55 protein-coding genes (1 of these 55 cut by a window edge) are annotated in these 56185 nt (G+C 69.1%); 26 read left to right on the top strand and 29 right to left on the bottom strand.

All coding sequences use genetic code 11. From position 1 onward, the window contains the following. Positions 1-61: 61 nt before the first annotated feature. The 4 genes from rpsG to HUA76_RS29310 all read right to left on the bottom strand — a co-directional run bounded on the left by rpsG (position 62) and on the right by HUA76_RS29310 (position 2447). Positions 62-532, bottom strand: coding sequence for a 30S ribosomal protein S7 (rpsG, locus tag HUA76_RS29325; RefSeq protein ID WP_011553340.1), 471 nt, complete (start codon positions 530-532; stop codon positions 62-64). A gap of 147 nt (positions 533-679) precedes the next feature. Further along, positions 680-1051: a 30S ribosomal protein S12 gene (rpsL, locus tag HUA76_RS29320; RefSeq protein WP_043408969.1), complete on the bottom strand. Its 372-nt coding sequence runs from the start codon at positions 1049-1051 to the stop codon at positions 680-682. A 212-nt stretch (positions 1052-1263) separates the two neighbouring features. After that, positions 1264-1749: a ribosomal protein S18-alanine N-acetyltransferase gene (gene rimI, locus HUA76_RS29315; RefSeq protein WP_141643988.1), complete on the bottom strand. Its 486-nt coding sequence runs from the start codon at positions 1747-1749 to the stop codon at positions 1264-1266. Then, positions 1746-2447, bottom strand: a complete 702-nt coding sequence (locus tag HUA76_RS29310) for a hypothetical protein (RefSeq protein ID WP_174458679.1) — start codon at positions 2445-2447, stop codon at positions 1746-1748. Before HUA76_RS29310 ends, rimI begins: the two co-directional genes overlap by 4 nt. A gap of 112 nt (positions 2448-2559) precedes the next feature. Between HUA76_RS29310 and HUA76_RS29305 the strand changes: the two genes are divergently transcribed. From HUA76_RS29305 to HUA76_RS29280, 6 genes are all read left to right on the top strand, one after another. Further along, a complete protein-coding gene (locus HUA76_RS29305; RefSeq protein WP_141643986.1) occupies positions 2560-3573 on the top strand; it encodes a DnaJ C-terminal domain-containing protein in 1014 nt (337 codons plus the stop codon). Between the two features lie 98 nt (positions 3574-3671). Then, a complete protein-coding gene (locus tag HUA76_RS29300; protein WP_141643985.1) occupies positions 3672-4403 on the top strand; it encodes a HEAT repeat domain-containing protein in 732 nt (243 codons plus the stop codon). Positions 4404-4502: 99 nt separating this feature from the next. Beyond that, entirely contained in the window at positions 4503-6194 is a 1692-nt protein-coding gene (locus HUA76_RS29295) for a hybrid sensor histidine kinase/response regulator (RefSeq protein ID WP_174462687.1), read from the top strand. A gap of 76 nt (positions 6195-6270) precedes the next feature. Continuing rightward, positions 6271-7992: an arginine--tRNA ligase gene (argS, locus tag HUA76_RS29290; protein WP_174462686.1), complete on the top strand. Its 1722-nt coding sequence runs from the start codon at positions 6271-6273 to the stop codon at positions 7990-7992. A 14-nt stretch (positions 7993-8006) separates the two neighbouring features. Beyond that, entirely contained in the window at positions 8007-10559 is a 2553-nt protein-coding gene (locus tag HUA76_RS29285; RefSeq protein ID WP_174458676.1) for a 1-acyl-sn-glycerol-3-phosphate acyltransferase, read from the top strand. 72 nt (positions 10560-10631) lie between these two features. After that, on the top strand, positions 10632-11129 hold the full coding sequence (locus HUA76_RS29280) for a DUF6265 family protein (RefSeq protein ID WP_174458675.1): 498 nt from the start codon (positions 10632-10634) through the stop codon (positions 11127-11129). A 15-nt stretch (positions 11130-11144) separates the two neighbouring features. Here the strand turns inward: HUA76_RS29280 and HUA76_RS29275 are convergent, their stop codons facing one another. Genes HUA76_RS29275 through HUA76_RS29265 form a run of 3 tightly spaced genes read right to left on the bottom strand, consistent with a single transcriptional unit; the run spans position 11145 to position 14242 of the window. Next, entirely contained in the window at positions 11145-11609 is a 465-nt protein-coding gene (locus HUA76_RS29275; protein WP_174462685.1) for an Ig-like domain-containing protein, read from the bottom strand. Beyond that, complete coding sequence (locus tag HUA76_RS29270; RefSeq protein ID WP_174458674.1) at positions 11609-12796, bottom strand: cytochrome c3 family protein; 1188 nt, start codon at positions 12794-12796, stop codon at positions 11609-11611. Before HUA76_RS29270 ends, HUA76_RS29275 begins: the two co-directional genes overlap by 1 nt. Further along, entirely contained in the window at positions 12797-14242 is a 1446-nt protein-coding gene (locus HUA76_RS29265; RefSeq protein WP_254614552.1) for a hypothetical protein, read from the bottom strand. Between the two features lie 66 nt (positions 14243-14308). On the opposite strand from HUA76_RS29265, the gene HUA76_RS29260 reads away from it, so the two are divergent. Beyond that, positions 14309-15505: a type II CAAX endopeptidase family protein gene (locus HUA76_RS29260; RefSeq protein WP_254614551.1), complete on the top strand. Its 1197-nt coding sequence runs from the start codon at positions 14309-14311 to the stop codon at positions 15503-15505. Between the two features lie 33 nt (positions 15506-15538). On the opposite strand, the gene HUA76_RS29255 is transcribed toward HUA76_RS29260, so the two are convergent. The 3 genes from HUA76_RS29255 to HUA76_RS46135 form a co-directional block, all read right to left on the bottom strand. Beyond that, the gene (locus HUA76_RS29255; protein WP_141643979.1) at positions 15539-15754 is read right to left on the bottom strand and encodes a DUF5818 domain-containing protein; all 216 of its coding nucleotides are present in this window, start codon (positions 15752-15754) and stop codon (positions 15539-15541) included. Next, on the bottom strand, positions 15751-17556 hold the full coding sequence (locus HUA76_RS29250; RefSeq protein ID WP_174458673.1) for a S8 family serine peptidase: 1806 nt from the start codon (positions 17554-17556) through the stop codon (positions 15751-15753). Before HUA76_RS29250 ends, HUA76_RS29255 begins: the two co-directional genes overlap by 4 nt. Positions 17557-17717: 161 nt before the next feature. Beyond that, positions 17718-18350 (bottom strand): serine aminopeptidase domain-containing protein, encoded by a 633-nt coding sequence (locus HUA76_RS46135; RefSeq protein ID WP_174462684.1) that lies wholly within the window; start codon positions 18348-18350, stop codon positions 17718-17720. A 283-nt stretch (positions 18351-18633) separates the two neighbouring features. On the opposite strand from HUA76_RS46135, the gene HUA76_RS29240 reads away from it, so the two are divergent. From HUA76_RS29240 to HUA76_RS29230, 3 genes are all read left to right on the top strand, one after another. Then, positions 18634-19575: a hypothetical protein gene (locus HUA76_RS29240; RefSeq protein WP_141643272.1), complete on the top strand. Its 942-nt coding sequence runs from the start codon at positions 18634-18636 to the stop codon at positions 19573-19575. Between the two features lie 33 nt (positions 19576-19608). Then, positions 19609-20040, top strand: a complete 432-nt coding sequence (locus HUA76_RS29235) for a hypothetical protein (RefSeq protein ID WP_141643273.1) — start codon at positions 19609-19611, stop codon at positions 20038-20040. Positions 20041-20125: 85 nt separating this feature from the next. Beyond that, a complete protein-coding gene (locus HUA76_RS29230) occupies positions 20126-20548 on the top strand; it encodes a hypothetical protein (RefSeq protein WP_141643315.1) in 423 nt (140 codons plus the stop codon). A 58-nt stretch (positions 20549-20606) separates the two neighbouring features. On the opposite strand, the gene HUA76_RS29225 is transcribed toward HUA76_RS29230, so the two are convergent. The 3 genes from HUA76_RS29225 to HUA76_RS29215 are packed head-to-tail and all read right to left on the bottom strand — an operon-like array spanning position 20607 to position 23798. Next, positions 20607-21803, bottom strand: coding sequence for a class I SAM-dependent rRNA methyltransferase (locus HUA76_RS29225; protein WP_141643274.1), 1197 nt, complete (start codon positions 21801-21803; stop codon positions 20607-20609). A 4-nt stretch (positions 21804-21807) separates the two neighbouring features. Continuing rightward, entirely contained in the window at positions 21808-22629 is an 822-nt protein-coding gene (locus tag HUA76_RS29220; RefSeq protein ID WP_174462683.1) for an HAD-IIB family hydrolase, read from the bottom strand. Continuing rightward, positions 22629-23798 carry a hypothetical protein gene (locus tag HUA76_RS29215; protein ID WP_141643276.1) on the bottom strand — a complete coding sequence of 390 codons (1170 nt, stop codon included), beginning with the start codon at positions 23796-23798 and terminating at the stop codon, positions 22629-22631. The genes HUA76_RS29220 and HUA76_RS29215 overlap by 1 nt, the downstream gene beginning before the upstream one ends. 80 nt (positions 23799-23878) lie before the next feature. Between HUA76_RS29215 and corA the strand changes: the two genes are divergently transcribed. Both corA and HUA76_RS29205 read left to right on the top strand, forming a co-directional pair. Continuing rightward, positions 23879-24820: a magnesium/cobalt transporter CorA gene (gene corA, locus HUA76_RS29210; protein WP_174458669.1), complete on the top strand. Its 942-nt coding sequence runs from the start codon at positions 23879-23881 to the stop codon at positions 24818-24820. An 18-nt stretch (positions 24821-24838) separates the two neighbouring features. Further along, positions 24839-25621, top strand: coding sequence for an alpha/beta fold hydrolase (locus HUA76_RS29205; protein ID WP_174462682.1), 783 nt, complete (start codon positions 24839-24841; stop codon positions 25619-25621). Between the two features lie 7 nt (positions 25622-25628). Here the strand turns inward: HUA76_RS29205 and HUA76_RS29200 are convergent, their stop codons facing one another. The 9 genes from HUA76_RS29200 to HUA76_RS29160 form a co-directional block, all read right to left on the bottom strand. Continuing rightward, positions 25629-26804: a hypothetical protein gene (locus HUA76_RS29200; protein WP_174458667.1), complete on the bottom strand. Its 1176-nt coding sequence runs from the start codon at positions 26802-26804 to the stop codon at positions 25629-25631. Then, the gene (locus HUA76_RS29195) at positions 26801-28303 is read right to left on the bottom strand and encodes a hypothetical protein (protein ID WP_254614550.1); all 1503 of its coding nucleotides are present in this window, start codon (positions 28301-28303) and stop codon (positions 26801-26803) included. The genes HUA76_RS29200 and HUA76_RS29195 overlap by 4 nt, the downstream gene beginning before the upstream one ends. Positions 28304-28476: 173 nt before the next feature. Next, complete coding sequence (locus tag HUA76_RS29190; protein WP_174458666.1) at positions 28477-28860, bottom strand: hypothetical protein; 384 nt, start codon at positions 28858-28860, stop codon at positions 28477-28479. Positions 28861-28897: 37 nt separating this feature from the next. Next, positions 28898-29902 carry a dipeptidase gene (locus tag HUA76_RS29185; RefSeq protein ID WP_141643281.1) on the bottom strand — a complete coding sequence of 335 codons (1005 nt, stop codon included), beginning with the start codon at positions 29900-29902 and terminating at the stop codon, positions 28898-28900. Between the two features lie 84 nt (positions 29903-29986). Next, entirely contained in the window at positions 29987-31120 is a 1134-nt protein-coding gene (locus tag HUA76_RS29180) for a serine/threonine-protein kinase (protein WP_174462681.1), read from the bottom strand. 205 nt (positions 31121-31325) lie between these two features. After that, a complete protein-coding gene (locus HUA76_RS29175) occupies positions 31326-31919 on the bottom strand; it encodes a hypothetical protein (RefSeq protein WP_174462680.1) in 594 nt (197 codons plus the stop codon). Positions 31920-32168: 249 nt separating this feature from the next. Continuing rightward, on the bottom strand, positions 32169-32759 hold the full coding sequence (locus HUA76_RS29170; protein WP_141643284.1) for a hypothetical protein: 591 nt from the start codon (positions 32757-32759) through the stop codon (positions 32169-32171). Between the two features lie 69 nt (positions 32760-32828). Next, positions 32829-33362, bottom strand: coding sequence for a hypothetical protein (locus HUA76_RS29165; RefSeq protein WP_174462679.1), 534 nt, complete (start codon positions 33360-33362; stop codon positions 32829-32831). An 11-nt stretch (positions 33363-33373) separates the two neighbouring features. Further along, on the bottom strand, positions 33374-33769 hold the full coding sequence (locus HUA76_RS29160; protein WP_174462678.1) for a hypothetical protein: 396 nt from the start codon (positions 33767-33769) through the stop codon (positions 33374-33376). A 114-nt stretch (positions 33770-33883) separates the two neighbouring features. Here HUA76_RS29160 and thiS point away from each other — a divergent pair, with 114 nt between their 5' ends. The 6 genes from thiS to HUA76_RS29130 are packed head-to-tail and all read left to right on the top strand — an operon-like array spanning position 33884 to position 38729. After that, positions 33884-34084: a sulfur carrier protein ThiS gene (thiS, locus tag HUA76_RS45690; protein ID WP_141643287.1), complete on the top strand. Its 201-nt coding sequence runs from the start codon at positions 33884-33886 to the stop codon at positions 34082-34084. Between the two features lie 7 nt (positions 34085-34091). Further along, a complete protein-coding gene (locus tag HUA76_RS29150; protein ID WP_371745779.1) occupies positions 34092-34880 on the top strand; it encodes a thiazole synthase in 789 nt (262 codons plus the stop codon). A gap of 12 nt (positions 34881-34892) precedes the next feature. After that, positions 34893-35540: a thiamine phosphate synthase gene (locus HUA76_RS29145; protein WP_174462677.1), complete on the top strand. Its 648-nt coding sequence runs from the start codon at positions 34893-34895 to the stop codon at positions 35538-35540. Beyond that, positions 35537-36565: a hypothetical protein gene (locus HUA76_RS29140; protein ID WP_141643290.1), complete on the top strand. Its 1029-nt coding sequence runs from the start codon at positions 35537-35539 to the stop codon at positions 36563-36565. The genes HUA76_RS29145 and HUA76_RS29140 overlap by 4 nt, the downstream gene beginning before the upstream one ends. 24 nt (positions 36566-36589) lie before the next feature. Further along, positions 36590-37486: a DUF4129 domain-containing protein gene (locus tag HUA76_RS29135; protein ID WP_174458659.1), complete on the top strand. Its 897-nt coding sequence runs from the start codon at positions 36590-36592 to the stop codon at positions 37484-37486. A 58-nt stretch (positions 37487-37544) separates the two neighbouring features. Beyond that, positions 37545-38729 carry a DUF4350 domain-containing protein gene (locus HUA76_RS29130; RefSeq protein WP_141643292.1) on the top strand — a complete coding sequence of 395 codons (1185 nt, stop codon included), beginning with the start codon at positions 37545-37547 and terminating at the stop codon, positions 38727-38729. Positions 38730-38801: 72 nt separating this feature from the next. On the opposite strand, the gene exoP is transcribed toward HUA76_RS29130, so the two are convergent. From exoP to exoL, 5 genes are all read right to left on the bottom strand, one after another. Continuing rightward, the gene (gene exoP, locus HUA76_RS29125) at positions 38802-40004 is read right to left on the bottom strand and encodes a spore coat polysaccharide biosynthesis glycosyltransferase ExoP (protein ID WP_174462676.1); all 1203 of its coding nucleotides are present in this window, start codon (positions 40002-40004) and stop codon (positions 38802-38804) included. Between the two features lie 63 nt (positions 40005-40067). Then, complete coding sequence (locus tag HUA76_RS29120) at positions 40068-41129, bottom strand: glycosyltransferase family 4 protein (protein WP_174462675.1); 1062 nt, start codon at positions 41127-41129, stop codon at positions 40068-40070. 8 nt (positions 41130-41137) lie between these two features. After that, on the bottom strand, positions 41138-41656 hold the full coding sequence (locus tag HUA76_RS29115; RefSeq protein WP_174458655.1) for a serine O-acetyltransferase: 519 nt from the start codon (positions 41654-41656) through the stop codon (positions 41138-41140). A 93-nt stretch (positions 41657-41749) separates the two neighbouring features. Beyond that, the gene (gene exoM, locus HUA76_RS29110; protein ID WP_174458654.1) at positions 41750-43270 is read right to left on the bottom strand and encodes a spore coat polysaccharide flippase ExoM; all 1521 of its coding nucleotides are present in this window, start codon (positions 43268-43270) and stop codon (positions 41750-41752) included. Continuing rightward, entirely contained in the window at positions 43267-44367 is a 1101-nt protein-coding gene (gene exoL, locus HUA76_RS29105; protein WP_306440883.1) for a spore coat polysaccharide deacetylase ExoL, read from the bottom strand. Before exoL ends, exoM begins: the two co-directional genes overlap by 4 nt. Before the next feature lie 402 nt (positions 44368-44769). On the opposite strand from exoL, the gene ccmA reads away from it, so the two are divergent. The 8 genes from ccmA to HUA76_RS29065 all read left to right on the top strand — a co-directional run bounded on the left by ccmA (position 44770) and on the right by HUA76_RS29065 (position 51517). After that, positions 44770-45426, top strand: a complete 657-nt coding sequence (ccmA, locus tag HUA76_RS29100; RefSeq protein ID WP_141643298.1) for a heme ABC exporter ATP-binding protein CcmA — start codon at positions 44770-44772, stop codon at positions 45424-45426. Beyond that, positions 45423-46124 carry a heme exporter protein CcmB gene (locus HUA76_RS29095; protein ID WP_174462674.1) on the top strand — a complete coding sequence of 234 codons (702 nt, stop codon included), beginning with the start codon at positions 45423-45425 and terminating at the stop codon, positions 46122-46124. Before ccmA ends, HUA76_RS29095 begins: the two co-directional genes overlap by 4 nt. A 3-nt stretch (positions 46125-46127) precedes the next feature. Beyond that, on the top strand, positions 46128-46847 hold the full coding sequence (ccsA, locus tag HUA76_RS29090) for a cytochrome c biogenesis protein CcsA (RefSeq protein ID WP_174462673.1): 720 nt from the start codon (positions 46128-46130) through the stop codon (positions 46845-46847). A 2-nt stretch (positions 46848-46849) separates the two neighbouring features. Beyond that, positions 46850-47023, top strand: coding sequence for a heme exporter protein CcmD (locus tag HUA76_RS29085; RefSeq protein ID WP_141643301.1), 174 nt, complete (start codon positions 46850-46852; stop codon positions 47021-47023). Between the two features lie 7 nt (positions 47024-47030). Next, on the top strand, positions 47031-47528 hold the full coding sequence (locus HUA76_RS29080) for a cytochrome c maturation protein CcmE (RefSeq protein ID WP_174458653.1): 498 nt from the start codon (positions 47031-47033) through the stop codon (positions 47526-47528). Next, positions 47525-49543 (top strand): heme lyase CcmF/NrfE family subunit, encoded by a 2019-nt coding sequence (locus HUA76_RS29075; protein ID WP_174462672.1) that lies wholly within the window; start codon positions 47525-47527, stop codon positions 49541-49543. Before HUA76_RS29080 ends, HUA76_RS29075 begins: the two co-directional genes overlap by 4 nt. Further along, entirely contained in the window at positions 49543-50103 is a 561-nt protein-coding gene (locus HUA76_RS29070) for a redoxin domain-containing protein (RefSeq protein WP_174462671.1), read from the top strand. Before HUA76_RS29075 ends, HUA76_RS29070 begins: the two co-directional genes overlap by 1 nt. A gap of 106 nt (positions 50104-50209) precedes the next feature. After that, the gene (locus HUA76_RS29065; RefSeq protein ID WP_174462670.1) at positions 50210-51517 is read left to right on the top strand and encodes a zinc ribbon domain-containing protein; all 1308 of its coding nucleotides are present in this window, start codon (positions 50210-50212) and stop codon (positions 51515-51517) included. 127 nt (positions 51518-51644) lie between these two features. On the opposite strand, the gene HUA76_RS29060 is transcribed toward HUA76_RS29065, so the two are convergent. Continuing rightward, positions 51645-51890, bottom strand: coding sequence for a hypothetical protein (locus HUA76_RS29060; protein WP_174462669.1), 246 nt, complete (start codon positions 51888-51890; stop codon positions 51645-51647). A gap of 210 nt (positions 51891-52100) precedes the next feature. After that, positions 52101-56185, bottom strand: partial view of a myxosortase-dependent M36 family metallopeptidase gene (locus tag HUA76_RS29055; RefSeq protein ID WP_174462668.1) — the 3' portion only. 475 nt of this gene lie beyond the right edge of the window; 4085 of the gene's 4560 nt are visible here — the last part of the coding sequence; the start codon falls outside the window, past its right edge; it ends in the stop codon at positions 52101-52103.

Below are 56185 nucleotides of genomic sequence, written 5' to 3'. Positions count from 1 at the left end.
CTAAAGAAACCGCCCGGATGCAACCTCTGCATCCGGGCGGGATACCGCGAGGCCGAAAGACCTACCAGCGGTAGTGCGCGAAGGCCTTGTTGGCTTCCGCCATCTTGTGCGTGTCTTCACGCTTCTTCACCGCGTTACCGCGGTTGTTGGCGGCGTCCATGATCTCGCCGGCCAACTTCTCCTGCATGGTCTTCTCGCCACGCGCCTTGGAGTACGTGATGATCCAACGCATCCCGAGGGCAACACGACGGTCCTGACGGACCTCGACGGGCACCTGGTAGGTGGCGCCACCGACGCGGCGGCTCTTGACCTCAAGCACCGGCTTGACGTTGTCGAGGGCCTTCTTGAACGTCTTGAGGGGGTCTTCCTTCGCGCGCTCTTCGATGAGGGCAAAGGCTCCGTAGCAGACGCCTTCCGCGATGGACTTCTTGCCCTTCCGCATCAGGTCGTTGACGAACTTGGTGACGAGCCGGTCCTGGAACTTCGGATCCGGAAGAATCTTGCGCTTGGCGACTACGCGACGACGAGGCATCTCTTCTCTCTTCCCTTACGCCCCACTCTCCTTGGAGAGTCGCTGCAACCGGGGCTTCTTGATCTGCTGAAGGAAACAACCAGGACGCTCCCCAGGGTGCGGGGCTCAACGTCCAAACTCTGAAACAACGAAGGTGGTCTGCTGCTCTCAGCTCGGGCGCTTGGCGCCGTACTTGGAGCGGCTCTGCTTGCGGCCCGCCACGCCCACGGAGTCGAGCGTTCCACGAACGATGTGGTAGCGCACACCCGGGAGGTCCTTCACACGACCGCCACGGATCATCACCACCGAGTGCTCCTGGAGGTTATGGCCCACGCCGGGGATGTAGGACGTCACTTCGATTCCGTTGGTCAGACGAACACGCGCCACCTTGCGGAGGGCCGAGTTCGGCTTCTTCGGAGTCGTGGTGTACACGCGGGTGCAAACGCCGCGCTTCTGGGGGCACTCCTTGAGCGCGGGGCTCTTGCCCTTGATGTTCAGCTTCTCGCGGCCCTTGCGGACCAGCTGGCTAATGGTCGGCACTGATACCTCTTCCTCGGGTTGGCCTCCCCCCAACGACACGGGGCGGCGCATATCTACCTACAGACTACTGAAAAGGGCCGCGAGTATAGGGACCGACCCCACCGTGTCAAGCACGGCATGACGCAGACCTGAACAGGTCAGCGCCAGCGAGGTCATTCCCAGTGACTCGACAACCCAGGGTACAACAGGCCGCTCCTCTACTCCGCGTGCGCTCAGAAGTCGAGGACCATCACCACCGCGTCCTCGCCCTCGTCCGCGTAGTAGTTCGGACGGATGCCCACCGGCCGGAAACCGAACGCGCGGTAGAGCTGGATGGCCGCCTCGTTGCTCTTGCGGACCTCCAGCGTGGCGAGGCAACAGCGCCGCCCCTTGCCCCGCTCGAGCACCTCTTCCATCACCGCCCTCGCCACGCCCCGCCGCCGATGCTGGGGCGCGGTGGCGACGTTGAGCACGTGAACCTCGTCGTGGACGATCCAGAAGATGGCCAGGCCCAGGAGCAGCGGTGGCCCGGACTCCTGGGCCTCTTCGACCAGGAGGATGGTGGACCACTCGTGCTGGAGCTCGCGCTTGAGCAACTCCTGCGACCACGGATTCTTGAAGGCCGCCTGCTCCAGCGCCATCACCGCGGCCAGGTCGTCCACCGTCATCTGACGGATCAGGAAGCCATGGGGCGCGCCATCCTCCCGCAGCCGCCTCATCGCTTCACCTCCCGCGTGAAGGGCGCCACCCGACGCACCTGCGCCGAGGCCCGGACCTGAGCGAGTTCCTCCACCGCCAGGGCGGCATACCGCTCGCGGAAGAGCTTCTCCCGGATGACGTCTCGCACCGTCTCGTAGTCCGCGGGGTAGTCCGCCGAGTGTTGCTCGTAGTAGCGGCGAATCTCCGTCTCACCCACCTGGGCCCTCAGCCGGATGCGGCTGTCCAGGACGCGCTCGGCCCGCAGCCCCCGAGCCAGGACCGCCTTGAGCCCCTCCAGGTCCACGTCACCGCGCGCCAGGAACCGCGCCAGCGCCGCGGGGCCACCGATGCGTGCGCGGAAGGACTCCAACCGCGCCTCCACCTCGGCGGGCTCGGCGGGGAACGCCTGGAGCCGGTCGGCGTTGAGCACCTGGACCCGCTGGTTGATGACCAGCTCCAGGGCGCCTCGAAGGGTCTCCTCGTCAAGAGGGGCATCGAGAGCCTGGACGCCGCCTCGCTGGACGAGGGCCACCCGGGCCTCGAACTCCAGCTCGCTCAACGACAGGACCCGACCCTCGATGATGGCGACGACCCGGTCCACCACCCTGCCCTGCGCCTCCTTGGAGGCACCCTGGGCCCGAGCCTCGGAGACGGGCAGCACCAGGAGCCAGCCCGCCAACCACAAGGTCCCCGCTCCTGCTCGGCGCGGCGCTGCCATGGCCTCCCTCATCTTTCGGCGACTTTATACATCCGAGACCAGCCGAACAGTCCTTGCTGGCGCACTCCCACCGACTGGTTACTTTCATTCACGTACAGCCCGGCGGGAACAAATGGCGGACGACTACTACCAGATCCTCGGCGTTGATCGGACGGCCTCGGAGGAGGCCATCAAGAAGTCGTACCGGAAGCTGGCTCGGAAGTACCACCCCGACGTCAACCCCAACAACAAGGGCGCCGAGGAGAAATTCAAGCAACTCGGCAACGCCTTCGAGGTGCTGTCGGACCCGAAGAAGCGCAAGCTCTACGACGAGTTCGGCGAGGACGCGGAGAAGATCGGCTTCGACGAGAAGAAGGCGGAGGCCTATCGCCAGTACCGGGCCGCCGCCTCTCGTGGCGGGGCGGGCGGCATCCCCTACGAGGGTGAGGACTTCGACCTGGGCGACCTCTTCAACGACCTCTTCGGAGGACGCAGAGGCGCCGGAGGCTCCAGCCCAGGAGGCTTCGACCCCGGAGAGGTGTTCAACCGAGGCAGGCGCCGCCCCCCCATGGGCCCCGAGCGGGGCAACGATTTGTCCACCCAGGTTCGCGTCACACTGGGGGAAGCCGTCAACGGCGCGGAGCGGTCACTGTCCGTCACCCGGCCGGGACGGGGGGGGACCGGCCCGGACGAGCCCAGCCGCCTGACGGTGAAGATTCCCGCCGGCGTCCAGACGGGCTCCAAGGTGCGGCTCGCGGGCCAGGGCGCTCCCGGCCTGCGCGGCGGCCCACCAGGGGACCTCTTCATCGAAACGGAGGTGCTGGAGCACCCCCTGGTCCGCCGCGAGGGCGACGACCTGCACGTTGACCTCCCCGTGACGGTGTCCGAGGCGATGTTCGGCGCGGAGGTGCGCGTCCCCACCTTCCAGGGCGAGGTCACCGTCAAGGTTCCGTCAGCCTCCCAGTCCGGTCGGCAGATGCGGCTCAAGGGGCGCGGGGTACCATCCCTCAAGGGCGGAACCCCGGGCGACCTGTACCTTCATCTCCAGGTCAAGGTGCCGGATACCGACACCCCGGAGACGCGGGCCGCCGCGGAGACCCTGTCCAAGGCCTACCGCGACGATGTCCGTCGCGAGCTGACGCTCTGACCGTCTTGTCTCTTGTCCTGGGCGCCGCCCCGTCATAGACGGCCCCTCTACCTTCTTCCTCCTTACACGTCGCCGCAGGAAACGGAGCACACGCGCACATGGGCCTCTTCGACATCTTCACGGGCGGCTCGGGGCCCGAGAAAGCCCTCAAGCTCAAGCCCAAGGTCACCCAGAAGTACGGCGACCCGGCGACACGGCAGAAGGCCATCCAGCAGCTGGGGGAGATGAAGTATCCCGAAGCCGTCTCCGTGCTGCTCGCCCGCTTCACCATCACCGTGGACCCGCTCACCACGGACGCTGACGAGAAGGAGCACACGTTCGAGCTGGTGAAGGCCTTTGGCAAGGACGCCGCCGTCCCGCCCATCGTCGAGTTCCTCAGCAAGACGGAGCAGGCCACCTCCTGGGCCCTCCGGCTCCTGGGAGAGCTGGTCACCGAGGAAGAAGCCACGGGCGCTTGCGTGAACGCGCTCCAGCACCTTTCCGCCACCTATACGAAGAACCCGGAGAAGAAGGTCGTCCTCCTTCACCACGTCACCGGTCGCGAGGACGCGCGCGTGCCGCCCGCCGTGCTCCCCTTCCTCGAGGACATGTCGGACGACGTGAAGATCGCCGCCCTCAAGGCGCTCGCCTCCTTCAAGTACGAGCCGGCGCTCGAGCCCATGCTCAAGCTGTTGACGGCCGACGAGACGGCCCGCCGGGTGCAGACCTCTGCGATTGCCGCCCTGGCGGACTCGGGCTTCAGCGTGGCGAGCCATCGGGCGAAGGTGGAGTCGCTCCTGGTGGAACCGTTCGTCCTGGACAAGGACGGCCGCATCCAGCGCCGCGCCTGAGGCCGGGCTGTCGGGCAGCCGACACGGCCACTGTCCTCCGGATGGCCCTGCACATCAGGGCCGTTCCCAGGCGCTCGGAACTTGAAGCAGGATTCTCCCGTGCGCTCGAAGAAGAAAGGGGCCCTGGCAGAGGTCGTGCCGCTGCGCCCCAACACCTCGAAGAAGTCCACCCGTCGCGCCGTGAAACCGCCTCCTCCGGCGGACTCCGACGCCACCGCGCGCGCCCTCCTGGAGATGGCGCGTCACCTCACCGACAACGCCGGCCCCACCGAGGCGCTGCGCTCCCATCTCCAGACGCTCCACGCACTGCTCAAACCCAAGGTCTGCTACGTGGCCCGCTACTTCCCCTCCCGGGAGCAGCTCCACGTCGAGCATGTGCGCGGTCGCTACGACAGCCGCGTCGTCGCCGCCGTCCCGGGCGAGGGCGTGGTGGGACGCGCCTTCTCCGAGAAGAAGCTGCTGCACGAGGCGGACACGCTCGCCGTGCCGCTCGAGAGCCCCCACGGCGTCACGGGTGTCCTCGTCGTCCTCGGCGCGCGCCGCACCGTCTCCGACACGGTGCTCCAGTCACTGGCCGCGCAGCTCGCCGCCGCGTACGAGGTGGCTCGACTCCGCGACGACAGCGCCCGCCGGAACAAGGACCTCCAAACAGCCATCGCGGGCCTCAAGAGTCTGGAGCAGAACCGTGAGGAGCTGCTCGGCAACGTCTCCCATGACTTGAAGAACCCGCTCACCACCATCAAGTCCTATCTGGCGATGATGGGGCGCGAGAAGCTGGGAGCCCTCACTGACTCCCAGCGCCGCGCGGTGCAGATCTGCGACCGGAACTCCGACCGCATGCTGCGCATGGTGAATGACCTGCTGCTCATGTCCCGGCTCCAGTCCGGGAAGATGCAGCTCAACCAGCGCCCCTTCGGCCTCAAGGCCGTGGCCGAGGAAGTGGTCCGCTCCCTGGGCGTCCTCGCCGAGCACGGCAAGGTCAGCGTGTCGATTCCACCCTGCCCCGAGGTCTTCGTCCGCGGAGACCGCGAGCGCATCGCCGAGGCCATCCACAACCTCGTCGAGAACGGCATCCACCACAGCGAGGCGGATGACACCGTCGAGGTCAGCGTCTCCGCCGAGGATGGGCTCGCCACACTCAGGGTGAAGGACAGCGGCCCCGGCATGTCCGCCGAGGCGCTGGAGCACGTGTTCGATGCCTTCTACCGGGCGCAGCCGGGCGTGCCTCGGCCGCCGGGCGCGGGACTGGGAATCCCCCTGGTGGGGAAAATCGTCGCGCTGCACGGGGGGCGCGTGGAGGCGAAGAGCGTGCTGGGCGATGGGAGCACCTTCGAGATGGTGCTGCCCATGTTCGCCGGGGCGGTGAGCTCGCCGGACCTGAACCAGGCGGCCCCCAAGGCGGGCGGCATCCTGCTCGTGGAGGACGACGCGGACTGCCGGGAGGTCCTTCAGCAGGTCCTGGAGCAGGAGGGCTACCGGGTGATGGCCACCTCGGGAGCCTCCGAGGCCCGCTCCATCCTCTCGCACATCCGGCCGGCCATGGTGCTGCTGGACCTGAGGCTGAGCGAAGAGGACGGGCAGTCGGTGCTCCGCTTCATCCGAGGCAACGAGTCGCTGTCGGACATCGTCGTGTACATCATCTCGGGTGCCAGCGAGGTGGCCTCGCTCACGTCCGGACAGGGCCTGGAGCGCATCGACGGCTTCTTCGAGAAGCCACTCCAGTTGCCCAAGCTGCTGGACACCGTGGCGGCGGTGGTGCGGCCCAGCCGCCGGGCTCCGGCTGTCCCCTAACGGGGAGGAATGGACCGCGGAACGAACAAGAGGTGGCCGTAAGCCGCCTCTGCTTGGCTAGTATCCGCGCCGTCCCATGAGCTCTTCCGTCTATTCCCGCCACCGCGCCGCATTCGCCCAGGCCCTTGCCAGCGCCCTGGGCGTGCCGGCCGCAGACATCGAACCCCAGGTCAAGCCCGCGGAAGCCGCGCACGGTGACTTGAGCTTCGCCACCTTCCCTCTCGCCAAGGCCCAGAAGAAGGCGCCTCCCGCCATCGCCGCCGGACTCGCCCAGACGCTCAGCGTGCCGGGGCTCGAAATCAAGGCGGTGGGCCCCTACGTGAATGCCCGCTTCGCCCTCATGCCCTTCACGGCGGAGGTCCTCGACGCCGCTCGCTCGGCGGGCCTGGCCTACGGCGGTGACGCGGACGCGGGACGCGGCAAGACGGTGACCGTCGACTACTCGTCGCCGAACATCGCCAAGCCCATCGCGTTCCACCACATCCGCACCACGTTCCTGGGCCACTGCATCGCCAACATCTACCGGGCGCTCGGCTGGCGGGTGGAGGGCATCAACTACCTGGGCGACTGGGGCAAGCAGTTCGGCCTCGTGGCCGTGGGCTTCCAGGAGTACGGAGACCCCGCTCGCATCGACGACATGGGCCACCTGGTGGAGGTCTACGTCAAGGCGAACACGCGCGCCGAAAAAGAGCCCGAGTTCGACGCGAAGGCCCGCGACTTCTTCCGCCGCATGGAGGCCGGTGACGCCGAGGCCCTCAAGGTGTGGAACCAGTTCCGCGAGACGAGCATCCGCGGCTTCAAGACCATCTACGCGCGGATGGGCATCGAGTTCGAGCACATCGAAGGAGAGAGCCGCTACCAGGGGAAGATGGACGCGGTCATCGAGCAGATCGCCAAGAAGCCCGGCGTGAAGGAGTCGCAGGGCGCGCTCATCGTCGACCTGCCCTACGCGGAGAACGAGCCGCCCATCCTCCTCAAGAAGAACGACGGCACCACGCTCTACGCCACACGAGACCTGGCCGCCGCCGAGGACCGCTACGAGCGGTTCCACTACGACAAGGCGCTCTACGTCGTCGCGCAGGACCAGGCGCTGCACTTCCGCCAGGTGTTCCGCACGCTGAGCGCGATGGGCCAGCCGTGGGCGGACCGCTGCGTTCACGTGGCCTTCGGCCGCATTCACGGCATGAGCACGCGCAAGGGCCTGGTGGTGCAGCTCAACGACGTGCTGGACGAGGCCAAGGAGCGCGCCTCCGTCAAGGTGAAGGAGAACCAGGAGGCCGGTCGGCTCCAGACGAACGACCCGGACCTGCTGGCCGAGCAGATCGGCCTGGGCGCCATCGCTTTCGGCGACCTCAAGCACAAGCGCGCCAGCGACTACACCTTCGACTGGGACGAGGTCCTCAGCTTCGAGGGCCACACCGGCCCCTACGTACAGTTCGCCCACGCACGCGTCGTCAACGTGCTGCGCAAGGGCGGCGGCGCGCCGGCCAGCTACGACGCGAGCCTGCTGACGCTCCCCGAGGAGCAGGCCCTGGTGCGCGAAATCATGCGGCTGCCCGAGGTCGTCAAGGACGCGGCCGAGCAGTACGAGCCGAGCCTCGTCGCGCGCCTGCTGCTGGACGTGGCCGCGGCCCTCAGTCGCTACTACACGCTGGGCAATCAGGAGCGGGACAAGCGCATCCTCGTCGAGAACGATGACGCGCTGCGTTTCGCACGACTCGCCCTCACGGACGCGGCCCGGGTTACTCTCGCGGCGGGTCTGACACTTCTGGGCATTCCAACGCCCGAGAACATGTAGCCCCGGGGGCTGCCTTGGAAACCGCGCTGTCGCCGTCTGCGAATCAGGGAGAGTCCTTGCTGAAGGCCGAGTTCGGCCCGATGGGCCGGGCATTGGGTGCTCGCTATCTGGAGAGCGTCCACTTCCCGCCCGAGGCCGAGGATGAGCTGCGCAACCTGCACGCCAAGGGTTTCGTGGTGCATGTCATGCGCTCCACGGCCTGGGTGAACTTCCTCTATCTGACCTGGGCCATGGTGCGCAGGACGCTGCCGCCCATCCGCGCGGTGTCCAACCTGCGCCCGTGGTTCACCAAGCCCTGGCGCCAGACGAAGCAGTCCGGCGCCTTCCAGGAGCGCTTCGAGTACGCGCAGCAGAACGGGGGCAGCGGTCTGGTCTTCCTGCGCCGCACCGCGCTCATGCACGCGTCGGGGAAGGAGACCCACGAGGACCCCTTCCCCGCGCTGGTGGAGCTGGCGCGAAAGTCGGACCGGCCCGTGTACCTGGTACCGGAGCTGTTCGTCTGGGAGAAGAGCAGCGCCCGGCTCAAGCCCAACTGGGTGGACGTGGTGTTCGGCAGCCCGGAGGCACCGGGCTTCCTGCACTCGATGCTGGCCTTCTTCCGCAACTACAAGCGCGCCCAGTTCCGCGTGGGAGAGCCCATCGACCTGCGGGCCTTCGCCGAGGAGAACCCGAAGGACTCGGTGGAGGTTCTCGCGCGCAAGGTGCGCAGCACGCTGCACGTGCACCTGTCGCGGGAGACTCGCGCGGTGTTTGGCCCTCCGGCCAAGCCCCATGAGCGCGTCATCGACGAGACGCTGCGTGACAGGCAGCTGCGCAAGGTGGTGGACGAGCAGGCCGTCGAGTCCAACCGCAAGCCGGAGAGCGTGCTGCGCGAGGCTCGCCGCAATCTGGAGGCCATCGCCGCGAAGCCCAGCCCCACGACGCTGGCCTTCGTCGCGCCCGTGCTGGAGTGGGTGTTCAACCGCATCTACGACGGCATGCACGTGGACGAGGCGGGCCTGCACCGCGCGCTCAAGGCCGCGACGCGCGCCCCCATCGTCCTGTGCCCCAGCCACAAGAGCCACGTGGACTACCTGGTGATGAGCTGGGTGCTCTGGAACCGGGGCTACGCGGTGCCCCTGGTCGCCGCGGGCGCCAACCTGTCCTTCTGGCCCCTGGGCAGCATCTTCCGCCGCTGCGGCGCCTTCTTCCTGCGGCGCTCGTTCAAGGGCGACAAGGTCTACGCCGCGTCCTTCAAGGCGTACGTGCGCAAGCTGGTGCATGACGGCATCCACCAGGAGTTCTTCCCCGAGGGCGGCCGCTCGCGCACGGGCAAGCTGCTGGCGCCCAAGCTGGGCATGTTCACCTGGCAGGTGGAGTCCGTGCTCGAGGGCGCGCGCAATGACCTGCTCTTCGTGCCGGTGGCCATCGACTACGAGAAGGTCGTCGAGTCGGGCAGCTACTCGAAGGAGCTGGCGGGCGGAGAGAAGAAGCCGGAGGACCTCAAGGCCCTGTTGAGCACGCCCAAGGTGCTCGCGGCGCGCTACGGCCGCATCCACCTGGGCTTCGATGAGCCCATCTCCCTCCTGGAGTTCATGAAGGAGCGCGGCCTCAACCCCGACGAGCCCGTGACGGACGAGCAGAAGAAGGGCCTGGTCCGCGCGCTCGGCAACCGCGTCATGTACGGCATCAGCAAGGTGTCCACCGTGACGCCGCATGCCCTGGTGAGCACGTCCCTCCTGGCGCACCGCCGCCGCGGCCTGACGCAGCGGGAGCTGGCGGACCGCATCAGCATCCTGCGCCGCATCGCCCAGGAAGACGGCGCGCCCCAGTCTCGCGAGCTGGGCAACGCCCCCAGCAACCCGGAGACGATGGGCCCCATCCAGGACGCGATGCGCACCTTCATCGACGACGAGATGGTGCGCACGCAGGAGGCGAAGGGCGACGTCATCTACCAGGTGGAGGACAACCGCCGCCCGGAGATGTCCTTCTACAAGAACACGCTGATGAACCTCGTCTCGGCGCGCAGCCTCGTGGCCAACGCCATGCTGGCCGCCGGTTCGCCCGCGCCCTACGACGCGGTGAAGGCCCGCGCCCTGTTCCTCTCGCGCCTGTTCAAGGTCGAGTTCATCTACCGGGTGAACACGACGTTCGACACCATCTTCGCGGAGACGGTGGAGCGGCTGGTCCGCATGGGCCTGGTCATCAACGAGGGCGAGTCCCTGCGCGTGGCCCCCGAGCCCCACGCCCAGCCGGAGCTGGAGTTCCTGGCCGACCTGCTGCGCGACTACCTGGAGGCCTACCTCCTGGCGGCCATGACACTCAACGACGTGGCCAACGGCGTCGCCGAGGACCGCAAGGCCTTCATCCGCCTGGCTCTGGAGACGGGCCGCGCGGAGTACCACGCCGGCCGCATCACCGCCGCCGAGTCCCTGGCCAAGGTGACGCTGGAGAACGCAGTCACGTACCTGCAGGACCAGAAGCTCCTCGTCGAAGAGGACAAGAAGCTCAAGCTGGGGCCGCAGGCCACGGACGCGGAGGCACGCCGGCAGCTCGCCGACGCCATCCGCGAGTACCTCAAGCGCTGACCCTCACTCACGCGGGCCGCACTGTCGCCATCGGCGGTGCGGCCCGTCAGCGAGGCATGTGAGGATGCGGACATGCTCGTCCGCCCTGCCCTCCTCGCCCTCGCGCTCTGTGGTGCCCCCCTCCTCGGCTGCAAGTCGACGCCACCCGAGCGCGAGACGCCCTCCCGCACCTGCGGGGACTCCATCCATGACCTCGCCTGGATGTCGGGGAGCTGGCGTCAGGACAAGGCGGGCAGCACGGTGGAGGAGCACTGGACGCACGCGGACGCCGGCACGCTCTTCGGAGTGAGCCGCGCCATCGTCCGCAACAAGACGGTGTTCTTCGAGTACATGCGCATCGAAGCCCGCGCCGACGGCCTCTACTACGTCGCCCAGCCCATGGGCCGCCCGGGCACGGACTTCAAGCTGGTGCGCTGCAACAGCAACGGCGCGCTCTTCGAGAACCCCCAGAACGACCACCCCAAGCGCATCTTCTACCAGCGCCCCTCGGCAGGCCGCCTCACCGCGCGAATCGAAGGCGACGAGAACGGCAAGGCCGTGGCCCAGGACTTCGACTTCACGCGGATGTAGCCGGGCCCGCTCGGCTCACGGAGCGGTGCGGAACACCACCCGCACCTCGGTGGCCAACGGGTTGCCCTCGTAGTCCGTGAGGACGTCGCGTAGCACCAGCGTGTACTGCGTGTTCGGCGACAGCGTGGAGCCCTCGGCGACCCTGGCCTCCACGGTGTACTCCACGTCGCCCCGCTCGACGTCCTGCTCCAGCTCCGGAACTTCCGGCGCGAGGACGGTGAGCGGGACTTCATCGCGCCCGGCGAACACGGCGATGCCGGGACGCAGGCTGCGCACGTCCATCGCCTCCGAGAAGGTGATGCGCAGCGTGCCATCCGTCGCCAGCACCCCGCCGCCACCCGGGTCGGTGGAGATGACTCTCGGCGGCACCGTGTCGCGTCGGTCGTAGATGGCGTCCCCTGGCTCCAGACACCCCGAGAGCGACGTCACCGACAAGGCCACGAGCAGCGTGCCCCTCACGAAAGACTGGCGCGCGCGCATCACCGGCACCCCTTCTGCGCCAGGCTCTCCGCCGAGTGGCACTTGAGGCAGGCCCGGTCATTCGCGGACGCCAGCTTCTTGCACGTCTGCGCGAAGCCCGCCGGGTGCGGGTTGATCTGCCGCCGCGACGACAGCTCGGAGTGGCAGCTCATGCAGGACTCCTCACGGTGGCAGGAGATGCAGCTCGTCAAATCACGCGACGCGGCGATGCCGTGGTGCTGCGGGCCAGGCAGCTCCACCCAGGCCCTGTAGTCCGGGTGCACCTTCTGGTTGCGCGGACGCAGCGACTTGTCCGCGTCCATGCCGACGCCCACCCGTTCATGACACGCGGCGCAGAAGGACTGCGCACGGTGGCAGCTCTCGCACCGGGGCGAGCCCGCTCGCGCCTGCACCGGGTGCAGCGTGATGTAGTCGTTCGGGTGGATGGACAGCGGCTTCTGCATGCCGTCGTGGCACGTCTGGCAATAGCTCTCGCTGTGGCACTGCATGCACGTCATCCGGTCCGTCGACGCGCGCGCCCCGTGGTTGAACTCGTAGCGCGGCCCGTGGTCCAGGCCCAGCGGGTTGCCCTGCATGGGACGCAGCAGGCCCGAATCAAAGACGAGCTTCAGTCGCCCAGAGGGCTCCGTCGGATGGCACGTGGCGCAGGTGTTGGAGGCCACGTTGCCGTCATGGCACTTGAAGCACGTGGCCATCTTCGGCAACTGGTTGCGCGTGGCGAGCTTCACGTCCGTCATCTCGCCGTGGCACACCGAGCACTCCACCTTCTTGTCCACGTGCTGCTGGTGGCTGAAGATGAGGTTGGCGGTGGGCATGGACAGCTTCGCGGGTTCCTTGCGCACCGTGGCGTCGAAACCCGGGTGACACGTGTTGCAGCTCGACTTCGGGTCCGTGGGCTTGCCCTTCCGCCCCGCCTCGATGTCGTGGCACGTCTCGCATTCCTCGTGCCCCGGGAGGTTGACGTCCTTGGGGGACTGACTGGCGCGGGCCGCGTCGTGGCACGTGGCGCACTCAGCCCCGGCCTCCAGGTGCTGCGCATGGTCGAAGCGCAGGGGCACATGCTGCGCGGGATACACGGCGAGGCTGCGCTCGCGAGCCGTGGCGGCCCAGGCGACGCCGGCGCCCACCATGGTGGCGAGCGCGGCCAGGGCAAGCAGCGCGTTTCGGTTCTGGCGGTGCGGCAGCATCTACAAGCTCGCCTTCAGGTCGAAGAGCAGGAAGCCCTTCGTGTCCGAGTCGGTGAACGGATTGAAGTTCTGCTCCACCACCAGGGAGAGCCGCGTCGCCCGCGTCAGCGCTCGACTGGCCCACACCTGGGCGCCGTAGAAGTTGCCACCCAGGCGCGCGTTGAAGCTGTCGAAGATGCGCGCGAAGGACACCCGCGCGTCCAGGGTGAAGCGCTCCCGGTCGAACGTGTAGCCGCCGGTGAGGTCCCCCCAGAGCTGGTCGCCGCCGTAGCCCGTGCGGTACGTCACATCCAACGCCGACCGGAAGGACCCCGAGCGCCACGCCGCGCCCGCGGAGCCACCGACGCTGGTGGACTCGGGAGCACCCTCGGCGTCCACCTGGGCGGCGATGGCGAGGTCTGGGTTGACGTTCTCGTTGTACTTGCTGCCCAGGCCCTGCACGTAGAAGCGCAGCGCGCCAGGGGTGAACAGGTCCACGCGCAGCCGCGCCTCGTCACGGGGCGCCCACGCGAAGTAGTACCAGATGGAGTCCGCGGCCAGCACGGGCGACAGCCGCATCACCTCCGCAGTGGCCGCGAAGCGCGTGGCATCCCAGCGCAGCTGCGTGCGCACCTGCGCCACCTTGCCCATCAGCACGTCGTAGTCCACGCCTGCCAGCGCGTTGAGCCCCAGCCCGCGGCCGTAGCGCGCCTCCACCGTGGCGCGCTCCAGGTTCGTCTTCCCTTCCACCAGCGCCTTGCGATAGCCGACCGACGCGTGGAAGCCCTTCACGTCCTCCATCAGCAGCTTCGCGCCGATGAGGGGCTCCATCGCATCGAGCGTCGAGTCCGCGCCCGTCACGCCCGCGTCCAGGCGCCGCGCGTCGCTCTCCCGCGTCCCTTCCAACTGGTACACGGAGGAGCCCAGGAAGCTCGTGCCCTTCACCCACAGCCCGCCGTACACCTCCGCGCCCAATCCCAGGCGGCTCATGTACCGCACGCGCAAGCCGTCGAACGCGAGGATGTCCGACACGTCCGTGTAGAGCTGTCGGCCCAGGCGCCCCTCGAAGCCGCCCTTCGCGTAGCGCACGTACGCATGCAACAGCTCTGCGTCTTCGGACTTCAGGCCGTCGACGCGCTCGGCCTCGCCCTTGGGCAATCCGAAGTCAGCCCAGATGCGCAGGTTGGACTCGAAGCCCAGGTCCTGCCCGGTGGCGATTTCGAAGGCGCTGAGGCCCAGATACTGGACGATTCGCCGCCGAGGAAGCAGCACCGGGTCATCCGGTGTGCTGCCACGCCACGCACGAATCTGGTACGCCTGCGCCTCGGTTCGCGCTTCCACCAAGAACGCCGACGCGTGCGACGTCGCCGCTCCCAGCCCCACGCCCAGGGCACACCACACACCCAGGGATTGTGAGAGCTTCCAACACGTCCGCTGCGCCGTTCGAGCCAGGATGAAGGACGTCAAGGTGCGCACAGTATAGAGAAGTCGAAGTGCGGACAGTTCAGCTTTTCGCTCCAAGGAGACGCCAAATTGGAAGATTCCGCTCCCAGCGACGCCCGGCCTCATGAGCCGACGGGTCCCTCCGAGCCGCCACCCCCGGAGCGCCCTGAGCCAGGGAGCCCACGGAGGCTCGCGCTGGCGGGGGCGGCGCTGGCGTTGGTGCTGTTCATCGCGGTGGGAGGTTCGGTCCAGTTCCTCAACGCGGCCTTCGGAATCTGGTTCACCGAGGTGTTCATCTTCCTGGGCCTGGGCTGGTTGCTGCCGCGGATGGGCGGATGGAAGCCCGCGCTGTACACCGGGCTGACGCCGCTGCCCGCGCTGCCCACCCTCTTCGGCTTCCTGCTGGGCGTGGCCAACTTCTTCGCGCTGGTGGTGCCCATCCAGTTCGTTGCCCAGAAGCTCGCGCCCGAGTGGCTGACGGAGATGTTCGACGGCTCGCGCCTCTTCGATCAGCAGACGCCCGTGGAGCTGGCCGTCATCCTCGCGGGCGTGACGGTCGCCGCTCCCTTCTGCGAGGAGCTGTTCTTCCGGGGCGTCTTCCAGCGAGGCATCACGCCTCGGCCTCCGGCATCACCGGTGAAGGCCCTGGTGATTTCCGCCGTGGTGTTCAGCGCGTTCCATCTGGACCCGGTGGGCTTCGTGGCGCGCGTGGAACTGGGCCTGCTGTTCGGCTGGCTCTACCTGCGCACCGGCTCGCTCTGGCCGGGCATCGGCGCGCACGCGGCCAACAACCTGGTGTCCTCCGTGCTGTTCCTCGCGGCCAAGGCGATGGACCAGGGGGCGACGGACACGGACACCTCACCGCTGGCCGTGCTCTCCCTGGCGGGACTGGGCTGGGTGGGGCTGCTGGGGCTGATGACCTTCGCGCGCCACCACGCGTCGGTCTGGGGCGTGGGCGCGCCACACAGCGACGAGAGCGCCCGGGAGACTCGGCCGGTGCCATCCCTGCCGACGCTGCTGTTTCCCTGGGTGACGGCCGCGACGGTGTCCCTCGTCCTGCTGGGCGTCGTGGACAGGCGAGGCATCTCCCTCAACCTCTTCGACGTGGCCAATCCGCTGACACCGCTCAAGAAGGACGCGGAGCCCGGGCTGCAGGCGGAGCGAGAGGCGTTGGAGGAGCTACGGGCCGCCGCTCGTCGAGGCGCGGCCCCCATGGAGGCGTACCACGAGGAGCGGCTGCGTCAGGCCCGCGCCCACAAGAGCGCGGGCGGCCCCAAGCAGCCCTGACGGGCGCGAGGGGCAGCCACGGCCCCTCACACCTCAGACGAAGCGATACGAGCTGACGTGGAACACGGGGCCCACCATGGCGCTGGTGAGCACGTCACGGTCCACGTCGCCCTCGGCCTCGATGCGCTGGCCGTCCTTCTTGATCTTCCGGTCGCCACCCGCCAGTTGGTAGGTGGTGCCGTCGTCGCCTTCCAGCACCCAGACGCCCGTCTCGACGTCCCGGAAGACCACGCGCCCGGACAGCTTCAAGGCACATCCTCCTTCTTGAGCATGGCCCGGGCGACGACGATGCAGAGGACGGTGTTGAAGCCCAGCCACGGCTTCGCCAGGAACGTGAAGGGCATCCACGACAGCGCGGGAGCGCCGGCCCACGCCGAGTACGCCAGGAAGCCCGCGAAGCCCAGCGCGAGCCCGCCCACCGCCGGACGCAGACCCTTCCAGCCGATGGCCGGCAGCGACAGCAGGACCGGGATGAGCGCGCTGTAGAACAGCGGGCTCACCGTGCGACGGCCGAAGATGATGCGCTCCCAGTCGGGGATGGGCAGCGACGCCATCTCCACCACGCTCCCCGTCACGTCCGCGGAGCTCACGAACCACGTGCGCACGAAGTACACGCCCACCGTGGACAGCAGCAGCGGCACCAGGAAGGCCGGACGCAGGAGCGCGTTGAGGTAGCCCGGACGCTCGCGGCCCCGCAGGGTCAGCAGCACGAAGGCCAGCAGGCCCAGCGCCCAGTACAGCGGCGGCCAGCGCGACATCCCGCCACCCAGCGACGCGAGCGACGCCTCCGCGTTGAGCAGACCGTGGCCGTACTGCTCGGTCCATGCCTGGTCCGCGACCTTCGCCGCGCCGGCGTACAGCGCCTTCTCCACCGCGTCCGGAGTCTTCGCGCCAGCCGCGTACAGCATCGCGGCCACCGCGGCCACGTGCGGGGTGGCCATGCTGGTGCCCTGGTACGACGCGTAGACGGAGCGCGAGGGGTCTCTCGGGTCGATGGTGTTCTGGAGGATGCCGCCCTGGTCGCCCTTGCGCTTGTCACCACCGGGCGCCGCGATATCCAGCTCCTTGCCGTAGGACGAGTACGGCGCGAGCGAGCCCTCGGGCCCCACCGCCGACACCGCCACCGCGCCGGGATAGGCCGCGGGGAACTCCACGCGCGCGCGCCCACCGTTGCCGGCCGCGGCCACCACGGTGACGCCCTTCTTACGCGCGTACTCCACCGCGTTGGCCATCACCTGCGAGTAGCCGCCACCGCCCAGCGACATGTTGATGACGTTGGCGCCCTTGTCCGCCGCGAAGCGGATGGCGTCCGCGATGTCCGCGGTGGTGCCGCCACCGAAGTGGTTGAGCACCTTCACCGGCATCAGCGTCGCCTCGAAGGCCACACCCGCCACGCCCTCGCCGTTGTTGGTGGCCTGGGCGATGGTGCCCGCCACGTGCGTGCCGTGCCCGTGGTCATCGTTGGCGTGCTCGTCGTCGTTCACGAAGTCGTAGCCCGGAACGAACTTCACGCCCTTCAGGTCCGGCACCTGCTTGAAGTCGTCGTGGTCCTCGTACGCGATGCCGGTGTCGAGCACCGCCACCACCACGCCCTTGCCCCGGCTGCGCTCCCACGCCTTGGGCATGTCGATCATCTTGAGGTTCCACTGCTGCGCGTACTCCGGATCATTCGGAGTGAAGCTGGCGCGGACCTCCATCAGCGGCTCGGCGGCCTCGACGCTGGGATGCTGGCGGATGCGCTCCAGCACGCCCTGCACGTCATCCACGCCCACCGCCAGGGTGAGGGCCTCGTCGGCGCTCTCCACGGAGTTGAGCTCCAGGTCCACGCCCCAGTCGGCCTCCCAGGCGTCAAACTGGGCCTGCGTGGTGCCGTCCTTGAAGTCCACGAGGATGGCGTGCGGGACGACATCCACGTCGTCCGCCAGGTTCTCGAGCGAGGCGGGAGGCGCGGGCGCACGCTCGGCGTCGCTCTCCGCGGACTTGCACGCAGGGGCTACCGTCACGGCCAGGGCCAGCGCGGCGCCACCCAGGGTCCATCGCACCATCCGCATCGGGCTACTCCTTGAGGAACGAGGCACGCTTCCGGAAGACCCTACGAACGAACGGCGAAACGATTGGGTCTGCACAGACAGTCTGTACGTCCGCTCTCCCGGCGTGCAAGTGCGGGAGGCTGAAGAAATGTGAAGGAGTCCGGTGGGTTGCAGCGCATCGGTCATCCGCCGGAGAGCCGCTGGAGCCAGGTGGACACGGCCCGTCCCACCTGCGGCAGGTTGCGTTGGAACGTCGCCCCCGCGTCATCGATGACCTCGAAATCCCCCCCGGCCCGCGCCACCGCGGCCGCCACCGCCGCCCGGGGCATCCGCCCGTCCTCCTCCCCCTGCACCACCAGCAGCGGGCACGTCACCCGGGCCAGCACCGAGGCGTCCACATCCGCCGGCGCGACGAGGCACAGCCCTCCCACCGACGGGAACCGCGCCTGGAGCGCCAGGGCCACCTGGGCCCCCCCGTGGAGCGCCGCCACCGCCAGCGCGCTCGTCCCCGCGTTCTCCAGCAACACCCGCATGGCCGCCTCGGCGTCCTCGAGCAGCGCCAGGTCCCTGCCCCGCGTCCCCTGGCTCGCGCCCACACCCCGGTGGTTGAAGCGCAGCGTGGGGAAGCCCGCGCTGGCCGCCGCCCAGGCGAGCTCCGCGGCGATGACGTGATCCATCCCCCCACCCTCGTCGGGCCTCGGCGGAAGGATCAACAACGGGGGCGCGCGCTTGCCGCGGTGCGCCGTGCCCTCCATCACCACCGCCCCCACCGGAATCAGGGTGGAGCGCTCCAGGAACTGACCTTTCTGGACCATGTCACCCACCTTAGGAGGGCTCGCGCCGAGCCGATACTCCCAGCGCATGCTCCATTCTGGCGCGCCCCACCTCTGGGCGCGGGCTCCAGGTCCGGCGTGGGATCCGCGCTTCCCTCGGAACATGACGCACCAGGTCTTCGCCCGATGTCCGCGACGCGGTGCGTCGGAATTCAGCGTTTGGAGCGAATTACCGCGTTTGTGCGCAACTTCAGACGGCGTCCTGGGACAATGGGGCAAGGACTCTTTCTTCCATCCCCCTTTTTATCCGCTGGAGCCCCCCACCATGAGCACCATCGAGCGCGGCCGCACCCTCGTCGGCACCACCCCTCGGACGTCCGTTGCGCGCACGTCTGAAGCGAACACGGTGGCGACGCCCGCGGTGCAGCCGACCGCGCAGCGCACCGGCGCGGTGGTGGATGGCTTCGACAGCGCGAAGACGACGAACACCGTGGCCGCCGCGCAGGTGTTCACCGCTCCGGCCGGCTCGAAGGACAAGGTCTATGACGGCAAGCTGGTGGGCGCGGGCGGCCAGACGTTCGAGCCCGGCACGCCGCTGAGCGACATCCCCGCCTTCACGCCCAAGAACAACCCGAACGCGACGGCCACGCTCATCTACACGAACGGCATGCGCACGGAGAAGGACAAGCAGGCGCGTGAGCTGCAGGCGCTCGCGGACGAGACGGGCATGCGCACCATCGGCGTGCACAACTCCACCGAGGGCACCGTCGGCGACCTGCTCCAGGCCGTGAAGGACAAGCTGGGCAAGGGCACCAACCCCGCCGTCGACACGCTGGCCGACGCCGTCTACGGCGAGCTGAAGGCGGGCCGGGACGTGCACCTCGTCGGCTACAGCCAGGGTGGCCTCATCACCTCGCGCGCGCTGTCGGACGTGGCGCGCCGGCTGCGCATCGAAGACGGGATGTCGCCGGAGCAGGTTCAGCAGACGATGAGCAAGCTGAACGTGGAGACGTTCGCGGCCGCCGCCTGCACCTACCCGGACGGCCCCAACTACGTGCACTACATCAACAACCGCGACGCGGTCCCCACCCTCTTCGGCCTGGGCGGCAAGGGCTGGAGCCCCGCGGACATGCTGCGCCACGCGGGCAAGGACGCGAAGGTGCACTACTTCTCCGAGGACACCGTGTTCTCGGGCGCGCACTCGCTGGTCGACACGTACCTCAACCACCGCGTGCCCTTCGAGCAGGCCCGCGCCGGCGAGTTCTGAGAGCTGCCCGTCAGTCGTGGTAGATAAGCCACCATGACGCGAGACGAGGCGACTCAACTGGTGCAGGCGTACCTGGCGGCTCAGGGCGTTCCCCTGAGCCCCGGTCTCAATCAGAAGGGGCTCGGCGGAGCCGCTGTCGGCGAGGCGCAGCTGTACTTCGAGCACTCGGCCGACACGGGCGAGCTGAAGTGCAGCGCCCTCATCTACCGCTTCCGCGACGCGCCCCGCCCCGGCGTCCTCGACGGCTTCCGCGACGAGCAGAAGGCCGGCACGGACGCGGGCGGCGGCACGGTGGACTTCGAGTCGGAGAGCAAGAGCCTCTTCCTCAGTCGCTCGTACACGACGCGCCCCATCGACCTGGTGTTCGCCTCCGAGCTGAGCAAGCTGATGGCGGCGAGCCTCGTGTGGGGCGTGGACGTGTTCGAGCGCGTCGCCGCGAAGGTCATCCCCGCGCAGTCCCGCTGACATGGCCCTCGCGTTCTCCCGTCACATCCAGTGGCTGCTGGCCACGATGGGCCTCGCCAAACCCCCGCCCCCTCCGGGCGGGCCCATGACTCGCGAGGCCGCGCGCGCGCTCGTCCGGTGGTACCTGCAGACGCAGGGCGCCGGGATGAGCGAGGGGCTCAACGAGAACGGGCTGGGCGGCACCATGGTGGGCAGCGCGCAGCTCTACTTCGAGCACCACGCGGACACGCAGGTGCTGGAGTGCAGCGCGCTCGTCTACCGCTTCCGGGAAGACCCCAAGCCGGGTGTCATCGACGGCTTCCGCAAGCAAGCCCAGGACGGCACGGACGCCGGCGGTGGCTCGGTGGACTTCGAGGAGGAGAACAAGAGCCTCTTCCTGAGCCGGACGTACGCGCAGATGCCCGCGGGCGCCGCGTTCACGAAGGACATGGAGCGGCTGATGAAGGCCAGCCTCTCCTGGGGCACCACCGTGCTGGACCGCGTGGCGCGGAACGTCTTCGGCACCTGACGGGCTCCCGCTCCCCGCACGGGCCCGGGCGATATCCCGGGCCCGCTGAGCGGCGGAGCTACACCGCCTGGAGCACGTAGAACTTGAGGTACTTGCCCTCGGGGAACTGCAACCGCACCGGGTGGTCCGGCGGCTGGTAGCGCTCCTCGACGAGCGCCAGGTCGACGCCAGCCTTGAAGCCCGCTTCGCGCACCGCGCTCATGAAGTCGTCCGGGCTCACGCGCGCCGAGCACGACGCCGTGGCCAGCAGGCCGCCCGGCCGCAAGAGGCTCAGCGCCTGCCGATTCAGGGACGCATACCCGTCCAGGGCCGCCTGCACCGCGCGCTGGCTCTTCGCGAAGGCCGGCGGGTCCAGGATGATCATGTCGAAGGTGCGGCCCTCGTCCTTGAAGGACTGGATGACCGTGAACACGTCCGCCGCGAGGAAGTCATGCTTCTCCGCGGGCAGCCCGTTGCGCGTGAAGTTCTCGCGCGCCAGGGCGATGGCTTCCGGGTCGATGTCCACCGAGAACACGGTGTTCGCCCCGCCCAGCGCCGCGTTGACGGAGAAGCCGCCGCTGAAGCTGAAGCAGTTGAGCACGTCCCGGCCCTTGGCCAGTCGCCGGATGAGGTGACGGTTCTCCCGCTGGTCCAGGAAGAACCCCGTCTTCTGCCCGCGCCACACGTCCACCATGAAGGTGACGCCGCGCTCGCGGATGGCGATCTGCTCCGGCGCGTCCTGCCCGTACAACATGCGCCCCGAGCCCCGGCCCTCGTCCTCCTCCACGTCGTCCCGCGCCACTTCATCGCGACCGACGATGCCCTTGAGGCCCGGGATGCCGGCCTTGAGCGCCTCGACGATGAGCGGGCGATACGGCGTCAGGCCCGCCGAATACAGCTTCATCACCGCCCAGCCGGCGTAGAGGTCCACCACCACGCCCGGCAGCCCGTCCCCCTCGCCGTGAATCAGGCGGTAGCTGTCCGTGTCGGTCAGGTCGAGGAGCGACTGGCGCTCCGCCAGCGAGCGTCGCACCCGACGGGTGATGAAGCCCGCGTCCACCGTGTCCCGCGAGTCGCGCGTCAGCACCCGCACCGCGATGGCCGAATGCGGATCGTAATACCCCCGCGCGACGAACTTCCCGTTCTCCGTCAGGTCCACCACGCTGCCGGCGGGAATCCTCGGCACATGCTCCAGCGCCTTGCGAAACACCCACGGGTGCCCCGCGCGCAGGTGGCGCCCCAGTCCTCGCGCCAGCTCCAGCTTCACGACATTCACGGTGTCACTCCTCACGAGCCCCACGGCCCCGCCGAGCGAGGAGGGCCCGAGCCAGCTCCTCGAAGCCCTTCCCCTCGGCTGCCCGGGTAATGAAAGCCGGCGGCGCGTCGATGCGGTCCAACACCGCGCGCACGTTGGCTACGCCCACGCCCAGCTCGAAAGCCTGGAACATCGGGGCGTCATTGAAAGAATCCCCTACATACACGTAACGGCCGTCCCGAGGCTCCAAACGCTCGCCCCACGCCACCCGCGCGAAGCGCCGCGTCGCACTCAGCTTGTCGAAGCGACCGAGCCAGCAGTTGACATGCACGGACGAGCGCACCGCCGTCACCCCGCGCGCCCGCAGCAGCGCTTCGATGCGCGACGCCCCCGCCTCACCCAGCCGGGCTTCCTCGTTGTAGTCCACGGCCAGGTCCACTTCCGTGTACGCGCTGTCCACCGACAGCCGCGCCCCGGGCACCTGCTTCAGCACGCGCCCGACTTCCTTCTCGAGCCGACGCCGGTTCACCACGCGCTCGGCCGGTGCCTCCAGGTACACCTTGCGGAGCCCCCGCTTGCCTCGCAGGAAGAACAGGCCGCCGTTCTCCACGATGACGCCGTCCACCGGGAGCTGCCGCGCCCACGCCTCACCCCACCCCGCCGGCCTGCCACTCACCAACACCACACGCAGGCCCGAAGCGGACAGCCGCTCCAGCGCCCGCACGGTGTCCGCGCGCAGCCGGTGGCCGGTGGTCAGCGTGCCATCCACGTCCGTGAAGACACCCTCGACACGGGACAGGTCCGCCTCGCGCAACGGGCGCGGTACCGCCTTGCTGGCAGCCGCCATCACATCACGTCCAGCTGGGCCAACAGTCCCTGGAACACTTCGATGGTGGCGCGCAGCTCCGGTCCCACGAGCTGGGCCAGGGGCTGCTTTCGCGCCTTGCGCAGGAACGCGTCCATGTCGGAGGCCCGCCCGTAGAGGGACTGGGCGCTGACGGCCGCCTCGGCCAGGAGTCGGGCCGAGGCCGGCGCGTCCGAGTCCGACAGCATCAGGGCCCGCTCCAGCTTCACGCCGCAAGAGGCCCACACCTCGCGGTCATGGATGATGAGCACCTGGCGCTGGTTCACCGCGGACAGGCCCCGGACGAACGCGTCCAGCTCGCTCACCACCTTGAGCAGGTCCTGGCGGGAGGGGTTGGGGAGAATCGCCAGGCGACCCACCTCCGCGCGCATCTCCACGATGTGCCGCTTGTCCTGCGCGCGCAGGTTCCGGTACGCGGCCGTGCGGCCAAAGGCGTCCATCTCCGTCTGGAGCTGCTGCGCGTTCCACTGCACGTCCTCGGGCTCCGCCTCGCGCACCTTGTTGTGCCGCGCCGTGAGGATGCGCCCCAAGTCCGCGGTGATGGCGCGCACCGTCACCGCCGCCTTCACCTCCGCCTCGTGCCCGGGCACCACCTGCGCCCGCGTCACCTCGCCAAAGGTGCTCGCCGTCTCGAAGACGAGGTTGCTGACCTGCTCGCGGAAGCGCGCCCGGAAGCTCTGGATTTCAGCCAGCAGCGTCCACCGGTCGCTCACCACGGACGGGTTGCGCATCGCCTCGCCCAGCTGGGTAATCCCCTGCGCGAGCTGCGTCATGGCGTCCTGGAGCAACGTGGCCGGGTCCTGGAAGCGGGCCCCGCCCACCTCGCGCAGGATGTCCGCGAGGCCCGCGGAAGGCTGTGCGGGGAACTGCTCGCGGATGACGTTCAAGAGGGCGTTGACGTCCATCACCGTGTCTCGGATGACGGGCGCCATCTCCTCCCAGAGCGACAGGTCCGGGCTGGAGTCCACCACCGGCGTCTCGTACTTCACCAGGTCCATGTCACTCAGCCGGCCAATGGCCTGGGCGGCGGCGGCGTACACCTTGCGCAGCCGGCCCGCGAAGGCGCGGTCGGGGTGGGACTGGAGGATTTCTTCGAGCCTCGGGGTCAGGGAGGCCTGCGGGTTTTCAGCGTCAGCGGACACGGGGGGCACACTCTAGCGCTCGACTTCCGCGCGGGGGAGTTCTAGCACTCGGATCGGGGCCGCGCCGCAAGGCCCGGGAGCGCTACGGGATGATTCAGGTCTGTCTGATGAAGGACGGAACCCTCTTCACCGGGGGTGAGGAACTGCTCGCCGAGGAGGGACGGAAGTGGATTGACGTCCTCCACCCCGACGAAGCGGTGATGGCCCGGCTGGCCGAGCGCTTCGGCCTCCACAGGCTGGCCGTCGAGGACTGCCTCCACCTGGACCAGCGGCCCAAGCTGGAGGAATACCCGAACCATGTCTTCATCGTCCTCCAGGGGTTCACCACCGGGAAGGACGTGTGCGAGCTGACGCTGCATGAGCACCACTTCTTCCTAGCCAAGGAGTGGATCATCAGCGTGCACGAGCTGCCCTTCTCGGGGCTGGACAACATCCAGCAGCGCGTCCGCTCGGATCCGAACGCGACGCTGGGACGGGGCACGGACTTCATCCTCTACCTGCTGGCGGATGGGCTGGTGGATGCGCAGTTCCCCATCCTCGACACCTTCGGTGACGAGTTGGAGGACCTGGAGGTGTCCATCTTCGAGCGGGCGGAGAAGTCCCAGCTGCAGCGCATCTTCGAGATGAAGCGGATGCTGGTGCAGCTGCGCCGGGTGCTGTCCCCGCAGCGGGACGTGGTGGGGCTGATGGCGCGGCGGGGCATCCCCCACGTCGACGAGCGCTCCACGCTCTACTTCCGCGACGTGTATGACCATCTGGTGCGCCTGTACGAGCAGATTGATGCCGGGCGCGACATCCTGGGCAACGTCATGGACGGCTACCTGTCCATGGTGGCCAACAAGACGAACGACATCACCAAGCAGCTCACCATCTTCGCCACCATCTTCCTGCCGCTGTCGTTCATCGTCGGATTCTTCGGACAGAACTTCGACGTGCTGTCAGGGCGGGGCTTCTACATCAGCATGTGGGTGATGATCATCGGACTGCCCGTGGGCCTCTTCTTCTGGTTCAAGCACAAGCAGTGGCTCTGAGCCCTGTTCGGAGGACGCATGCTGACCGTCACCGTGGATGGACTCTCCCTGCACTACCGCGACGTGGGCCAGGGCCTCCCCGTCCTGCTGCTGCACGCCTTTCCCCTCAACGGGGACGCCTTCGACGCCCAGGTGAAGGCGCTGTCCGGGCGCTACCGCTTCATCATCCCGGACATCCGAGGCTTCGGGCAGAGCATGCCGGGTGAAGGCCCCACCGAGATGTCACGCATCGCCAGTGACGCGCTGGGATTGCTGGACGCGCTGAACATCGACCGGGCCGTGGTGGGCGGAGTGTCCATGGGCGGCTACGCGGCCATGGCCCTCTTGCGCGAGGACGCGGGCCGGGTGGCCGGGCTCGTGCTGATGGACACGCAGTGCACCGCCGACGACGACGCGGGCAAGGCCCGACGGGAGGCCTCCGCGAAGGACGCCCTGGAGAAGGGCGCGGACCCCGTCATCCAGGCCCTGATGCCCAAGCTCATCTCCTCGCCCCCGGATTCGCCGGTGGGGCGCGTGGTGGAGGCGCAGATTCGCACCGCCTCGCGCGAGGGCATCGCCGCCGCCCAGCGGGGCATGGCGCTGCGTCCGGACTCCAAGGACATCCTGGCGCGCTACGCCGGGCCCGCGCTGGTGGTGGTGGGCGAGCATGACGCCATCACCCCGCTGGAGAAGGCGAAGCAGATGGTGGACCTCATCTCCGGGGCGAAGCTGGAGGTCATCCCCGGCGCCGCGCACCTGTCCAACCAGGAGCAGCCGGAGAAGGTCAACGCGGCGCTCGACGCGTTTCTCGGGGCGCTCTGAGCGAGCCTCAGGAGCCCCGCGCCTTCGAGCGCCGGGCTTCCTCCAGGACGTGGTCCTTGAGCAGATAACCGAAGCCCGCGTTGTGGAGCCGGAGGACCAGGTCCTGTCGGGTGGAGCCGAACTCCTCCGCGGCGTCGTCCAGATTCCATCCCGAGGTGGCGAGCCGTTGCAGCAGGTACGCCCGCCGCGTCTGCGCCGCCGAGAGCCGGTAGGTCTTGAGGTACTCCAGCGTTCCGTCGGGGCTCACAATCGCCTCGCCCAGGTGGTTCTCCTCCGAGGGAAGCAGGCTCGTGTGGAAGTGCTGGAGCAGGAACGGCCCGGCCTCGTAGACCTTCCGGGACGTCACCTCCACGCCGAACAGCCCGCCGGCCATGAAGCCATGGAAGGCCGCCCAGTCCGCGCGCATGCGCGCCACCTCCGCGCGCAGGTCCTCCACGCTGGACACCCGCTTCGCGTCCAGGGACAGCCCCAGCTCCGGAGCTTCCATGAGATAGCCGTACTGCAGCAGCAGGTCCCCGTAGAAGTCCTCGAGCAACGTCCGGTGCAGGAGGCGGTAGTCATCCGGGTGCGCGACGATGAACGCGGAGAGCAGCTCATCCGCGTTGAACAGCAGCATGCCCACCTGATTCTCGTGGACCTCGAACGTGCGCAGCGCGCCATCCAGCGCGGTGCTCGCCCACCCGGGCACTACGCCCTCTACTCGCGGACTCAACCCGTGGGACAGGGCCGCTCGCGAGTACTCCGCCCAGGCGATATCCGGCCCGCCGAAGTGCAGGGCCAGGAAGCCCTCCATCGCCAGGTGCAGGGGCAGCATGCGCAACTGGTTGCGGTCTTCCCGGTGCACCATCCGATGCAGCAGCCGCACGGGGACCGGACCCACCTTCACGCGCTTGCCCTCGGGCGACTGCAGGCGCGTGCCGAAGACGGCGTCCGTCTGCCGGTGCGTCCAGCTCACCACCATGCCGTGGGGAATGTAGGAAACGTACTTGAGCCCGCGCCCCGTCAGCGGGCCCTCCAGCGACACCACGGAGACCGCGTCCGAGTAGTCCCTGCGCGCGAAGCGCAGGTCTCCCCTCACCTCGTCCCGCAGCACCGGCACCAGCCGGATGCGTCCGAAGACTTGCGACGGCGCCAGCCTCAGGCCCTTGGGCTCCAGCCGCTGAATGAGTCGCGCGTCGCTCATGCCTCGCCCTCCTCCACGCTCACGGGCGCGCCCGGTGCCACGCCCACCTCCACGCTCGCGTTCCGGCGAGCATCCCGCTCCAGCCAGGACGCCACCCGCGCGGAGAGATAACGCTCCAGCTCCGCCAGCGACGCGGTGCCCTCCGCGAAGCGCGCGAAGCCCAGCACCGTGGGCACGTCCTCCGCGTCCCGCACGCCCACCGTGGCGACGGCTCCACCGAACGAGCGCGGCGAATACTCCTCCGCGTCGAAGACGGGATTGACGTGGACCAGGGCCGTGCGCCGCCCCGGGTCCAACCGCTCCCGGAACACCCGCGTCAGCTCGGCCACGGCCTTGGGCGGGTCATTGTCGTAGCCGTCGGAGACGATGACCACCAGCTCCGCGCCCCAGGCCAGTGCATCCAACAGCGGCGTGGCGAGGTCCGTCTGCCCGCGTGCGGTGACGCGCAACGGCTCCTCCACGGGACAGGTCCAGAAGGCCCGGTACTCGCGCGCGGAGGCGGACAGCAGGTAGTGCGCCGCCAGGGCCACCCCCAGCGGACGCCGACGCTTCTGCAAGGAACCCGACGAGGAGTAGCTGTTGTCCAGCACCGCCGCCACCCGGCCCAGGGAGGCCGGTGCCCGCGCCAGCACCCGCGCGGAGGCGCGCTCCAGCGCCGTGTGCAGCTCGTCCCGGCGCGCCTCGCGGACCGCGTCCGTCATCGACAGGGCATAGAGCGCAAGCTTCGTCAGCGGCGCGCGAGACAGGTCCACCGGCGGCTCCCCGCCCCCTTCGCGCGCGGCGGACTCCTGGAGGCGCAGCCGCTCCGCCTGGGTGAGCCGGGGCTCGATTCGCTGGAGGAACACGTCGCGGGGGACACCGTGCTTCTGGGCCAGGCCCTCCGCCACCGTGTAGGGCAGCTCATAGAGCGCCTCCTGGGCGAAGTGGGCCTTGCGGAACGTCTCCAGCAACGGCTGGGTGTAGACGCGCTTCTTCCATCCATGGAAGAGGAACGGCCCCAGCTCGCCGTCCAACTTCAGGTGGCCATGCACCACCGCCGCGCGCAACTTGGCGCGGTACTTCACCGCGTCGAACGGCAGGCTGGAGCGCCCCGACAGGTACTCACGGACGATGGCGCGCGTCCTGCGGTTGTTGATGTGCCGCGAGCGCAGGGACTCCAGCACCCGGTAGGCCCGCTGCGACGGCAGGCTCCGCAGGGCGGCGGCGATGAGCGCGCCCTCCTCCCGCCGCTCCGCCGCGTCCGCCGGACTGCCGACGGCGAGCAGGTTGAGGATGATCTGCGCCTGATTGAAGTGGTTGATGCCCGCGGCGAGCGTGCGCCGATAGAGGCGCCGGTAGTTGCCGAGGATGTACTGGTGCAGGAACTCGATGGAGACCGACTGCCCGCGCGCGTCACCGTAGAACTCCCGCTGGCCCGTGCAGGAGAAACACGCGTTGACGAACATCACCAGGTCCTCGCGAGCGACCTGTTCGATGCGGACTTCGGCGGCCAGGGCCATCGCGCGCACTGCCTCCAGATGGGAGAGAGGAGCGCCGCTCGGGGAGAAGTGAAACGACCAGCGTGTCAGGCTCCAAAGGCTTGAATCGGAAGTCGCATCGGAGTCCCGCGAGCGGCGCTCCGAAGCTACCACACGTCCCTCAGTGAAGACTCCTGACGCTCGCCTTCAACGGCTCACGGCTGGCAAGTCACCTCGGAGTTGTCCACCTCACAGGTGGCGCACGTCGCCGTCTCCACCAACACTCCCTGGCGGCACTCCAGCACGGCCTTGCCATCCCGTCGGCACAGCCCCCGGCCCTCGGAGCTGGAGGAGCACGCGTCCCCCGCGACGTTGCCAGAGGTGTCGCACCGCACGGCCTCGTCGGACTCGCGGCAGCCGAGCGGACCCCGGCAGGGAACTTCCCGCCACGTCCCGGTGCGGCATTCCAGCGCCAGGACGTTCTCCTGACAGACGAAGCTGCCCGCCTCGTCACAATCATCTCCCGCGCTGGCGCCACCGCAGCCGGCAAGGAGGAGGGAACCAACGACGGACACTAGGACGAAGAGAGAGCGGTTCATGAGCTTGCGACCAATATTTCGAGCGTACCGCCGCCGGTCAACCACCCAGTGTCGTCTGGAAGAAACGCCGGAAATTTCCTCCCATCACTCGTTCCACCCAGGACTCCGGATGTCGGCGCAGCAGTGCCGTGGTGAGCAGGTGCAAGTCGGTGACGTCCTTCATCCCCCGTGGCAGCGGCACCATTCCGTCGTAATCCGAACCCAGGCCCACGCCTTCCTCGCCCATGACGTCCACCGCGTGTTCGATATGGCGGACCACGTCATCCACCGCGTCGCCTCCCAGATAGACGGGGGCGAAGATGATTCCCACCACGCCCCCCCGGTCCGCGATGAAGCGCAAGGAGGCGTCACTCAGGTTGCGCCACCCTCCCCCCGCCGCCCGCACGCCCGTGTGTGAGCAGAAGAACCGGACCGAAGGGTGGGTGAAGAGGTTCTCCAGCGTGCGCTCCGAGGCGTGAGCCACGTCCACGCTCAGCCCCAGCCGCGCCATCTCCTCCATCACCTCCTGCCCCAGGGAGGTGAGCCCCCGGTTGCCCATCATCGGGAAGGAAGAGCCCCCCAGGTCATTGTTGGACAGGTGGGTGAGCCCCATGAAGCGCACGCCCCGGCGGTGCAGCTCCGCCAGCCGCTCCACCTTGCCTTCAATCGCATGCCCACCCTCCACCCCCAGCACCGCGGACAGCCGCCCCCGGGCGAGGTTGTCCTCCAGAATCGCGGGCGTGGTGGTGATTCGCGCCGCGTCCTCGGAGCGACGGCAGAACTCCTCCATGCGCTCTATCTGCCACAAGGCCCGCGTCCACTCGCTCGCGCGTGCTTCCCGGGGCCAGCCGCGCCACGCGGCGAACACCGGGAAGCCCCCGATGAAGGGAAAGCCCCGGGTGACGATGGTGAAGCACTGGAGCTTCACCCCCGCCTCCCGCAGCCGGGGAAAGTCCACGTGCCCCTCGTCCGAGCGCGTGCACAAGTCCCGGTTCCACATGAGGGAGTCCGCGTGTCCGTCCGCGATGCACCAGCGCTGGTGGAGTTCGTTCACGTCGCCCATAGGCGCATCAGTCTGCCTGTCCGCGCGCGCCAGACAAGCACCCATCCCACCGCGTGCATCCCCTGAACACCGCGCCCGCCCCGCTCACGTCCCGGCCATGGAGGCGCCGCCGCGCCCCGACGCCGTGGGCAGCGCCTCATCCGAGGACAACACATCCGCCGTGCGCCTCCGGGAACGGGCATCCTGACGGACCTGGGTCGCCTCGCGCGCGGCCTCCGAGGGCCCATACGCGTAGCCCCGTCCGCCCAGCACCGCGCGCAGCGAGTCCCGCAGCTCCAGTGCCGTCTGGAAGCGCTCCTCCGGCTCGCGGCGCAAGAGCCGCGCGAGGATGGCTCGCAGCGGCGAGGACAGGGTGCGCGTGGCGTGTTCGACGTGCTCCGGCGCGAAGCACGCCATGCGGGCCGCCATCATGGGCGCGGAAAGCCAGCTGGGGTTCTCCGCCTGGAGCAGCTCCGCGTCCGGAAGCGGGCCGGACGCAAGCGCCGCGCGCTCCACGGCCTCCAGGTCCAGCAGGTGCAACCCGGTGAGCAGTTCCAGCAGCACCACGCCCAGGGAGAACAGGTCGGAGCGCCCGTCCAGCGGCCGGCGCAGCAGTGCCTCCGGCGACGCATAGGCCAGGTCTCCCCGGACGAGGTGGGCCTCGGTGGCCACGCGCCCCGGCAGCCGGGCCCACGCCAGGGCGAAGTCCGCCAGCTTCACGTGGCCCCGCACGTCCAGGCGCAGCGTCCGGGGACTCACGTCGCGGTGGACGAGCCCCAGCGGCCGGCCGTGATCATCCTCCAGCGTGTGCGCGTGGTGGAGCGCGTCCGCGATCTCCGCGCCCACGTAGGCGGCGAAGGCTTCCGAGAGCGGCCGGCGCCGCAGCGCCGCGAAGCTGACCAGCGTCTCCAGGCTGTGCCCCTCCACGTACTCCATGACGAGGTGGGGCAGCCCGTCATGCACCCGCACCAGGAATACCTGGGCGATGGCCGGATGGGACAAGCGCATCAGCAGTTTGACTTCCTCGCGAAGCCGCGCGCGCCCCAGCTCGTCTCCCGCGTCCTGCAAGCGTTTGATGAGCACCAGGTCTCCCGGCGTGTCCAGGTAGTGCCTGCGCGCGATGAGCAGTTCTCCCGAGCCGCGCGCGCCCAGGTACCGGATGAGTTCGTAGGCCGTGGCCCCGGCGGTGAAGAGGATGAAGGGTCTGGCAGGGGGTTGTGCAGGGTGGTGGGTGCCCATTTCGAATGACTGCTCCCGGGTATGAAGGTCCTCCCCAGGGTTGGGAAGGCGTGAGGAAACCCCACGCGTCCCTCCTACCACCCAGGTCCGACACACCCTTCCAACCCCTCGGAATGGATTCAGGGAAAAAAGGGAACGGCCCCCACCGGAGTGGGAGCCGTCCCGGGGCCATCCGCGAGGAGGCGGACCGCCCGCTTGCGCTGCGTTACTGGTTCGTCGGCGTCACGGCCTGGGTGACGCTCAGCTCGCGGACCACCATGTCCTTGCCGTCCAGCACGTACGAGGCGCGGACCTGGTCACCCTCCTTGATGTCCTTCACCTTCACTGCGCGGTTGTTCTGGAGGATGCGGCTCTGGTCGTTCGTCTTCAGCTTGAGCTGCCGGTTGTTGGTGGTGTCCACCACGGTGAGCGAGTCACCGCTCGTGGAGAGCACGCGGCCCTGGACGCTGGTCGCGGCCATGGTGGCCCCCGCCGCGCCGGAGCCACCCGTGGCCACGTCCTCATTCAAGTCCCGCTGCGCCTCGGCCAGGTCACCCTGCTCGTCGCGGACGTCCTTCTGCGCGCTGGCGATGTCCTGGTTCGCCTCGCGCTGCGTCTCCGCGATGTCTTCCTGCGCGTTGCGCTGCGTGTCCGCGATGTCCTTCTGTTCGTCCTGACGGATCTCCGCCGTCTCCTGGCGAGCCTCCGTCTGCGCCTCCGCGACGTCCTGGCGCTGTTCAGCGACGTTGTCCCGCTTGCTGCAACCGGAAACCATCGCCAGAGCCGCAATCGCACCGACCGCCAACATGAGCTTGCGCATATCGTCCTGCCCCTTTCGGTAGGCTGTCGGGAGAGCATGTCTCCCGGTGTTGGGCAGAAAGTGAGCGCTCCTCTCGCACTTGCACAGGGGTTGCGCGGCGCGTTTGGAAGACACAGGGGCGTCGATCCGCGCACGGAGGCCCCGGTCGCCCGGCCGCTCTCCGTGGGAACAATCCCCGTCACGACCGCGTGCGAGGAACGAAGGTGCCCAGGCAGGCACCCTTCATTCCCTCACGCGCAATCACACCGTTCACGGCCCCGCGTCGACTCCGCCATCCGCGCGGCCACCGTCGGCGGCTCCGCCATCCGGCTCACCCGTGCCCGCGTCGCAGAAGGGCGCTCCACCCTCCACCCACCGGGCGACGATGGCCCGCTGCTCGGCGGTGGGCAGCGTGACGGTGGTGGGCGAAGGCGGCATGTCCTGGAACACGGACGTGCGGGCGCGAATTCGCGCGGCCTTCGCGAAAGCCCCCGGAAGTCCTCCGCCGTCCGCGCCACCGCCATCCGGAGGCGCGTAGTAGTCCAGCCGGAACGAGGTCTGGTTGCTTCCGCTGGTGTCCGCGCCGTGGCACGTGCTCACGCAACTGGCGGCGAGGATGGGCTGCACGTCGTCGCAGTAGGTGGGCACCGGCCCCGCGTCGACCTCCCCCGCGTCGGGAATACCAGGCAGGCCGAGCACTTCACACGTGCGGCCCTGTCCCTGTCGCACCGCGACGCAGACGTGCGTGTCGGGACAGTCGCTGGCCGTCTCGCACGTCTTGCCGGTGAAGTCCGCCACGTCGATGGTGCAGGCCACGGTGAACGCGACCACGCCGGCCGCGCTCGCGAGGAGTTTCTTCATGATGGGGCTCGTCATGGAACCTGAAACCTGGAACCTGGAACCTGAAAGCGAGGAGGTACGGCGGGGACTTCAGGGCCCGGCGTCGTTGGTGCCCGTGGTGTCGCAGAGAGGCGCGCCCCCCGCGACCCAGCGCGCAATCAACGCGCGCTCTTCCGTGGTGGGTTGCGGGCTGCCCGTGGGAGGCATGTCCTTCAGGTCCGACGCGCGCACCCGGATGCGCAGCGCCTTGGCCCTCGCGCCGGGCACGCCGTTGCCGGTCGGCTCGTAGTAGTCCAGCCGGAACGACGTCTGACTGCTTCCGCTGGTGTCCGCGCCATGGCAGGTGCTGACGCAGGTGGCGGCGAGGATGGGCTCGACGTCCTCGCAGTACGTGGGCACCGGCCCCGCGTCCGCGCCACCGTCGGCCTCCGTGTAGTGCGGCGGGTAGATGACCTCGCACGTGCGCTGGCCGTCGGCGCCCAGGGCCGTACAGGCATAGGCCGTGGGGCACTCGGAGTTGTCCGTGCAGGCCTTGCCGGCGAGGTCGTCGACGTTGAGGGAGCAGGCCACGACGGCGAGCACGGCGCCGCAGGCCAGGAGGGGGACAGGAGAGCGGAGGGCCACGGGGGGCTCGTTCAGAAGTGGTAGGTGAGGCTCGCCGCGTCGGCGGCCTCGTCGGGCAGCAACTCCAGCACCAGACCGTACAGCACCGCGGCGCCCGCGGCGGCGTACATCACGTTCGCCGCGGTGGAGGCCGAGCGGGCCCGGTCCAGCGTCTCCCGTGCATCCCGGGCCGACGAGAGCCCCTGCGCGCGCTTCGCCTCGCCCTGCGCGAAGAAGCCCAGCCCCAATCCCCCCAGCGCGAGCACGCCTCCGGCGACGAAGGCATACCGGTGGCCGTGGAGCACCGGCGTGGGCGCGCGCACCGGGGCGTCCAGCGTGGCAACGGGCTCGTCCGCGAGCGCGGTGAGGGGCAGCCCGAGCGCGACGACGAGCGCGATGGAGAGAAGCCTGCTGGGAGCCATGAGCATGACGTCGAGTATAGCGGTGACGGTGGCGAACGTACTGCCGGAGTGTGCGTTGACAGCACGGTATGCCCCCCTGTAGTGCGTCCCCGGGTCCCCATCGCAAGGAGCCGTGACGCCGTGCAGGTCTGGGTCAACGGAGAAACACGCGAGGTGCCGGAGGCCACCACCCTCTCGGCGCTGCTGGAATCACTGCGAGTCGGCGGTCCGGGCGTGGCCGTGGAGGTGAACGCCGAGGTGGTGCGCCGCGCCCGCCACCCCGAGCACCACCTCCAGCCCGGGGACCGCGTGGAGATCGTCACCTTTGTCGGCGGCGGGTAGCGAGGAGATGGCCATGAGCATCCAGGACAAGCCCTTCACCATCGCGGGAGTGACGTTCGCCTCCCGCCTCATCCTCGGAACGGGGAAGTACCCCAGCCACGACGTGATGAAGCGTTGCCACGAGTCCTCCGGCACGGAGATGGTCACCGTCGCCGTGCGCCGGCTGGACCTGAAGGCCACGGGCGAGGCCTCGCTCATGCGGTGGATCGACCGCGAGCGGCTGCGCCTCCTGCCCAACACGGCCCTCTGCTACACGGCCGAGGACGCGGTGCGAACCTGCCGGCTCGCCGAGGAGCTGGGCATGAGCAAGTGGGTCAAGCTGGAGGTCCTCGGCGACGAGAAGACGCTCTACCCGGACGTCGAGGAGACGGTGAAGGCGGCCCGCATCCTGGTGAAGGAGGGCTTCACCGTGCTGCCCTACACCAGCGACGACCCCATCACCGCGCGCAAGCTGGAGGACGCGGGCTGCGCGGCGGTGATGCCGCTGGGCGCCCCCATCGGCAGCGGCCTGGGCATCCGCAACCCGCACAACCTGCGCCTCATCCTGGAGACGGTGAAGGTGCCCGTCATCGTCGACGCTGGCGTCGGCACCGCGTCCGACGCGGCCATCGCCATGGAGCTGGGCGTGGACGCCGTGCTGATGAACACCGCCATCGCCGGCGCCCAGGACCCGGTGCGCATGGCCGTCGCCATGAAGAAGGCCGTGGAAGCGGGCCGGGACGCGTACCTCGCCGGCCGCATCCCCCGGAAGGCCTACGGCTCCGCGTCCAGCCCGCTCGACGGAATCGTCCAGTAGGCACGCCCACCCATGACGCTCCCGGTGGCGCCCTCCCTCCCCCGGCTCGTCGTCATCACCGACTGGCGTCTGCCGCGCGAGCGGCTCCTGGGCGCGCTGAGCCGCGCGCTCGAGGCGGGCCCTGACGTCGCGGTCCAGCACCGCCATCCCGAGTCCTCCGGTCGTCGCTTCCTCGAGGACGCCCGGGTCCTCGCCGCGCTCTGCCGGACACGAGGCAATCCCCTGTTCGTCAATGGCCGGCTGGACGTGGCCCTGCTCGTGGACGCGCACCTGCATCTGCCCTCGGACGGCCCCACACCCAAGGACGTCCGCCCTCACCTGCCCCCAGGCCGGCTCATCAGCCTGGCCGTCCATGACGAGCGCGAGGCTCGCGCGGCGCGCGGCGCGGACCTGGCCCTGGTGAGCCCCGTGTTCTCCCCCGGCTCCAAGCCCGGGGACACCCGGACGACGCTCGGCCCCGAGGGTTTCCTCGCGCTCACGGCGGGCCTTCCCTGTCCCGCGTTGGCGCTCGGAGGAATCACCGCGGAGAGGGCGAGCAGGCTCACCGGCGCGGCGGGCTTCGCCGTCATCTCCTCCGTGCTGGAAGCGGAGGACCCGGCCCAGGCGGCGCGAGCACTGCTGGCCGCGTGCGCGCCCCGGGCTATGCTGCGCGTCCCGTGACTTCGCCCTCCTCCGTCTCCGAGCTGCGCCCCCTGGCCCTGGGGGAGTTGATTGACCGTGCCGTGACCTTCTGGCGCGGCCACCTCAAGCCCCTCTTCGTGTTGAACCTCGGCTACTCGCTGGTCGGCTTCATCGCGACCAAGGCCACGCTCCAGCTGACGCGCTGGCTGACGCCCATGCTCTATGTGACGGACAAGGACGCCGTCACCAAGGAGGCGCCCTTCGAGATGCTCGGGCAGGCGAGTCTGTCGCTGGTGCTCTGGTCTGGCCTGTTCATGTTCCTCATCTGGAGCTACTGGCTGACCACGGTGGCGACCGCCCGCTACGTGCTGTCCGCGCAGTTGGGCACGCCCGTGAGCCCCGCGGACGGCCTTCGCCGGGGCCTGTCCAAGGTGGGCGCGGTGACGGGCGCCTTCCTGTTGTCGGTGGGGTGGTCGACCCTGGTGACGCTGGTCGCGAGCATCCCCGGAACCGTGCTGATGGTGGCCGGTGGTATCGCCACGGCGATGGACTCCCAGGTGCTGGGCATCGTGCTGCTGGTGGCGGGCGGACTGCTGCTGGCCCTGGGCATGCTCGGCGCAATCCTCTGGTACTTCCTGCGCTTCCTGCTGCTGCCTCCCGTGCTCGCCATGGAAGACCTGGGAGCCTGGGGCGCCTTCACGCGCTCGGGAGCGATGCTGTCCGGGCGCGTGGAGCCGGGCTTCCTGGGACGGGTGATGGTGCGCGGGATGATTCTCTTCACCGTGGTGAGCCTCATCCTCTTCTCGGTGCACCTGCTCTTCGGCATCCCCGCGTGGCTGGTGATGCTGCCCTATGGGAACCCCTTCTCGGCGGAGACCATGGCGCGCACGCCGCAACTCCTCCTGGTGCCCGTGGAGATCCTCCAGGTGGCGGCGCAGTCCTTCTTCTCCCCCGTCAACTTCGTCGTCTGCTCGTTCTTCTACCTGGACCTGCGCGTGCGCCGGGAAGCCCTGGACCTGGAGCAGCGACTGGGCACCGAGCCGTCGCCGCCCCTCGCCGCCTGACGCCACCCGCTCGCGAGTTCCTTCGTGCCAAGCCTGCCCCTGCTGCTGCTGCTGGCCTCGCTGCCGTGTGACGACCGCGAGGCCACCGCGCGCGCCCTCGAAGAGACCGCCAGGTCCCGCCCCGCGGAGGTCTCCTCGGCCGTGGAGGAGCTGGGACGGCGCATGGGCGGCATGCCCCTGCCCCCCGCGGACGAGGACGCCACCGCGCCCGAGCGGGCCCGACAGGTGGCGGACTTCCTGGAGCAGGCCTGTGCGCTGGAGAAGCACGCGGCCACGTCGGAGGAGGCCCTCACGGACCTCTCTGGAGAGGAGCGCGAGCGACTCAAGGCCGTGCTCGACCGACCCGAGTTCTCCCGGGCCCGACAGCGCCACGGCGACGTCGTGAAGCAACTGCTGCGCAAGCTGGAGGCGTGGCTGGAGGGCCTGTTCGAATCACGCGAGGCCCAGGGCTTCGCGGTGGCGACGCGCGCGGTAATGCTGGGCTTCGCGATAGCGATGGTGTTGTGGGGCGCACTGAAGTTGCGCTCGCTGCGCCTGCGCCGGAACGTCGTGCGCCCGGGAGCCGCCGAGCCCGGCGCGCCGCTGGTGCTGGACGCTCCACCGGAGCACCTGAAGCGGGCCCGCTCGGCGTTGGCCGAGGACTCGCGCGAGGCGATTCGCGAGGCCTTGCTGGCCATGCTGTCCTCGTTGGAAGAGCGACGGCTGGCCCGTCCGGACCGGGTGAAGACCAACCGCGAACTGGCGGCGGAGCTTCCCGCTCGAGGAGCCCCCGCCTCCATCACCCGGGAGGTCGAACGACTGGTGACCTGGTACGACGCCGCCTTCTACTCGCTGACACCCGTGCCGGAAGCAGAAGCCACGCGGTTCGTCGAGTCGGTGGAGCGACTGCACGGGACGCTGGGCACGGAGGTCGCGGCATGAGCCTCGCGAGTCCTCCCGGTAAAAAGGACCGACCTACCGGGACGCGGGAGCGTGCCTCATGAAGAACGCGCGGACCGTGGCGGTCTTCGGCCTGCTCATCGCGCTCGCGCTGGCGATGGGCCTCTCCACGAGCCGGGAGGCCCCCGACTCACCCATTGCCTCCGTGGAGAACCCGGGACCTCAAGGCGCACGCGCGCTCTTCCTGTTCCTGCGCGAGGAGGGACGCGCCGTGAGCACCCAGCTCACCTCGCTGGAGTCGCTCGCCTCCGGGACACGCACCCTGGTGCTGGCGGCGCCCACGGGCCGCCCCGTGTCCGAGGAGGAAGTGCGCGCAGTGGAGGGCTTCGTCCAGGAAGGCGGCACGCTGGTGTACCTGTCGACGCGCGAGCTCGGCATGCACCAGGCCGCGCTGGAGACGTGGCTGCGGCTCGACGAGGGGCCGCTCCTGCCCGCGAGTGAGCGAGGCCTGTCCACGGACCTGGCGGATGCGGGCGGCACCACGGTGGACGTGTGGCTGGGCGCGGGCCCGTTCCGGGGGCTGACGGCCCTTCGCATGTCACAGGACCGGGGGCTGCGCATGGACCACCCGGACGCGGTGCCGCTCGCTGGACTCGGTGGCGCGGTGGCCGTGTGGCGACGCGCGCTCGGCAAGGGTGAGGTCTACGTCCTCGCTGGCGCGGACGTGCTGGAGAATCGCCGCCTGGAGCTGCTGGACAACGCGCGCCTGTGGAACGCGCTCGCCGCGCGCGGGCCGCTCGTCATCGACGAGTACCACCACCAGCTCGCGCCCCCGCCACCCCTGTCGCGTGGCATCTGGGTCTTCGTCGCGCAGGTGCTGGCCGTGGGAGGTGTGTACGTTCTTTCCCGTGGCACGCGCTTTGGCGCCCCCAGGCCCGTGCTCGTGGAGAAACACCGCTCCGCCCTGGAGTACGTGCGCAGCATGGGCTGGCTCATGCGCCGCTCGAAGGTGGAGAAGGACCTGCTTCCAGAACTCGACAAGGCGCTCCGTCAGCGGTTGCAGGAACGCCTGGGCATCTCCCCTGCCCTGGAGGACGCGGAAGCCGCGCGACTGCTCGAGGAGAATGGCGGCATCCCCGCCTCTCACTACCTGGAGGCGAAGGCGGAGCTCACCCGTCTGCTCACGCAGCCCACCATCCGGCCCTCGGACTACGCGCGCGTGGCCCGTCTCTATGCGCACCTGGAGCGCACCGTGACGGGACGACAGTCCCTCATCCGCGCGTGAGCCACCTCACACACGCGCGGCGGTGACGGCCCCGAAGAGCCCCTCACCGCCGCATGGACGTGGTGCCGCGATTCAGAGTGTCTTGCCGGCCGCCACCATCGCCGAGCCCACGTGGTGGCGAATCTCCTCCACTCGCGCATCCCAGCTCTCGTTGAAGATCTTCTCGGCGCGCTCGCGATTGGGCCCTGGGCCGTCCGCGAGGCACTCGCCCACCTTCTTCACGAAGTCCTCCGTCGAGGTGGCGATCTTGCACAGCCCCACCTTGCGGACCTCCGGCAGGTCCGTGGACACCACCGGCAGGCCGGAGGCCAGGTACTCGCGCACCTTGAGCGGGTTGGCGTTCAGCGTGAGCTCGCTGATCTTGAACGGCATCAGCGCCACGTCGAAGGCCCGGCTGTAGCCCGGCAGGTCCGCGTACGATTTGCGGCCGAGCATGTGGATGTTGGGCTCGGCCCGCAGCTTCGAGTCGTCACAGTCCGGCGTCGTCTTGCCGATGATGACCACCGAGCCCTTCGGGTGCGCCCGCGCCGTCGCGATGATGGCTTCCTGGTCCACCCAGTCCGCCACCAGCCCGAAGAAGCCGATGATGGGCTTGGGCAGGCGCGCGATGTCCTCGGGGATGCGCGTGGTGGCGTCGCACGCCTTCACGAAGTGACGGAAGTCCGTGCCGTGCCGCACCAGCACCGTGCGCGGGTTGACGCGGGACTTGTTGTCCCGGAGCCGCTCCGCGGAGGTGATGCAGATATCCGCGCGGCGCAGCAGCCGGTCCTCGAGCTCCGCGATGTGACGGCCGTTGGTGTCGCTGAAGGCGGAGAACTCGTCCACGCAGTGGTAGACGACGAACTCCTCGCCCAGCGTGCCCGACACGGGCGCGGACGCGGGCAGGAAGCTCCAGGAGATGGGCCGCTGGAAGCCCAGCTGCTTCATCGCCCGGCGCACCTGGAGCCGCAGCAGCTCGCGATTGGCGCCCCGCACCAGCTCATTGCCGTAGAACGGAATCGCCAGCGGCGACAGGACATGGAGGTTGGGCTCCACCTCGCGCAGGCCCTGCGTGAAGCGCTCCAGCTTGCTGAAGATGCGCTTCACGTCGTGCGCGTTCGCCTTCGGCGCGCGGTTGCCAATGCTGTTCACCCAGAGGATGCGGTTGTCCCGGGAGAGGATCCGCATGATGTGGACCTTCGACAGCGGGTCCCCATCCCAGTCGTTGGAGAACACCACCAGATCGCGCCCCCGGAGGGCCCGGCGCGACATATCCAAGTCATCACTGCGCCGCATCTCTCTTCTCTCCTGTGTCGAACATCCTCGCGGTCTCCCCGCGAGTGGAAAATGAAACGAAGCTCACCACGTCACGGGCACCGGTCTGACCGGCGAAGGCCGGGGTGACAGCGCCTCGTACATGTCGAGCAACACCGGCCCCACATCGGGAGAGGCCACTCGCAGGGGCCCCGCCTCCACCGCCTCGCGGACCGTCGCGGCAAGCGACGTCGCGTCCCCCGCGCGGAAGAGCCGCGTCCCCTCGGGCCGCTCACACACGTCGCTGGCCACGCAGGGCACGCCCAGCGCCAGCGCCTCTCGCACGGAGATGGAGTCACCGTCATGCGTGGTGGGTCGCAGGAAGACGTCGCTCCGGGCGATGAGCCCCAGCGCCGCCGGATGCTCCAGCTCCCCCAACGGCTCCAGCGGCCCCGCCACGCCCAGCTCGCGCGCGTCGCGGAGGAAGTCCTCGGAGTCGGTGCCAGGACCGAACAACGCCAGGCCCACGCCCCGGTGGGACTCCGTCAGCAGCCGCAAGGCGCGAAACGCGAGCTTGCGCCCGTAGACCGGCGACGGATGGTGCGCCATCACCAGCAATGGGCGGCGACGCGCGCGCGCGGCCTCGACTCGCACGGGCACGGCCCCCGCCTGAACCTGCGAGGCACAGAAGGCCGGGTGGACGAGGAGCTTCTCTTCCGGAATGCCACACGACACGAGCGCGTCGCGCACCGCCGCGGACACCGCGATGATGCGTGAGTAGCCCGCGAGCGCCACCCGCGCGAAGGCCCGCCGAGAGGGCGCCGCCGCGAGGTAGTCGGGCAACAGCCCCGAGTGCAGGGTGATGAAGCGGGGGGCGCGTGCCCCCGGCGGACTGCCCACCGCCGCCGCGAGCAGCCAGGCCTTGGGGTTGTTCCCGCTGGTGTGGACATGAACCGTCCACCCCGAGGCGAGAAACCCGGTCAGCCTGAGGGCGAAGTGCGCGGGGCCTCGCATCGGGAGTACGTCCGGAACCGGCCGGCCGCCCTTCCCGATGTCCAGCACCTTCGCTTCGACCTCACGGCTGCGCAGGAAGCGGTGAAGTTGTTGAACGTGAATCGCCACGCCGCCGAAAGGCGGAGGATGGTCGCCAACCAGGAGCACACGCATGTGGAGCCCTATCGAGGAACGGACGCCGACGGAGGCACCGCCGACAGGGGCGAGCGTCGGGGCAACAACCCCATCTCCCGCTGATATGTGGTGAGTGGATCAGGGTCCTGCCGGATGATCCGCGCAGGAATGCCCGCCACGACAGTGCCTGGCGCCACGTCCTTGAGCACCACGGCATTGGCCCCGATGACGGCGAAGTCGCCAATCTGGATGTTGCCGAGAATCTTGGCGCCCGCGCCGACCCGCACGTAGTCACCGATGACGGGCGCACCCTCGAGCCCCGAGCGCCCGCCAATCGTCACCTGCTGGGAGATGAGGCAGTGCCGCCCAATCTTCGCCGCCTTGTGGATGACGACGCCGATTCCGCCGTACCCCAGCTGCGTCCCCTCGCCGATGTCGGCCTCGTCCGGAACGTAGGAGCTGTGAAGGTAGTAGATGGCCTTTCGCAGCAAGGCCGGGAGCAAGGGAACCCCTTTCAGCCGCAGGCCGCGAGCCACCCGGTACAACATCATCGCATCGACACCCATCCACGCCTCCCTGACCCAACCGCGCGACGGGGTGGAACCTAGGTACCGGCCCCCCAAGTGGGAAGTAGGCCCTCAAGCGCCACCCTGATTTCCTCAAGCCGTCCTACGAGGCCTCAACCCCGCGAGCACCGTGAGCGGCCGCACACCCGCGGCGTACAGCACCCCCACGTAGCCCACGCAGAACAGCACCCCGGCCACCGCCAGCGGCAACACCCGCCAGAAGAAGCCCGTCGGCAGCTGCATCCACGCGCCCTGCGCGCCCGCCCTCAACAGGAAGACAGCCACGCCCGCCGCGCCCGCCGCGAGCGCGGAGCGCCCCAGAGCCTGCCAGGGAATGATGTCCACCAGTTGGAGCTGGCGTCGGGGAGTGGACAGCGCCGCCGGAACCCGGACGAGCAGCATCGCCTTGCCCACCACCTCCGCCACCGCCCATGAGCCAATGCCTCCCATCAACCCCAGGTGCTTCACCCCGAGGATGACCAGCGGCACCGTCACCGCCGCCTTCACCGCGTAAGAGACGAAGATGGCCCGGGTCAGCCCCCGCGCCCGCAGCGTCCCATCCATGGGGAGGATGGAGAGCACCACCCCCAGCACGCTGACGCGGAAGACAGGCACTGCGGGCAGGAACGTCTCGCCGAACAGCGCGCCAATGAACTCCGGCGCCGCCGCGAAGAGGAACGCCGCGAACGGAAGAAAGACATACGCCAGCCGACCGGCCGCGTCGCGGAACGCATCCACGCCCTCTTCCAGGCGGCCCTCGCGCTCCAGCTCCCCCAAGCGCACCATCAGCACCTCGCTGGTGGGCGTGTAGAGCAGGTCCACCACCGGAAGCTGGAAACACCCCACCCTGTACAGCGCGTAGAGCGCCGGCGCCACCGCGCCCGCCACCGCGTACAGGTGCGCGTTCTGTTGCGGAATGGCCAACAACATGGCCGCGCCAAAGGGCGCCGAGTAGGCCAGCTGCGCGCGAAACAGCGACGCGCTGGCCAGCGGCCCCGTGGAACCCCTGAGCGAGACGACCCACGTCGCCACGAACCGCAGCGCCGCGAAGACGGCCACCGCCACCATCATCCCGTGCAGCGACGCGCCCAGCAGGGGCGGCACCACCATCACCGCCGCGCGCACCGCGTCTGAAATCAGATACACGCAAGCCGACGCGCGCGTGCGTCCCTGCGCCGTGAGCGACACCTCCAGCGGGAAGCTGCCCAGGAGGAACGCGGTATAGGCCGCGAGCGCCCCCCGGTACTCCAGCAACGCCGGATTGGAGAACCACGCCGCCACCGGGCCCAGCAAGACATAGACGAGCACCGCGCCCAGCAGGCCCGCACCGGACATGAACAGCAGCGTCTGTCCCAGATAGGGCCGCTTCTCGCTGGTGCGCGGAAGGAAGTAATAAAGGCTCTGCACCACGCCAAAAGGCAGCACGTAATACAGCGTCGTGGCGATGAGGAAGAGCTGGTAATAAGTACCGTACTCGTCCAGGTGCAGCACCCGGGCGAGGACGAGTGGAATGGACAGCGTCAACCCGGCGGTGAACAGCCGGGCCAACACCAGGGGGCCGGCGCGTCCGAGGAATGAATTCCCAGACGCGGCCGACGAGCCACCTCCGCTCACGGAGCCTCCTTCAAGGAAGCCCCCGTCGGCTTCAGCAACACGTTGCCCAGCAGGGTCTCCCGGAACGAGTGGGTCCTCCTGCCAGGCACCGGGTGGCTCATGCCGAGCAACCCGAAGCAATCATCCAGCTGGCAGCCGGTGAGCGGCGACGAGTAGTCCCCCAGCATGCCCAGGCTGAAGTTCTCCCACAGCACCTTGCGCTTGAGGGTGAATGGATCTCCGCCAATCCGGTTGGGCAGGTCCTCCGTCGTGACACCCGAGCGGAAGCCGTGCGACGCCAGCACGCGGATGACCTCATCCGAGTACCACCCGTTGCAGTACGCGAAGTCGCGCACCTGGATGCCCACCTCGGCTTCAATCGTCCGCTTGGACTCGAGGATCTCCTGCTCCACCACCTCCTGCGGCTCCAGCGTCAGCACCGTGTGCCCCAGCGTGTGAGCGCCGAACTCGAAGCCGTCGCGCGCCATGCGGCGCACCTCGTCCCAGTTCATGATGTCGCCCTGCTCCGGCACGAGGTCCTGCCCGCCCCCCAGCTGCTGCTCCAGCGCATCGATGATGGACGTCAGCACCCGCGTGGGGTGCTCGCCGATGAAGTCGTCGAGCGCGGCCGACACCGTCTTCTGTCCGGAGAGGATGGGGCCGAGCAGCTCCATCGACGCCTCCGGCAGCGCGGCGTACACCGGGTGGTAGTGCCGCTCCTGCGCCCGGCGCAGCAGGTGGAACAGGCGGTCATGATTGAACCGCCGCTTCGTGCCGATGAACGCCGTCGGCAGGTAGGTGATGGCCGGAATCCCCATCTGCTTCAGGATGGGGTACGCGTACCGGTACACGTCCCGGTAGCCATCGTCGAAGGTGATGACGCACAAGTCCTTCTTCGCCACCCTCCGGCCCGACATCACATCCACCGCGTCACCAATCGACGTCAGCTCGAAGCCGGCCGCCGAGGCCTCCTCGAGGTGGCGTCGGAACGTCTCCTGGCTGATGAGCAACCCGGGGATGGAGCGCTGCAGCTCCCCCGTGAAGTCGCTCACCACGCGGTGATAGCTCACGATGAGGATGCGCCGGCCGCCCGACTGCACCCTCCGATATGCCGCCATCGCCCTGCGCATCCCACTGTAGTGCAGCACGCCAGCGGCCGCCGCCTTGACCGCCCTCCGCAAGACCCTCGCTGTCGCCATCACGCCCCTCCGCGGAAAAGCTTCCTCTGGCCCACGTTCCCCAACGGAACTCCCCAACTCGCGCGGGGGGTTATTGCAGGCGGGATGCCACACCCGAATCCTGGGCGAAACCACCTCTTCGCGGGGGGAGCCCGGCGGGACGGGACGCGTGGTCACCGGTGGACACGACGCGCGGTGGAAAATCGACGGCTCCCGCGGGCACACGAGGCCCCACCCATTGGAAAAACTTTCCTGTCTTCAGGCCCGCTCCGTCCCTGCCCGGCCTGCCGCCCGGGTTTCACTGGATGACAGTTGCGATTCCGGCTACGAACCGGCTTCCCGATGCCATCCACCTCCGCCCCCGCGCTCGCGTTGCACGACGTCAGCAAGCGCTACGGGCGTCGCTGGGCGCTCGCGCGTCTGACGTACGCGCTGCCCAGCGGGCGCTCGCTGCTGCTCACCGGCCACAACGGCTCCGGCAAGACGACCCTCTTGCGCATGCTGGCCACCGCGCTGAGCCCCACGGCAGGACGCGTGGAGGTGCTGGGTCGCGACGCCGTGACGGACCGGGATTCGGTGCGGCGCGACGTGGCGCTCCTGTCCCACGCGAGCTTCCTCTACGAGGACCTCACCGCGCACCAGAACCTCACCGTGCTGGCGCGCCTGCTGGGTCACCCCTCGCCCAAGGATGGCGCCAGTGCGCTCTTGTCGCGCGTGGGCCTGGAGAAGCGCTCGGACAATCCCGTGCGCGGCTTCAGCGCGGGGATGCGCAAGCGCCTGGCCATCGCCCGGCTCCTGCTCAAGGCCCCGAGCATCGCGCTCTTGGACGAGCCCTTCGGTGAGCTGGACCCTTCCGGCATCCGCGACATGGAGGCCATCATCGCGGAGCTCAAGGCGGGCGGCGTCACGGTGGTGCTGGCCACGCACCTGGTCGAGCAGGGCATGACGTTGTGCGAGGAGCGCCTGCACCTGCAGGACGGCCGGGCGGTGGCCGCATGAGCACGCCCCGCCCCAGGCCCATCGGCCTCATCGGCGCCACGCTGGCGCTCCTGCGCAAGGACCTGCTCATCGAGTGGCGCACCCGCGCGCGCCTCAACGCCATCGTCTTCTTCGCGCTGGCCACCCTCCTGATGTTCTCCTTCGCGCTGGGGCCGGACACGCGCCTCTTGGAGAAGAACGCGGGCGGCTACTTCTGGCTCGCCATCCTCTTCGCCAGCGTGCTGGCCATGGGCGAGTCCTTCCGCGTCGAATCCGAGAACGCCTGCCTGGACGGCATCCGACTGGCCCCCGCGGACGCGCGCGCCATCTACCTGTCCAAGGCCCTGGGCAACGCGCTCCTGCTGATCGCCCTGGGCGTCGTGCTGCTCCCCGTCATGGTGGCCCTCTACGGGGTCAAGGTCGTCACCGGCTTCGTGGACCTGGGAACAGTCCTCCTTCTGGGCAGCCTGGCCCTCAGCGCGCCGGGTACCGTGTACGCCGCGATTTCCAGCAATGCCCGGGCGCGGGATGTGCTCCTGCCTCTGCTATTGTTCCCGCTGGTCATCCCTGCCCTGCTGTCCCTGGCCAAGGCGACCTCGCTCGTGCTTCAGGGAGACCCCATGAATCAGTTGGGCTCATGGCTGGGGCTTTTGCTGGGGTTCAATCTCATTTACTGGGGCGTAGGCTTCGTGCTGTTCCCGCGCATCATCGAGGACTGACGGATGAACAAGCTCATCAAGTGGGGCCTGCCGGTGGTGGGGCTGGGCGTGCTGGCCGCCGGATGGTGGCTGGGGCTGGCGTGGGCACCGCCAGACCGGGAGATGGGGGACGTGCAGCGCATCATGTACGTGCACGTGCCACTCCAGTGGATGGCCATGCTGGCCATGTTCCTGAACTTCGTGGCGGCGGTGGCGTACCTGGTGCGCTCCAACGCCAGTTGGAAGCTGGACTCGACGGCGGAGGCGGCGGCGGAGGTCGGCCTCGTGCTCGGCGCGCTGGGCATGGTGACGGGGGCCATCTGGGGCCGTCCGACCTGGGGCGTCTACTGGTCGTGGGATCCGCGCCTGACGTCGGAGGCCATCATGCTGGTGACCTACACCGGCTACCTCGTCCTGCGGCGCTTCGTGGAGGACCCGGACAAGCGCGCGACGTGGAGCGCGGTGGTGGCGATCCTGGGCGCCATCAACCTTCCCATCGTCTGGTTCTCCGTGCGTTGGTGGCGCAGCCTGCATCAGGTGCAGTCGAGCCCCAAGACGGTGGATCCGCAGATGGTGCTGTGCCTGCGAGTGTCGGCCATCGGGCTGTTGCTGCTGACCATCGCCATGCTGATGCACCGCTATCGCATCGCCCTGGCCGAGCGCCGGGCGGAAGTGGCCCTCCCGGAAGCCCTGCCTGGCACGGGCGGCGCGGCCTCCGTCCACGACACCCCGAAGGTGGCCTGAACATGACGACTTTGACGACGCTGGGAGTCCTCGCCCAGGCCGCGGGCCAGGTGGGCAGTGGCCGCATCCAGGGCGGCTGGGGCTATGTCTGGGCCTGCTACGGCATCACCGTGGTGGCGCTCGTGCTTTACTCGCTGTCTCTCTGGCTGCGCCGGCCCCAGGCCGCGAAGGAGTGAGCCCGTCATGACGCCTGTCGCTCGCAATCGACTGTTCGCCCTGGGAGCCCTGCTCGTCGCGGGTGCTGGCCTGGGCTTCGTGGCCTTCGGCAACATCGGAGAGAACCTCGTCTACTACTGGAGCCCCTCGGAGATGCTCGCCCAGGGGGAGAAGGCGTACTCGGCCACCATCCGCCTGGGTGGCGTGGTGCAGCCGGGCAGCATCCAGTGGAACGCCGAGCACACCACCCTGCACTTCCGGGTGGCCAACGACGCCAACGAGGGCACCCCCAGCGTGCTGGTGCGCTCCACGGAGACGCCGCCGCAGATGTTCCGCGACAAGATTGGCGTCGTGGTGGAGGGCACCTACGACGCGTCCGGCGTGTTCAGCTCCAACCGGCTGATGGTGAACCACTCGAACGAGTACCGCGCCCCCAAGGAGGGCGAGGACCCGAACAAGTGGCGTGAGACGCTCTCCGAAGGCACGACGACGGCCAGCACGGGGACGGGCGCGGAGGCGCGGTGAACGGGTCGATTGGATACGGGCTGGTGCTCGGAGGGCTCGCGTTCGCGACCTTCGGCGCGCTGGTGGGTTTGGTCACCGGGCTGCGCCGCAGTGAGGCGGGCTTCCCCTGGGTGATGCGCGCGGTGTGGGGCTTCGCCGGCTGCATGGTGGCCGCGAACCTGATGATGGTCTTCGCGCTCGTCACGCACGACTTCAGCGTGAAGTACGTCGCGCAGGTGGGCAGCCGGGACACGCCGCTGTTGTACACGGTGGTGTCGCTGTGGAGCGCGCTGGAGGGGTCCATCCTCTTCTGGGGCCTCATCATGGGCCTGTACATCGCGGCCTTCGCGTGGATGCACCGCCGCGAGCACGCGCGCTACATGCAACTGGCGCTGGGCACCATGCTGGCGGTGGGCGTGTTCTTCGCGTTCCTCATCGCCGGTCCCGCCAACCCCTGGGGCGCTGTGTCGCCCGTGCCGGCGGACGGCCCCGGCCCCAATCCCCTGCTCCAGAACCACATCCTGATGGTCATCCACCCGCCCTTCCTCTACCTGGGCTACGTGGGGATGACGGTGCCGTTCGGCGTCGCGGTGGCGGGTCTGCTGCGCGGCGAGATTGGCGAGGCGTGGATGGCGCCCCTGCGGCGCTGGACGCTGGTGGCGTGGCTGTTCCTGTCGATTGGCATCATCCTCGGCGCGTGGTGGGCGTATGCCGTGCTCGGCTGGGGCGGCTACTGGGCGTGGGATCCGGTGGAGAACGCCAGCTTCCTGCCGTGGCTGACCGCGACGGCGTTCATGCACTCGACGATGGTGCAGGAGCGCAAGCGGATGCTGAAGCTGTGGACGCTGTCGCTCGCGCTCGCGTCCTTCGTGCTGACGATTCTGGGCACGTTCATGACGCGCTCGGGCATCTTCAACTCGGTCCACTCCTTCACCCAGTCGGACATCGGCCCCACGTTCCTGGTGTTCCTGGGCGTGCTGCTGGTGGTGTGCGTGGGACTGCTCGCGGTGCGCGGTCCGCTGCTGGTGCCCGAAGGACGGCTGAGCTCGCTGGCGTCACGCGAGGCCAGCATCCTGATGAACAACCTGGTGTTCGTGGCGATCACCTTCACGGTGCTGCTGGGCACGCTGTACCCGCTGGTGTCCGAGGCCGTGCGCGGCGTGCGCGTCAGCGTGGGTGAGCCGTACTTCAACAAGATGGCGGTGCCCGGTGGCATCGCGGTGCTCTTCCTGATGGGCGTGGGGCCGGTGCTGCCGTGGGGTACGCCGGACAAGGCCACGCTCCGGCGGCAGTTCCTCATCCCCGCGGCAGTGGGCCTCATCGTCACGGCCATCTGCTTCGCGGTGGGGCTGCGCGGCGTGTATCCGCTGCTCACCTTCGGACTGGCGGGCTTCGTCACCGTCGTCACGCTGCGGGAGCTGGTGTCGCCCATCCGGGTCCGCATGACGGAGCGCAAGGAGGGCCTCGTCACCGCGGTGCTCACGAGCGCCACCAAGGCGCAGCGCCGCTTCGGCGGCTACGTGGTGCACCTGGGCATCGTGATTCTCATCGTCGCGGTGTCCGCGTCGTCCTCGTACGTGAAGCACACGTCCGGCACGCTGAAGAAGGACCAGACGATGATGCTGGACGGCTATCAGCTCAAGTACCTGGGGCTGGTGAGCGGAGAGGAGCCGCACCGCACCTTCGTCGCGGCGCGCGTGGAAGTGACGACGCCGGGCGGCAAGGTGGAGGAGATGAAGCCCCGCCTGAACTACTACGAGCGGAGCACGGACCCCATCGGCACGCCCGCGGTGCGCGAGACGGCGGGTGAGGACCTGTACATCTCCCTGATGGCCTTCTCCGAGCAGGCGGGCAACGCGAGCTTCAACGTCTGGGTCTTCCCGCTGGTGGGGTGGATCTGGTGGTGCATCCCGCTCTTCGTGCTGGGCACGATCATCGCGCTGTGGCCGCGCCGGCGGGCGGCGGTGGCGATGGCCACTTCGGAAGCGGGGGCCTCGCCCCTGCCGGGCGGTGACGCGGAGCGGGGGGCGGCCTGATGCGTCGGTGGCGCTATACGCTGGGCTTCGCCGCCCTCTGCGTGGGACTGCTGGTGGTGCTGGCCAAGGGCTTCGGGCGCAATCCGCACGAGGTGCCCTTCATGCTCGCGGGCAAGCCGGCACCGGACTTCGTGCTGCGCTCGCTGGACACGGGTGAGAAGGTGAGCCTGACGGACCTGAAGGGCCGCCCGGTGGTCATCAACTTCTGGGCGTCCTGGTGTGGGCCGTGTCAGTACGAGCACCCGGTGCTGGAGTGGGGCCAGCGGGAGTTCGGCTCGCAGGCGGTGTTCCTGGGGGTCGTGTTCGAGGACTCCGAGGACAACGCCCGCGCGTTCCTGCGGCGCCAGGGGTACAGCTTCCCGCAGCTGGTGGATCCTCGCTCGCGCATGGCGGTGAGCTACGGCGTGGCGGGTGTGCCTGAGACGTACTTCATCAACCCGGCGGGCATCATCCAGGGCAAACACGTGGGCCCCATCGATCCGGAGTCGCTGACCAGGCGCATCCGCGAGCTGACGGCCACGGCGGAGGCGCCCACCGCAGCCGAAGCGGCCCGCCCGTAGCCGCTCCACCGGGGGCCTCTCGCTTCCGGTGAAATCGGCGTGTTATTCCAGGGCTTGCGCTGGACCGAGAGGGCCTCCCCCCGCCCTCCGCACAGCAAGGTGACCCATGCGGTGCCCGGAGTGCGGCGAAGCCTCGAACAGTCGGCTGAGGTACTGCGAGAACTGCGGCGCGAAGATGCCGGAGGCCCCCCAGGGAGGCACGGGCTCGCGTCCCGCGCTCCGGCCCAAGCGCGCGATGGATGAGCCATCCTACGCGGCGGATATCCTCGACGAGGCGGAGGCGCACAGTCTGGGCGCCGCGTACGTCCCAGCGGCGGCGAAGGCTGCCGCGCCGGCCGACACGGCCGAGGACACGGACCCGGGACAGACGGGGCCCAGGTTCGACGGCCCCCGGTGGCTGGCGAGCGTGCCGGCGCACTCGCAGAGCGTGGTGGGACTCGCGATTCTCGCCTTCGCGTTGGCGCTCTCCATCCTCCCCGCCTTTGACGGCGTGGGCGTGGTGGGCACGGTGCTGGCCCTGGTGGGCGCGGTCCTGGTGCTGGCGCGCGAGCTGCGGCTGGCCGGCGAGGCCACGGGTGTCACGAAGCTCCTTCCCATGGTGCTCTACCGCCCCGAGGTGCCGGCGGCGTACGCGGCGCTGCTGACGGCGCTGGCGGTGCGGATGCTGGGGCTGGGCTTCACGCCTGTGTTGTGGCTGCTGGGCGCGGGGCTCATCGTCCATGACCAGTACCGCAAGGTGATTGCGGGCCCGGAAGGCGTGCTGGCGCGCTACTTCGACGTGAAGCAGCTGCTGGTCGTTCCGGAGGTGGTGGCGCTGGGAGGCGTGGCGCTGTGCGTGCTGACGCTCTTCGCGCCGTGGGCGACGGTGAGCACGCTGCCCGTGGTGGCGGATGCGCCGGTGCCCGCGGGCCCCCCGGAGCTGCACGTCATCCCCGCGCAGCGCGCCGCGGACGACGTGCTCTATACGGCGGGTTCGGGCATCACCACGCTGTCCGGATGGGACCTGTCCGGGTCCGTGGTGGTGGAGCTGTTGCTGCTGTCCTTGCTGGGGTTGCTCGCGCTGCGACCGGAAGTCGCCCGGCCCGCGTGGACGCGCTTCGCGCCGGCTGGTGTCGTGGGGGTGAGCCTGCTCTGGGCGCTGCTGCACATCCGACTGTCGCCGGGCCCCATCATCTTCGTCATCGGGCTTGGGGCGGTGGGCGTGCAGGCGTTCCGGCAGTTGCGTGAGTCGCAGTTGCAAGCGCATGCGGCGGCCCCCGTCGTAGCCGCTTACGACGATGGCCTCGACGAGACCGAGCGCATGGAAGACGAGCCGGACCCGGACGCCATGGGTCCGGATGAAGAGCCGGAGCCGGACCCGGATGCCATGGGTCCGGACGACGAGGAAGAGGACCTGAAGCCTCGCGGGAGGTGAGGACGTCCTTCGCGGACGGGCCCGGCACCGCGCCTGCATCTTCCCGAAGGACCTCACACACCGACAGAGCCGTCGCCGAGCCTCGCGCACCGGGCTCGGACTCCCGGCGCGCGAACACCTCAGGTCATCAACGTCCCTGGGTCAGGCGGCTCTGGTAGTCCAGTTGCCACCGCGAGGGCAGCCGCGCGAGGCGCTCTGACGTCTGGCCCCGACGGTCCTTGAACTCGGTGGCGCGCTGAATGGAGAGGCCTCCCACCAGGAAACCATTCGCAGACAGCAAGCTGCTTCTGGCTTCGCTGTCGAGCGATGGCGCGCCCCTGTCGAGCCGCGAGTTGAGGGCGGAGCCGTCGAACATCTTCCGGCCAGCCGTCACGAGGGCACGACGTCAATGAATGCCCGCGCGTGCCAGCTTCATCGCCTGGTTGAACCAGAGGGCTGCGAGGAAACCGCCAGGATGCGGCCCTCGCCTGCCTCGAAGGCCCGGAGCAGGTCGGTTTCATCCCGACTCGTCATCACGGGCGGTGAGTCCGTCCTCCAAGCGAGGCGGTGGCAACCGAGCCACCACCCCGCTTGAATCACCCCGTCAGGGGGCCTCGCGCCGCCGCCGCGCCAGCAGCGCGAGCAACAACAGCGTCAGTGGGAACATCGCCGGTGTGCCCGTGGCTGAGCACCCGGACTCCTTCGGTGGCACCACCTTCGGGCTCACGGACACCGTCACGGTGTCCTCCGCGGACAAGCCACTCTCGGCGGTGACCTTCACGACGAAGGTCAGCGTCGTGGGGGCGCTCACCTCCGGCGCGGTGAAGCTGGCACCCGCCGTCGCTCCGTCCTTCAGCGACACCGAAGGCCCCTCGCTCTGGCGCCATGCGTAGGTCAGGGTGCCCTGCTCCGGATCCTCGGCGGAGGCGGTGAGCGTGACGGTGCTCGTGGCCTCCGTGGACAGGTCCTCACCCGCGCTCACCGTGGGCGCGAGCGCGACATGGTGCACCGTCACGCTCACCGTCGCGCCTTCACTCTCCAGCAAGCCATCACCCACCTTGAGCTGGAAGGTGAGCTCCACCGAGCCCCTCGCCACCGCCGGAGCCGTGAAGCTCGGCGTCGAGGTCTCCGCCCCCGTGAGCGTCACGGCGGGACCCGACACCTGCGTCCACCGATAGCCCACGAGCACGTCCCCTTCCGGGTCCTCGCCGCTGCCCTGGAGCGTCACCGCACCGCCCTCGTCCACCGTCTGGGCGGGTCCCGCGAAGGCCACGGGTGCCTGGTTCACCTGACGCACGAGGACCTGGACCGTGTCCCGGTCTTGCAGCCCCTCGTTCAACACCGTCAGCCGGAACGTCAGCGTCGTATCGGCAATCACTTCCGGAGCCGTGAAGCTCGGGGTGGCCGTCTGCGCATCGCTGAGCGTCACGACCGGGCCCGCCACCTGCTCCCAGCGATAGGCCAGGACACCGGGCAGCTCGCTGCTCCCGCTGCCGTGCAGACTCACCAGGGAGTGCTCGTCAACGGCGAGCCCCTCGCCCGCTTCGGCTCGCACCAGCCCCGAGGTGCACAGGCCCTGCTCGTCTGTGAGCACCGTGAACGGCGTCTGGGCAAGGCCCGTGAAGCCAACGGAATCGATGAACCAGCCGGCGGCGCCGACCGCCTCATCCGTGCCGATGCGGAAGCGGATGTGCACGGACTTCCCCGCGTAGCGGGTGCCGAGGTTCACATTCGTGGTGATCCACTGGCTCTGGGAGAACGCGAAGCTCGCACCCCGGAAGGCGCGTCGCCCCACCAGGGGATTCACGTTGCCTTCATACGGCGTGAGCACACCCGTATAGCCATTCAGGACGATGCTCTCGCCAATGTCCGTCCAGCTCTTCCCGCCATCCTCGGACAGCTCGATGACACCTCCGTCGAAGTACTCCCCACCGGAGGTCTCGAAGGAGTACCGGTGGCGGAACGAGAACGAGAGCGCGCCCTGCCCCACCTGAAGCTCGGGCGTGACAAGCGCGAAGTCCGCGACCCGTCCCACCGCTTCGCCCAGGAAGGCCCGCTCGAGCGTGGAGCTCTCATTCACACGGAAGGACACATCACCCAGCGCGGACGTCATCTCCCACGGCAGGTACCTCGCATCCACCGATTCCACCGCGGACGCGCCTGGCAGCTCGTCCTGCTCCACGCGGGCCACCAGCGTCGCCTTCTTGTCGCCCGCCACGACACCATTGGCATCGCGATAGGCGATGTCGAAGCGAATGAGCGAACGCGGCGCCGCTCCAGTCAGCGACACCGGAATGTCCACCGTCGCGGTTTCGAAGAGGCCCACGACGGGGAAGGACTGCTGGCCTCCGTTGGCCAGCTTGACGCCGGGGCTGTCCGAAGTGACGGTGACGCTCGTCGCTCGCAGCGGCTCGCTTCCCGTGCCACGCAGGGTGATGCGCAGGACACCCGTCTCACCGTTGTCCAGGTACCCATCCGCGTCACAGGTCCGCGTGGAGGCATCTCCGGCGCCCTCATCGGTGAGCTCGGCCGAGACGAACATCACGTCCGGGCCCGTGCGATAGCTCTCCACCACGCCAGCATGGGACGCGGAGGCCCGGTCCGGAGCCACCGCGCCGATGCCCGCGCCGCGCCGGGCGAAGGCCGCCGAGAAGCGCTCGAAGTCCACCGGGTCTCCCGCATACGCGGCCGCGAGCAACGCATCGCGAGCCTCCATGAAGGTGGGCGAAGCCGGAGTCAGCGTGTACGCCAGGACGAGATAGCTCTTCATCCTCCGCTGGGCCTCCGCGAACGTCAGCCGTGAGGTGTCGCGCAGCAGCGCGACGTAGCACTCCCACAGCATGCTGGCCCAGACCTCACCCGCGTTGTGGTACTCGGCATTGCTGGAGCCATCCGCGCCAAAGGCATACGCAACACCCGAGGGCAACGGGATGCCATTGCTCATGTGCTGGAGCGTCAATGGATTCTTCCGGAAGTCCACCGAGTACGGCACGCGACGGATGCCGAAGTAGGAGGAGTCCGGCCCCATGTTGCGTGTCGCGTACTCGCCCGTGGGGAACACGCCGGTCCAGTTCGGATTCGACGCGACCTGGGCGTCCTCCTCCCGCACCATCATCAGCAGGGCATGGAAGTCCGCCCACCCCTCCCCCATGCTGCGCCCCTGGTTGTTTCCAAGACCCGCGCCGTCGTGAACGAGGCGGTTGCTGATGTAGTGCCCCCACTCGTGCGCGACGATGCCCGTGTCGATGGTTCCATCCAGGTCGCCCACGGACCGCTTGGCCAGGGTGACCCACACGCCGGTGGACAGGTGCTTGCGCAGAAGCTCCGCATCCCCCGACTGGATCATCACCGCGCCGATGGCGGGCAGCGCCAGCCCTTCCGTGGCCCCCATGCCGGCGGGCAACGCCTGGCCGGGGCTATTGGCGATGATGACACCGGTGGCTCCGGCGGCCTGCGCGAGCAGCACCTTGAGGTGAAGGCCGCAGGTGCCCCGGTCCACGAGCGCGATCTGCCCCGCGATCTCCGCGGCGTTGATCAGCGCCGAACAGCCATCCGTCGTCGAGGGGCCCGCCGCATCCGCCGCGTCGAGCGCCTGGACCACCCGAGCGCTCGCCGCGAAGAAGCGAGGGCTGAACTGCGCGGTGATGAACGTGTACGGCCGCGCGACTTCCTCGGGAGCCGTCACCTCGAAGGTGAGCTGCGGTTGCGTGCCGGTGAAGATATACATCTGCATGCGGGGACTGGCCCCATCGGCGGGCGTGGCCATGTTCGCGTTGTTGACGCCGCTGTAGTCCTGCGCCTCGGCCTTGATGCGGTCTCCGCCCAGCCCGCCCCGTCCGAGGTTGTCCTGCTGGCCGTTGCCAGCCGCCTCGTCGAAGCCCACGTCGTAGTAGTCGTCGTGCAACCAGTTGTTCACGTAGAACAATTGCGTCACCGCGGACTGGAGCTGTTGCGGCGTCTCATACGGCAGCAGGTCGAAGCTGTAGGGATAGTCGAAGGTCGCCGGCCCGCTGATGTGGCCACGCACGTCCCCAGGACCGAACCCATCCGGCGCACTGGCGTCCACGTAGGCATCCACGTTGTTGCCGGTCGTCTCGGTGGCGTCCACCGGGAGCCAGGGGTCATTGCGACTGAAGGGCGCGCTGTCGAGCGTCACCAGGTTTCGCTCGACGAAGGGCGGCACGTAGCCGTTCGGAGTCCCCGTCGGGTGAGGAATCTGCTCGTTGCCGGAGGGGCCCGCGAACGGCGTGTACGGCGTCGTGGCATCCGCCCAGACCCGATAGCTGTGTGCCGCGTCCGCCGTGAGGTCATTGCGGAAGAGCACGCGGCCGTCGTCCGCGGCGATGACGTACGCGTAGTAGTCCGACGTCGATGACTCCGGGACTCCCGTGTTCAGCTCCACGTAGTGAGCGGGAATCAGCCCCTCGGGCAGCTCGAAGAGCACCGGCTTGATGCGCGCGGGAAGTCGCAGGCTCACCGGGAGCGGGCGCGCGTAGGAGGCCAGCTCATAGCGGGTGTAGCGCCCTGAGGCGGGCCCCGTGGTCCGCAGCAGGCTCGCGTCGAGCGACTGGCCCGTCAGGTCCGCGAACGCCACGGCCGCGGCCTGCGTGGCCCCCAGCGAGTCGCCCCGAGCGGAGCGCTTGGCGCCCTGCCCCGAATCCCGAGCCAGGTGACCCGAGGCGGCCACCA

The organism is Myxococcus sp. CA056 (genome assembly GCF_013336715.1).
Classification (GTDB): domain Bacteria; phylum Myxococcota; class Myxococcia; order Myxococcales; family Myxococcaceae; genus Myxococcus; species Myxococcus llanfairpwllgwyngyllgogerychwyrndrobwllllantysiliogogogochensis.
This window is presented reverse-complemented; position numbering and strand designations above follow the sequence as displayed.

Bases quoted from the DNA above. Each gene is read 5' to 3' on its own strand.
- exoL (WP_306440883.1), bottom strand. From the start codon at position 44,367: ATGGCGGCATATCGGAGGGTGCAGTCGGGCGGCCGGCGCATCCTCATC.
- rpsG (WP_011553340.1), bottom strand. From the start codon at position 532: ATGCCTCGTCGTCGCGTAGTCGCCAAGCGCAAGATTCTTCCGGATCCG.
- HUA76_RS29160 (WP_174462678.1), bottom strand. From the start codon at position 33,769: ATGCTCATGGCTCCCAGCAGGCTTCTCTCCATCGCGCTCGTCGTCGCG.
- HUA76_RS29220 (WP_174462683.1), bottom strand. From the start codon at position 22,629: ATGGCGGCTGCCAGCAAGGCGGTACCGCGCCCGTTGCGCGAGGCGGAC.
- HUA76_RS29070 (WP_174462671.1), top strand. From the start codon at position 49,543: ATGCGTCGGTGGCGCTATACGCTGGGCTTCGCCGCCCTCTGCGTGGGA.
- HUA76_RS29310 (WP_174458679.1), bottom strand. From the start codon at position 2,447: ATGGCAGCGCCGCGCCGAGCAGGAGCGGGGACCTTGTGGTTGGCGGGC.
- HUA76_RS29235 (WP_141643273.1), top strand. From the start codon at position 19,609: ATGACGCGAGACGAGGCGACTCAACTGGTGCAGGCGTACCTGGCGGCT.
- exoP (WP_174462676.1), bottom strand. From the start codon at position 40,004: ATGCGGCGCAGTGATGACTTGGATATGTCGCGCCGGGCCCTCCGGGGG.
- HUA76_RS29230 (WP_141643315.1), top strand. From the start codon at position 20,126: ATGACTCGCGAGGCCGCGCGCGCGCTCGTCCGGTGGTACCTGCAGACG.
- HUA76_RS29115 (WP_174458655.1), bottom strand. From the start codon at position 41,656: ATGGGTGTCGATGCGATGATGTTGTACCGGGTGGCTCGCGGCCTGCGG.
- HUA76_RS29170 (WP_141643284.1), bottom strand. From the start codon at position 32,759: ATGAAGAAACTCCTCGCGAGCGCGGCCGGCGTGGTCGCGTTCACCGTG.
- HUA76_RS29085 (WP_141643301.1), top strand. From the start codon at position 46,850: ATGACGACTTTGACGACGCTGGGAGTCCTCGCCCAGGCCGCGGGCCAG.
- HUA76_RS29200 (WP_174458667.1), bottom strand. From the start codon at position 26,804: ATGAGCGACGCGCGACTCATTCAGCGGCTGGAGCCCAAGGGCCTGAGG.
- HUA76_RS29175 (WP_174462680.1), bottom strand. From the start codon at position 31,919: ATGCGCAAGCTCATGTTGGCGGTCGGTGCGATTGCGGCTCTGGCGATG.
- HUA76_RS29300 (WP_141643985.1), top strand. From the start codon at position 3,672: ATGGGCCTCTTCGACATCTTCACGGGCGGCTCGGGGCCCGAGAAAGCC.
- HUA76_RS29120 (WP_174462675.1), bottom strand. From the start codon at position 41,129: ATGCGTGTGCTCCTGGTTGGCGACCATCCTCCGCCTTTCGGCGGCGTG.
- HUA76_RS29250 (WP_174458673.1), bottom strand. From the start codon at position 17,556: ATGCGGATGGTGCGATGGACCCTGGGTGGCGCCGCGCTGGCCCTGGCC.
- argS (WP_174462686.1), top strand. From the start codon at position 6,271: ATGAGCTCTTCCGTCTATTCCCGCCACCGCGCCGCATTCGCCCAGGCC.
- HUA76_RS29065 (WP_174462670.1), top strand. From the start codon at position 50,210: ATGCGGTGCCCGGAGTGCGGCGAAGCCTCGAACAGTCGGCTGAGGTAC.
- HUA76_RS29080 (WP_174458653.1), top strand. From the start codon at position 47,031: ATGACGCCTGTCGCTCGCAATCGACTGTTCGCCCTGGGAGCCCTGCTC.
- HUA76_RS29190 (WP_174458666.1), bottom strand. From the start codon at position 28,860: ATGAACCGCTCTCTCTTCGTCCTAGTGTCCGTCGTTGGTTCCCTCCTC.
- ccmA (WP_141643298.1), top strand. From the start codon at position 44,770: ATGCCATCCACCTCCGCCCCCGCGCTCGCGTTGCACGACGTCAGCAAG.
- HUA76_RS46135 (WP_174462684.1), bottom strand. From the start codon at position 18,350: ATGGTCCAGAAAGGTCAGTTCCTGGAGCGCTCCACCCTGATTCCGGTG.
- rimI (WP_141643988.1), bottom strand. From the start codon at position 1,749: ATGAGGCGGCTGCGGGAGGATGGCGCGCCCCATGGCTTCCTGATCCGT.
- HUA76_RS29280 (WP_174458675.1), top strand. From the start codon at position 10,632: ATGCTCGTCCGCCCTGCCCTCCTCGCCCTCGCGCTCTGTGGTGCCCCC.
- HUA76_RS29305 (WP_141643986.1), top strand. From the start codon at position 2,560: ATGGCGGACGACTACTACCAGATCCTCGGCGTTGATCGGACGGCCTCG.
- HUA76_RS29240 (WP_141643272.1), top strand. From the start codon at position 18,634: ATGAGCACCATCGAGCGCGGCCGCACCCTCGTCGGCACCACCCCTCGG.
- HUA76_RS29095 (WP_174462674.1), top strand. From the start codon at position 45,423: ATGAGCACGCCCCGCCCCAGGCCCATCGGCCTCATCGGCGCCACGCTG.
- HUA76_RS29270 (WP_174458674.1), bottom strand. From the start codon at position 12,796: ATGCTGCCGCACCGCCAGAACCGAAACGCGCTGCTTGCCCTGGCCGCG.
- HUA76_RS29205 (WP_174462682.1), top strand. From the start codon at position 24,839: ATGCTGACCGTCACCGTGGATGGACTCTCCCTGCACTACCGCGACGTG.
- HUA76_RS29150 (WP_371745779.1), top strand. From the start codon at position 34,092: ATGGCCATGAGCATCCAGGACAAGCCCTTCACCATCGCGGGAGTGACG.
- ccsA (WP_174462673.1), top strand. From the start codon at position 46,128: ATGAACAAGCTCATCAAGTGGGGCCTGCCGGTGGTGGGGCTGGGCGTG.
- HUA76_RS29130 (WP_141643292.1), top strand. From the start codon at position 37,545: ATGAAGAACGCGCGGACCGTGGCGGTCTTCGGCCTGCTCATCGCGCTC.
- corA (WP_174458669.1), top strand. From the start codon at position 23,879: ATGATTCAGGTCTGTCTGATGAAGGACGGAACCCTCTTCACCGGGGGT.
- HUA76_RS29275 (WP_174462685.1), bottom strand. From the start codon at position 11,609: ATGCGCGCGCGCCAGTCTTTCGTGAGGGGCACGCTGCTCGTGGCCTTG.
- HUA76_RS29195 (WP_254614550.1), bottom strand. From the start codon at position 28,303: ATGGCCCTGGCCGCCGAAGTCCGCATCGAACAGGTCGCTCGCGAGGAC.
- HUA76_RS29180 (WP_174462681.1), bottom strand. From the start codon at position 31,120: ATGGGCACCCACCACCCTGCACAACCCCCTGCCAGACCCTTCATCCTC.
- HUA76_RS29145 (WP_174462677.1), top strand. From the start codon at position 34,893: ATGACGCTCCCGGTGGCGCCCTCCCTCCCCCGGCTCGTCGTCATCACC.
- HUA76_RS29185 (WP_141643281.1), bottom strand. From the start codon at position 29,902: ATGGGCGACGTGAACGAACTCCACCAGCGCTGGTGCATCGCGGACGGA.